We start from the raw sequence: 55,300 nt of genomic DNA, 5'->3' as shown, positions 1-55,300 counted from the left end.
GGGTGCGCGATGCGATCGACGGGCTGACCGGGCAGATTGGCGACGTGATGGCGGCGCTGGCGCGGCGGGCGGCGCAACATGCCGGCGATCCGATGCCGGGATTCACCCATCTGCAGACGGCTCAGCCGGTGACGTTCGGGCATCATTTATTGGCGTATGTGGAGATGCTGGATCGGGATCGGGGGCGGTTGGCGGATTGCCGGGTTCGGCTGAACGCCTGCCCGCTGGGGTCGGCGGCGCTGGCGGGGACGTCGTTTGCGATCGACCGGCAGATGACGGCGGCGGCGCTGGGGTTTGATCGGCCGACGGCGAACAGCCTGGATGCGGTGTCGGACCGGGATTTCGCACTGGAGTTCCTAGCGGCGGCGGCGATCGGGGCGGTGCATCTGTCGCGGCTGGCGGAGGAGATGGTGATCTGGTGCAGCGCGCCGTTCCGGTTCATCCGGTTGTCGGATGGGTTCACCACCGGGTCCTCGATCATGCCGCAGAAGCGCAATCCGGACGCGGCGGAGCTGGTGCGGGCGAAGACCGGGCGGGTGACGGGTGGGCTGGTGGCGCTGCTGACGGTGATGAAGGGGCTGCCGCTGGCCTATGCCAAGGACATGCAGGAGGACAAGGAGCCGGTGTTCGACGCCGCCGAGGCGTGGGCGCTGTCGCTGGCGGCGACGGCGGGGATGGTGCGCGACATGACGCCCGACGTTGCGCGGATGCGCTCGGCCGCAGCCGACGGGTTCGCCACCGCGACCGATCTGGCGGACTGGCTGGTGCGGGTGCCCAGGCTGGCATTCCGCGATGCGCATCATGTCACTGGGCGGCTGGTGGCGGTGGCGGAGGCGCGTGGGGTCGATCTGGCCGGGTTGTCGCTGGGCGAGATGCAGGCTGTCGAGCCGGCGATCACCGCGGCGGTGTTCTCGGTGCTGACGGTGGAGGCCTCGGTGGCGTCGCGGACCAGCCTGGGCGGCACGGCGCCGGCGAACGTGGCGGCGCAGGCGGCGCGCTGGCTGGAGGCGTTGGCATGAGGGTGGGAGGCCTGAAGGCGCGGGGCCTGAGGGCGCGAAGCCTGAAGGCGCGAAGCCTGAAGGCGCGAAGCTTGAGGGCGCGAAGCTTGAGGGCGCGAAGCTTGAGGGCGCGAAGCCTGAAGGCGGGGGCGGTGATGGCTTGGGTGGTGGCGGTTGGGCTGTTGGCGGGGTGCGGCAAAAAGGGGCCGCCCGACCCGCCCGGGCCGCCGGCTGACATCATCTATCCGAAGACCTATCCGACGCGCTGAGGTTTGGATCCGGGGAGTGCAAGGTCGGGGGTAGCAAGCCCGAGAAGCAAGTCCGGGGGGACTGGCTGGGAGAGACAGGCTGCTCGACCCGGCCGCAGAAAGGGAACGCAACATGGCAGAATCACCGACGCGCTGGGACATGCCGGGGCCGATCCGTTATCCAGACCCAAGCGTCGCCGTGCTGGACCAGCGGTTCCAGAAGATTTTCATCGCCAATACCGGCGTCCGCCGGATCGCCACCGGGTTCGACTTTACCGAGGGGCCGGTGTGGTTCGGTGACGGCCGCTATCTGCTGTTTTCCGACATTCCCAACGATCGCATCCTGCGGTGGGACGAAACCACCGGCGGGATCAGCGTGTTTCGCGACCCCTCGCACTATGCCAACGGCAATACGCGGGATCGTCAGGGGCGATTGATCACCTGCGAGCATGACACGCAGCGGCTGACGCGGACCGAGTACGACGGGTCGGTGGTGGTGCTGGCGGATCAGTGGCAAGGCAAGAAGCTGACCGGGCCGAACGATGTGGTGGTGAAGTCTGACGGCACCATCTGGTTCAGCGACAACGGCGCCGGCACGCGGGGGAATTATCTGGGGCATACCGCGCCGCAAGAGCATCCGTTCTGGGTTTATCGTTACGATCCTTACAGCGCGACACTGACCATCGCGGTGGGCGACATGGCGCGGCCGAACGGGCTTTGCTTCTCGCCGGATGAATCGCGGCTGTATGTGGTCGATACACCGAACGAGGGGGCGAAGAGCACCTTCGTCTATGACGTTGTCGATAACGGGACGCGGGTGACGGATGGGCGGGTGTTCTTCGGCGGAGTTGGCTGGGCGGACGGGATCCGTTGCGATACCGAGGGCAATGTGTGGTGCGGGTTCTCGGGCGGGGAGGGCGAGGATGGGGTGGCGGTGTTTGCCCCGGACGGCACGCTGATCGGACGGGTGCTGCTGCCGGAGCGTTGCGCCAATGTGTGTTTCGGCGGACGCAAGCGGAACCGGCTGTTCATGGCGGCGAGTCAGTCGGTTTATTCTCTGTATGTCGAGGCGCAGGGGGCGGTTGGGGGGTAATGCATGGAGCATGACTTCGGCGGAACGTTCGTCTTCCGAAGGACGCGCTGTACGTGCGAGGCGCGTCAGTCAACGACAAAACAAAGCGCTAGACCATTCCCAGCATGCACAGTCACGCTGGAAATGGTCTAGCGTCGCATAAGGGACGAACGGCGTGAGTGGGTCCGATCATCTGGGGCCACGAATGCGGGGTGGGGACAATTCTCCGCACCCCGTCTGGTCGTCAGGCGGTAGCTGCCATCGCGCGCGGGCGGCGGCGGGAAACCACGACGCCGAGGCCGGCACCGAGCAACGAGAGCGACATTGGCTCCGGCACCTTGGTCTGTTTGACTTCGACCGAAAGATCGCCGGTATTGGCGTAGCCACCCTGGCCAAAAATGCCGGCATCAAGTGTGAGGCTGATTTCGTCGCCGGTGGCGAAGTCGATGAGGAACGGATTCGGCTTGTTCCAGGTGATGGCGCCGCCCGAGCCAACTACGCCGAACACATTGAACACCAGATCAGTGGCAGCACGGCTATGGGTAACGCTTTGAGTGTCCGGCTGGGTGAAATCGAAGGTGGCTTCGATCTGGTCGTCGTAGAGACCCGCCTTGGTCGGATCCAGAGTATAAGGTCGCGACGTCGTCCTAATGGGTCGAGGTGTTCAGGCTGGTCTGCGTCAAGGTGAAGCTGCCGCTGCCGGAAAAGTTCAGCGGGTCATGGGCCGTGGTGTCGGTCAGGGTGATCGAACCGGCAAACACCGTGGCATGGGCTGGCGCGCGGCGAACGCGCCAGCGCTGAGGGCAGCGGCGGCGCACCGGGCGATGATTGGGCGCGAGGTCATGACTGGTTTCTCCATAACGAGCCGTCGGTGGCTCGTCAGAGTAACAGCAAGCCGGGTGCCAACTACGATTGCTTTATGATTTCATATCATTATGAGTCGTTATTTCAATGGTATGAACGACGTTTGTAAAGCCGACGGCATACTTATGTATTTTATATCGACGGCCCGAAAAGCCGACTCAAGGTCAGCGCGCGGGCCCAGGACCCCTGCCCCGCCGTCGGATCGTTACCGGCGAACGCGACCACCGGCGCCTACCCATCGAACCCCTGATCCCAGGGTTCGGGAAGCATCAGATAGTCGTCGCCCTGCTTCACCAGATGGGCGAAACCTGGAAAGTGAACATGCATGCCGGCGATCAACTGCCGGTCAGCGGTCACCATATCGAACGTCCGCCTGCGCGTCGCGGCAGCGGCTTGAGGGTCGGTATCGAACGCCATGGTCACCTCCGGGCGCGGCACCTGCACCTCGGGTACATGGATGATATCGCCCCAGATCAGCAGCGACTTGTCGCCGGAGGCAATCCTGTAGCCGGAGTGGCCCGGTGTGTGACCGTGCAGCGGCAGCGAGGTCACGCCGGGAAACACCTCGACCTCGCCCGAGAACGTCCGCGTTTGGTTGTGGTAGGGCGCGATCTGTTCGCGCGCGCATTGGAAATACAGCGTGCGGGCGCGGTCGTCGGCGCGGTTCATCGCGGCGTCGTCGCGCCAGTGGCGGGGCTCGTTCTCGTGCACCACCAATTCGGCGTTGGCGAAGAATTTTTCGCCGGTTTTCGGGTTGGTCAGGCCGGCGGAGTGATCCGGATGCATGTGGGTCAGGATAACGGCCTCGATATCGGCCGGGTTGACGCCGGCGGCCTTCAGGTTCTGCTGCAATTTCCCGGCGGTGGGCAGCAGATAGTCGCCTGATCCGGTCTCGATCAGCGCCAATCGCCCGGCCGAATACACCAGGTAGCAGTTCACCGAGGTGCGCCGGCCGGAACGGAATTTGTCGGCAAGCATCCGCGTCGCCTCCGCGGGGGCGATGTTCTGCATCACCTCGACCGTGCCATCGAGATAGCCGTCGGACAGCGCAGTGACGACGATGTCGCCGATGCGGCGGTGATAGACCCCGGGGATTTGCGTGCTGGGGACCTGAACCATGGCGCGTCTCCTGGTTACTGTGCTTCGGTTATTGGGCGATATAGCCACCGTCGATCACCAGTTCCGTTCCGGTGACGAAAGAGGCTTCGTCAGAGGCCAGGAACAGCACGCCGTAGGCGACCTCGATCGGTTCACCCAGCCGGCGCAGCGGAGTGGCCTCGATCTTGGAGGCGCGGCCGGCGGCGTTGGTGGCGTTCAGCATCGGCGGCATGTAGCCAGGGTGGACCGAGTTCACCCGGATGCCGGACGGCCCGTATTTGGCCGCGGCCGCCTTGGTGTAGAGCCGCACCGCGCCCTTGGACGCGGCGTAACCGGGATGGCTTTCGGGCCCGCCGACGAAGCCCATGATCGAGGAGATGTTGACGATCGAACCGCGGCCGTTCGGGATCATCGCGGCGGCGGCATGCTTGGTGCCGAGGAAGACGCTGGCGGCGTTGACCGCGAGCAGTTTGTGCCAGCCGTCCAGGCCGTCGGGGTCGCCGACCGCGCTGCCGCTGATTCCGGCGTTGTTGACCAGGATGTCGAGCCGGCCGTAAGCCGCGATCGTTTCGGTAATCAGGCTTTGCCAGTCGGTTTCAGATGTAACGTCCGTGGCGACGTAGCGGGCGCGGCCTTGGATGGCGTTGATCTCGGCGGCGACGGCTTCGCCTTGCTTTGCCAGCAGGTCGGCGATGACCACGGCGGCGCCTTGCTTGGCGAACAGGCGGGCCTCGGCTTCGCCCATGCCATGGGCGCCGCCAGTGACGATGGCGACTTTGTCCTTCAGGCGCATCGCGGATACTCCGTTTCGATGTCGGGTCAGACTGAGCAGGCAGCCATCATGGCATGCAGATCGGGCAACTGGTCCAGTCGCGCGATGGCGGCGATCAGGGTCGCGGTCTTCGCGCTGCCCAGCACCGGGTCGGCCAGGGCGGCGAATTTGGCCTCCAGGCGGCGGCCTTGCTTGGCGATGTCGGTGGCGGCTATGCCGGCGTCATGCCTGGCGGTGAACTTCGATCCGTCGCGCAGCGACAGCTCGACCTCGCTGAAGGTGTTGGGGATGCCAGTGCGCAGATCGAGCAAGACCTTGTCGCGCAAGGCCACCAGCACCGGGTCGGCGGCGACCTGGTCGGAATAGCTGGACAGCCGGCTGGTATCGACCCCCGCCAGCGCCATCGCGGTGGTCAGCCGCAGCGAGAATTTTGCCTCCAGGCCGGTGCGGGGCGCGGCAATGTTGCAGATCCGGTCACAGGATTCCTGCACACGCAGATCGATGCGCTCGACCTGTTCCGGGGCAAACCGATGCTGTTCGCGCAACTGCCTCGCCGATTCGATAGCGGCATGAGTCATGTAGCAGGCGGCGTGATACTTGAACAGGTTGGCGGCGATCCACCATCCGCCGGGGGGCGTTTCCAGGGCGAGTTGCGGGTTGAAGTCGGGGCTGTGGGTGCGGGCGAACCCTTGGGCACACTCGATCACGTCGGTGCGGCTGGAAAAGCCCCTGGCCGCCAGTTTCGCCGCCATCAATCCGTGATGGGCGGCGGTGCCGGCGTGCAGCGGCTTGCACATCGTGCCGAACATCGACTTCAGGCCGGCGGCCTGGGTGCCGGCGATGCCCAGCGCGGTGGCGAAGCGGTCGGCGTCAAGCCCTAGCAAATGGGCGCAGGCGGCCGCGGCGCCGAAACTGCCGACCGTGGCGGTGGCGTGAAAGCCCAAGCCGTCGTAGTGACCCGGCGCAATACAGCGGCCGATACGGCACTGCAGTTCATAGCCCGCCACGAACGCCGTCAGCACCTCGGCGCCCCCGGCCCCGCGCTGTTCGGCCAGCGCCAGCAGGGCGGGAAGGATCGCCACCGAGGGATGCCCCGGCATCGCCAGGTTGACATCGTCGAAATCCAGCGCGTGGGCGGCGGCGCCGTTGACGATCGCGGCCTGGGCGGCAGGCAGTCGCGCCGAATGGCCGAACACCGCGGCCTCCGGCTTGCCGCCCTGTTCGTCCATCTCGGCAAGCAGGATCGCAACCAGGTCGTCGGCGGCGCCGGCGATGCCGCAGCCAATGGTGTCGAGCACACACTGCCGCGCCCAGCACCGGATCGGTTCCGGAATATCGTCCCAGCGCAGCGATCGCGCCTGCTCACTGAGCGCTCGGGTCAGTCCCGAACCGGACTTGATGTCGCTGATCGCGTTCATGGTTTCACCGTTTCGTTGCCGATGGCTCGTTTCAACGCCCGTTGTAGACCGGTTTCCGCTTTTCGTTAAACGCCGCGATGCCCTCGCGCCGGTCCTCGGTCGGGACCAGCCGGTTATAGGCCTCGATCTCGAACATCATCCCGCCGCGCACGTCGGTGCCGGCCCCGACATCGACCGATTGCTTGATCTGGCGGGTGGAGATCGGCGCGTTGGCGGCGATGACGGACGCGGTCTCCAGCGCCTCGGCCAGTAGGGTTTCCGCCTTGCAGACGCGGTTCACCATGCCCCATTCGAACGCCTGCTGGACCGAGAACGGCCGTCCGGTCAGCAGCACCTCCTTGGCGCGGCGGCCGCCGATGGCGCGCGGCAGGGTCTGGGTGCCCCCGGCACCGGGCATGATACCCAGGGTGACCTCGGTCAGCGCGAAGCGGGCGTGTTCGGCGGCGTAGATGAAATCGGCGCCAAGCGAAATTTCCATCCCGCCAGCGTAGGCGGCGCCGTTCACCGCGGCGATGATCGGCGTCGGGCAGGCCAGCACGGCGCGGATCATGCGCTCGAAGATCAAATGCTGGTCCTGCCATTGCTGGTCGGTCATGCCGTTGCGCTGCTTCAGGTCGCCGCCGGCACAGAACGCGCGGACCCCTGCCCCGGTAATCACGATGCAGCGCTGCCGGCCGGGATCGGCGCAGAAGCCGTCGAACACCTCCAAAAGGTCCAGCCCCATCTGGGTGTTCAACGCATTGGCCACCTCGGGCCGGTTCAGCGTCACCAGGACGGTGTGGTCCTGGGGGAATTCGACAGATAAGGTATCGAAGCTTTTCATGGTTCCACAGCCTGCATGATCAAACGGATGAAGGTGTCGATGGCGCCGGGATCGGTCCAGCGCAGCACCGCGACCAGTTCCTGCCGCGGTGCCACCCAGGTCAGGTTGCCGCCGGCGCCGGAGGCGAAGAAGCTGGTGTCCGGTGCGCTTTTGTAACGCCCGCCATTGGTGTTGAGCCACCACAACAGTCCATACACCGGATTCAGCGCGCATGGCTGCAGCGATTCGCCGATCCAGCCGCGCGGCAGAATACGCCGTCCGCCCCATTCGCCGCGGCGCTGCATCAACAGCCCGATCCGGGCCTGATCCTCGGCGTGGATCAGCATGCCGCCGCCCCAATGGGTGCCCCCCGACACGCTTTCGATCGTGCGCCCGTCGATCTCGACCGAGGACGTGCTGTAGCCGTGCCACGACCAGTCCCGCGAAGCGCCGATCGGAGCCATGATGCGTTCGGCGAAAACCTCGGGCAGCGGCCGGCGAAACCGCCGCAGCAACGCCAGGCTCAACCGGTTGACGCGGACGTCGTTGTATTCCCAGTGGCTGCCGGGCGGTCCCAGCGTGCGGTGCTCGCCCTTGCGCGCCTTGCCCTCGAGGCCGATCTGGCGATGCCAGTCGATGCTGTCGGACTTGCCGAACAGCTCGCCCCGCCATTCCGAGGTGTTCTGCAGCAGATGGCGCCAGGTCACCGCGCGGTTCTGATCGCTATCGAAACCGCCATCATCGACGCTGCGGCGCACCGGATCGTCAAGATCGGCGATCAGCCCGTCCATCACCGCGATGCCGGCCAGCAGGCTCAGGTAGCTCTTGGCCGCCGAGAAGGTGAAATCGACCTGGTCGGTGTCACCCCAACTGGCGATCTTGAAGCCGCGCCGCAGCACCAGGCCGTTGGCCGGGCCGCGCGGTCGGATGGGCCCCAGCAACTGGTTGAACGGGGCTGGTTCGAAGAAGCCGCTTTCCAGATGCAGGCGCAGGTCGGTGGGCCACTGGGTCTCGTTCTCGGCGGCGAAGCGGGCGGATTCCTCCAGCCACATCCAGTTCATGCCGGCGGCATCGGCCGGCGCTTCCGGCCAGGCTTGGCCATGCGGCGGCGGCACGATCGATGGCAAGTCCATTCAGCGGCATCCTTTCGGCAACGGTGCCGACTATGGCGCCGACGACAAGACGTGCCTAGACCACCCGCGGACTTGGCCGGCGGGTCAGTCGATGTCGAGGAGACCACGCGATGAGCTTCTACCAGCGCCGTATTCTTCCGCACCTGGTGCATCTGGCGATGCGACAGGAAGCGTTGCTGCCGTTCCGCCGGCGGGTGATCGGCGCCGCCGCGGGGCGGGTGCTGGAAATCGGCATCGGGTCGGGGCTGAACCTGCCGCTGTATGGGTCGGCGACGCACTCGGTGATCGGCCTGGAGCCGTCACCCGCGTTGCTGCGTATGGCGCGTGAACGGGCCGCCGAGGCCGCCGTGACGGTGGAATTGCTGGAGGCTTCAGCCGAGGCAATTCCGCTCGCCACTGCCAGCATCGACTGCGTGGTGACCACCTGGACGCTATGCACCATCGCGGATGCCCGCGGCGCCATGGCGGAATTGCGCCGCGTGCTGAAGCCAAACGGGACATTGCTGTTCGTGGAGCACGGCCGAGCGCCGGAGCCGTCGGTGGCGCGCTGGCAGGATCGGCTTGATCCGCTGTGGCAACGGGTTGCCGGGGGCTGCCATCTCAACCGCGAGATCGAGCGGCTGATTTCCGGCGGCGGATTTCGCTTCGATAGCTTGACGACCGCGCGGCTGGCGGGGCCTCGCACCCACACTTTCCTCTACCAAGGTTGCGCTCGGCCGGCGTGATGGCCGCCGGCCCAGCAGCGCCAGTCCGCCACGGTATCGACATCGGTCAAGGTGCGAACGAAGCCGACCCGATGCCGGCGAAACCGCGTCAAGGTGTCGGCCAGCGCGTGGGGTGTGGACCAGCGGGCATTGCCGAACAGGTCCGCCGGGCGCCGCGGGCCCAGCGCGATCAGCCAGTAGCCGCCATCCGCGGCCGGCCCGAACACTGCATCGGCGCTGCCCAAGGCGCGGAACGCGGCGTGCGCGTCGCCTGCGCCGGCGTCGGGGATATCGCAGCCGATCAGCGCCACCCGCCCCCGCCCGTAGCGCCGCAGCGCTCGGCTCATGCGTGCGCCGAGGTCGCCCCGCCCCTGGTCGATGCGATCGACCCGGACCGGCAGGCGCAGCCGCACGCGGTCCGGCGTCACCGCCAGCACGACATCGAAGCGGCGGCGGGATCGCAAATCGCGCAGCAGGGCGGTCAGCGTGGCGAGGTGGAAGCGCAGCGCGGCCCGCTCGCCGATGCCGGCGGCGAGGCGACGCTTCACGGTACCCAGGCGCGGCGCCTTGGCGAACACGATGATGGTGTCCCTCATTGGTAGAGAAGCTGGATTAGCCGGGGCGGCACGCCGGCGAACCACAGCGACACGCACACCAGGTTGCGGGCGGAGCGGCGCAGGTAGCCTTGTTCCCGCCATTTGCGCGCCGAGGTCACAGCGTCGGCGGCCAGCGGCACCAGCCGGGCGCGACCCAGGCGGCGCACCAGATCGACGTCCTCCATCAGCGGCAAGGGTCGCACGCCGCCGGCGGCGCGTAGCAGGTCGCGGTGGATCAGCAGGCCCTGGTCGCCATAGGGCAGGCCGAAGAACCAGTTGCGCCAGGCAACAAGGCGCTCGAGCCGCCTGGCCTGGTGGTCCGGGGCGTCGAGGCAGAAGCGGAAGTAGCCGGCCTGGGCGGGGGCAAGCTGGGCGGCGGCGCGCCAGTCCGGGGCCAGCCTGGTGTCGGCGTGCAGCAACAGCAGCCAAGGTTGGGTGGCGGCGGCGACGCCGGCGGCGAGCTGGCTGCCGCGGCCGCGCGGGGCGGTCAGCACGACGGCGCCGGACGCGGCGGCGATGGCGACGGTGGCATCGCTGCTGGCGCCATCGACGACGATGATCTCGGGCACGCGGCCCAGCGCAGCCAAGGTCTCCGCCAGCGTCGCGGCGGCGTTCAGGGTGGGGATGATCACACAGAGGTTGGCGGCGATGGCATCGCCCGGTGGCGCGCGCGGCGGGCACCCGCCGCCGGATGCGGCGGTCAGTGCATCGGCAATGGAGTCATCAGGCCGCCCTTGGTCCATAGTGCATTCAGCCCCCGGCTCAGATGATATGGGCCGCCGGCGGTGCGCTGGAAGATTTCGCCGTAGTTGCCGGTGGCGGCGATCACCTTCGCCGCCCAGTCGTGCGCCAGTCCCAGCGCCTGGGCAGTGGCGAAATCGTGGCCCAGCAGTTGCTGGGCGCGCATGTCGCCGCGTTGGCTGGCCTCGGCGACGTTTTGCTGGGTGATCCCGAGTGCCTCGGCCTCGATCAGCGCACTGACCGTCCAGTCCACGATCAGTGCGAAAGTTGCATCACCGTAGCGAAACGCCGGCACCATCGGGCTGAGCGCGAAATGCTCCGGCAGGAAGACGAAGTCGGAGGCGCGGGCATGGAAGTCAGCGCGCGACTGTGCCAGCCGGGACTCCATCGCGGTGGCGGCGATGCAGCGGTGAACCGCGACCGCGGCATCCATCTCGCCCTGTTCGGAATGGGTCATCAGCGCATAGGGGATGGCGCGCGCGGTCATCTCGTCGCGCAGCGTGCGCTCCGGCGGGGTCATGTCCAATGCGCAGATCAGCTTGTCGCGCAGGCCGGCGAGATCGGTGATCCCGCTGCTCTTGGGCACCATGATGCGCTGCGAATCGTAGAACACCGTGGGGCCGAAGCCGACGCCGTACTGCAAAGCGGTCGACGCCGCGGGCGAGATGCCGACCGCAAGCTGGACCGCGTCCGATTTCAGTGCGTTCAGAGCCTCGGGTTCGGCCGGAAAGGCCTCGATCTTGACATCGTCGGGGGTGCCCAGGATGGCGGTGCCGACGGCTCGGCAGATTTCGCCGCCCAGCGCCGAGAGGTTGCCGTGGATGTCCTGGCCGTTCCAGTCGTCAGCCTCCTGGATGGTGCCGCAGGTCATATGGTGGGCGGCGCGTACCGAGGCCAGCGTCTGGGCGCCGGCGCTATTGCAGAAAGCGAGCACAAGGAGAACGCCTGTCAGCAGCCGAATCATAAGTTGGGTCCTGGTGATGCGAGGAAGGGACGCAAGCCGCGCCTGCGTCCCCTCGATTGTCGTCGCTTGGCTTGTCGGTCGGATAGCGGAATGTCAGGGTGTCCAGGTGCCTGAGGTCGGCGTGCCGGGCGACTGGGTCGGACGTGGGTTCACGCTGACCGGATAAGGGTCGATCGGCTGGCCGTTCTGATAGGCCTGCGCCGTCGGGAAGTCGGTCGGCAGCATGCCGATCGCCTTGCAGGCGCCGTTGGTGTAGCCGTTGGGCGAGTAGTTGGCGGTGGCCAGATGCGGCAGCGTGCTGATCTGATCCGGCGTGAACGACGCCAGCGACGCCGACAGCGGCGGCTTTTGCCCGCTGAGGATCCGGTAGTCGAAGGCCTCGGTCAGGTCGCCCAGGTCGTTGGCGGGATCATCCGACGGGCCGAGGTTCGGCTGGCCCAGCGTTTCCGCACCCAGCGCCTTGCCGCGGACCTCGTCGGGCAACGTTGCCAGCGGCACCAGGCCGAACAGCTCGTCGATGAATTTGATCACCGAACCATGCTCGCTGTACTGGTGCGAGATCTTGCCCGCCCGGGCGAACGGCGAGATCAGCAGGGTGGGGATCCGCGGCCCGGCGGCAAGTTGCGAACCGTCGGCGAACTTGCTGCGGGCCTCGGGCGAGACGTGGTCGTAGAACCCGTCGGTCTCGTCGTAGGTGATGATGATCGCGCTGTTGGCCCAGTACGGGCTGTTGGCGATGTCGCTGATCGCCTTGGCGGCGAACGCTTCGGAAATCTGCTGGTCGGAGTAGGCCGGGTGGTCGTCGTTGCCCAGGAACGCCTGCTGGATCGCCGGTGTCGGATCGACCGGCACCAGCCCGTCGTTGTTGTTATAACCGCCGCGCAGGTAGAACACGCCGCCGCTGGCCGGCAGGGTGCGGTTCTCGACCGCCTGGAAGAAGTCCTTGGCGCCGTGCAGGTTGCTGTTCAGCACCTGCGGGTTGTCGGCCAGATAGGCGAAGTATTGCGGTGCGTTGTGGTGCAACACATAGCCGGTGTTCAGCCCGGGATCGTTGGAGGGGTTCGGTGTCGCGGTGCCTTGCGGTTCAAACGGGTCGGACGCGTCGTTGGCGTCGAAGCCCTGCTGATACCAGCCCCATTGCACCGTCGGGTCGGTGCTGGCCACGGTAGCGATGTCGTTCTGCACGTCCAGCAGGTCCGCCGCCGGGTTCGGATCGGTGGCGATGATGTTGTGGATGGTGTTGCCCATGAACGACAGCGGCAGGGTGGCGAAGGTCAGGTTCAGCGTCGGATTGTTGGGGTCCTCGTCAAAGTTGTATGGCGGCTTGACCGCGTTCTTGTCGAGGTTGGAGCCGGGGAACGGACCCGGATCGCTGACGATCGGGACGTAGGCGTTGCTGTCGCTGGGCATCACGTTGGACCCATAGCTGGCGCCCAGCGGGTTGGGGAACGATGGATTGGAATACTTCACCGTGGCGCCTTGGTCGTTGTGCAACGCCCACTGCGTCTCGCCTGATTGGCCGGCGATGATCGAGATCGCGTTCGGCGTCGATGGCCCGATGATGGTCTGGCGGAAATTGTCGAACAGCACGAAGTGCTTGGCCCAGGACCACATGAATGGAATCGTATCGCAGTCGATATGGCCGATATCGGTTTCGGCCTTCTGTTGCTGCGCCAGGGTGATGGCGGTCGGCCCCGACCCGTCGGGCTTGACGATGTTGCCGGAGCTATCGGTGGTCAGGCCCTCCTGGTCCAATGCGTAGCGGTCGTTGGCCGAAATGCTGGTACCGGGATCGACATGGAGGCTGTTGGCCATGCCCTGGTGGCTGTGATCGACCGAAATCTCGTCCGCCGGGTAGATCGGCACCATGCTGCCCGAGGTGGAGGTGACCGCCTGCGGCATCAGGAACGGCGAAATCGTTGCCACATTCAGCGAGGTATCCAAGTATTGCTGAACAAAGCTTGGGGTTTTCTTGGCCGGCTTGGCGCCATCCGGGGCGGTGAACAGGCCGGTTGCGCCGGGAAACGTGCCGAAGTAATGATCGAAGGATTCATTTTCATGGTAGATCACGAATACATACTTCACCTTCTTGCGAAGTAATTCGACCTTCTGTGCCAGGGTCAACTTCTGTGCCGGAGGAACAGAGTCATCGGCGAACGAAGTCGTCACATTGCCGAGCATCGACAACAGGCCGACAACGGCGCCTGTTGTTCTGAACAATTTCTTGCGGGTCATTGATGAGGACGATCCTTCTGCGGTTCCGGCGGCGTCGAATCAGTCGATACCTCGGCGATGACCAGGTCTTAACTGAAGGATGGCAAGTGCGTAATGCGCAGGGAGTGACACTTTGGTGAAATTGCCGGTGATCGCTCAGAGTCGCACCAGCGTGGCCAGCGAGACATGCGGCCAGCGGATGGCGTCGAAGTCGAGGATCACCCGCTGCAGGTATTGCAACTGCATGAAGTGCCCGCCATCGCTGTGCTTGACGGTTTCGATCCAGACTATCGCATCCATTTGCACGGCATTGGCGTTGGTGGTGACGAACGGGATATTGAGGATGCCGCCGGCGGGCGCGGCGGTGGACAGTCCGATCGCCACCGTGCTGATGATGGTCTGCCCGTCGATCTGCGCCAACAAAACCTGCGTCGGATCCTTGATCGTTCTGGCGGCGTCCAGTCCGGGTGGCAGTCCGACCGGTGGGAGTACGCCGTCGCGATACTGCGCGAGATAGTGGGCATCGGTAACCGGATCGACCGGTCTGCCGGTCAGCCCGGCGATCGCGCTGCCCCGGAACGGTGTCGAATCGACCGGGTCGATGGTCGGAAAGCCGGTGACACGTCTGGCGAACACACTTTGCGCCAGCAGCGAATCGCCGTGCGGGACAACCGCCTGGCGCACATAGGTCGGCCCCGACACCGGGTCGGTGGTGGCGGGGATCCGCAGCCACAGACCGGGCTCGATATGGAGACCGGAGTTCGTTACGGCATCGGTGACCTGCTGCAGATAACGCAGCCCGTGCAGGGTGACGTCGGGCTGGCGCGAGCCGCGATTCGGGATGTCACCGGTGATCGCGGTGACGTCGAGAGTTTCCTGCGTGGCGTTGAGTTCAAGGAAGAACGGCGGTGCCGACCCGAAGAACGGGCGCGGGGTGATATTGAAGCCGGTGCCGCGCCAACTGCCCTGCAACTCGGCGAGCAGTCCCAGATTGGCGGTCACCTCGGAATGCGGACGACCGACCCGGCGGCCGGTCCGCAGCCACTCGGAAGACTGCATGTCGGCGATACCGGGCACCGCGGCGTGGTCTTCGGGCATTGGTTTGATCCTCCTCCGCTGGGTTTTTCCCGCCGGACTGCTTCGCTGGGCACGTCCGCGGGGACGCCTGATGCACATTGTGATCGAAGCGTCCGGATGTCGCCGTGAAACAGGCCAATTGATCTATATCGAAACGAGAATTCGTATTTGACCTGGCCAAAGCGCCTATGGCGCTGACTTGTTTGTCTTTGGGCATTGAACTGCCAGCTGATCAACCTCGATTCCGGACGATATCCGCTGGTTGGCGGGTTGACGCCGCCGCTGGCTGGCGCCGTCGGGCAACCGTATCGGGTTGATTTTCGTTAAATCTCGCAGAATAGATTTCGGGAATCCAGGCAGACTGGTAAGGGTGGCTCGATGATTCGTGGTCTGACACTCGCAGCGATCGCGCTGGCTCCGTTGGCGGCCAATGCCGCCAGCCTGGACGGCGTGTCGATGCCCGACACGCGCGTCGTCGATGGCGTCAACATGCGGCTGAACGGCATCGGGTTGCGGACTTACTCGGTGGTCGGAATTCACATCTACGTCGCCGGCCTGTATCTGGAACGCCGGAGCGATGACCCTGACAGTATTTTGCAATCCCCCGAACGCAAGCTGTTGAATATCCACTTTGTCCACGATATCGACGCGAAGGACGCCCGGGAGGCTTGGCAGGACGGCTTCGCCAGCAATTGCAAGCCGCCGGCGTGCCACCTGGACCCTGGAGATGTGCAGCGCTTTCTCGCCTCCGTGCCGGCGGTTCATCGCGGCGACCAGAGTTCGATGTGGTTTACCCCCAAGGGCGTCGACGTCACCCTGAACGGGCACCCCATGGGGCAAGTGAACGATCCGCACTTCGCCACTGAGATGCTGGCCACCTTCATCGGCCCGGCGCCGCCGACCGAAAAGCTGAAGCGAGAATTGCTGGGTAGCGGGAATTAGCTTTTCAGCGCCTCCGGATTGGTGACCCGCACCGGCTTGGCGTCCATGAAGGCCAGCGCGTTCTCGATCATCTGCGGATAGAAACCGTCCCACGTCTCTTGCACGCAGTATCCCAGATGCGGGCTCAGCACCGTGTTCGGCGCCTTGCGCAGCGGGTGATCCGGCGGCAGCGGTTCGCGGTCGTAGACATCCAGCGCGGCGACGATGTTGCCTTCGTGCAGCGCCCGCAGCATCGCCGCCTCGTCCACGATCGGCCCGCGTGAGGTGTTGACCAGGATCGCGCGATGCTTCATCCGCGCGATATCGGCCGCGCCGAGCAGGCCGCGGCTGCGCTCGGACAGCACCATGTGGATGCTGATGGCATCGGCCGTCGCCATCAGCTCGTCCTTCGACACCAGCCTGGCGCTGGCCGCGGCGGCCTTCTCGGCGGTCAGGTTCGGGCTCCAGGCGATCACATTCATCCGCAGAGCGCGGCCGTAGGCGGCCATGTAGCCGCCTAGTCTGCCGAGCCCGATAACGCCCAGCGTCTTGCCGGCCAGGCCGATGCCGACCGGCACGCCCATCTGGAAGCCGCCGGCGCGGATCATCGCATCGCCCACTGCCAACCCGCGCGCCGCCGCGATCAGCAGCCCCAGCGCCAGCTCCGCGGTTGCCGAATCGTTATATTGGCCGCCTTGGGTGGAACACACCGGGATGCCCCGCGCGGTGCAGGCAGCGGTATCGAGCGAGGCGTTGCGGGCGCCGGTCATCCCCAGCATGCGCAGCTTCGGCAGCCGGTTGATAAGCGCGGCTGGCAGCGGCGTGCGCTCGCGCATCGACAGCACGATGTCGAAATCCGCCAGCTTGGCCGCGGCATCGTCGGCGTCGGCGAAGGCGTCGGCGAAGAACACCACCTCGGCTCGGCGCTGCAGCGGCGTCCAGTCCGCCGCGCCGCTCGCCACGCCCTGCCAATCGTCCAGCACCGCCACCCGGGTCGTCTTGGTCATTGCCGCCTCCTGCCCCTGTCCAGGCCGGCGAAACTGCGGCCATGGGATCGATCGCGCAAGCTGGCCCGATCGCTGGCCCCCCCATCGCTGGCCCCCCGATCGCTGGCCCCCGACCGCTGGCCGAGTGCGGGCGGCGGTTGCGGTGCGCGGCGCTGTCGTGGCATCTCGGCGCAGCGGGAGAACCAAGCATGAGCAACGTCGCCGTAATCGGGGCCGGGCTGATCGGTCGGGCCTGGTCCATCGTGTTCGCCAGGGCCGGGTTCACGGTCGCGTTGTGGGACCAGTTCCCGCTGCAGACCACGCAGGCGCTGGCCTTCATCGCTGATCGGCTGCCCGAACTGCGCGCCGCCGGCCTGCTGGCCGACGCGCCCGATGCGGTGCTGGCGCGGATCCGGCCGATGCAATCGCTTTGGGAGTCGGTGCGCGATGCTGAGTACATCCAGGAATGCGGCCCCGAACGGGTGGAAATAAAGACCGCCATGTTCAGCGAACTGGAGCGCGCGGCTCGGGCTGACGCGGTGCTCGCCTCATCATCGTCGGGGATTCCGGCGAGCGAGTTCACCGCGCATCTGAAAACCCGCCAGCGTTGTCTGATCGCCCATCCGGTGAACCCGCCCTACCTGGTGCCGCTGGTCGAGATCTGTCCGGCGGCGTGGACCGATCCGGCGGTCACCGAACGGACGCGCCAAATCATGCTTGCCGCCGGCCAGGTGCCGGCAACGCTGAAGCGCGAGATCGAGGGCTTCGCGCTGAACCGTCTGCAGGGCGCGTTGCTGGCCGAGGCGTTCCGGCTGCTGGCCGATGACGTCATTTCCCCCGCCGATCTGGATGCGATGGTCAAGCACGGCCTGGGCCTGCGCTGGAGCTTCATGGGACCGCTGGAGACGATCGACCTGAACGCGCCGGGCGGACTGGCTGATTACTGCCGGCGCTACGGACCGCTGTATGCCAAGATGCAGCACCAGATGCAGCCGCTGGAGTGGGACGCGGCCCTGGTGGACCGGCTACACGCGGCCCGGCGCACCGAGTTGCCGGTCAATATGCAGCCGGTGCGTCAGGAGTGGCGCGACCGCCGGTTGATGGCGCTGCTGGCGCACAAGGCGACGCAGCCGGATTGACTTCGGCTTGGGCCGGCCAACGGATCGTCTGTGGCCGGCGGCCGGAACCAAGCATCGAGGCCGGGGGATGCATACACATGCGTTCTTCTTATTGTTCCGTAACGTATTGACAGGACAGCTCCGGATTCGGTAAATAGCCGAGCGAAAGTGGTGATTTATGACCGGCTTCGATCGCTCGAAACTGATGTCCGCGGCCGCGATGGCCGATATGCAACCCGATCAGTCGGACTCGTTGCATGCTCGGAAGTTGGCCGCGCTGGGTGAGCTTGCCAGCGGCATCACGCACGACTTCCGCAACATCCTGCAGACCGTGATGTCAACACTGGAACTGCTTGAATGCCGATCGGACGATCCGGCCGAGGTGCGCCGGTTGACCGCGCAGGCGTTGCGCGCGAGCGAGCGCGGCATCGGGCTGACCGGTCGGCTGCTGCGATTCTCCCGCCGCGACCCGACCGGTGCCAGGCCGGTGTCGCTGTTGGCATCGATGGAAACCATCACCGAGACGCTGGCTCGCACGGTGGAGACGCGGACCAATGTCCGGATCAAATCGCCGGACGGCGAACTGTGGCCGGTGGTGATCGATCCCGACGAGTTCGAGCTGGCGTTGATCAATGTCGCGTTGAACGCGCGCGACGCGATGCCGAACGGTGGCCGGATCGAACTTGCCGCGCGCAACGTGACCATCCCGATGGTGGACCGCCGGGTCTCCGGGGTGGCGGGCATGGGAGAGGCGAGCAGGGGGGCGGCGAGCAGGGCGGCGGCGGGCAGGCGGCGAAACGCCGAGCGGCGCGGGCCCCGGTTGCCGCTGCCAGGGGGCGACTACGTGGCGATCAGCGTGGCCGACACCGGCGTCGGCATGGATGCCGCCACGCTCGCCCGCGCAGTGGAACCGTTTTTCACCACCAAGCCGGTCGGCAAGGGAACCGGCCTCGGGCTTGCCTCGGTGCAGGACCTTGCCCGCCTGACGCGGGGGGCGTTGCGGCTGAAAAGCCGGCCCGGCCAAGGCACCGTCGTGGAGTTGTGGCTGCCGCGCGCGGCCGCTTCGGACCGGCCGCTGGAACTGGAACGGCTGCCGGCCGCGATGACGGAGCTGACCTAGGTGAGTGCGATCAAGTAACTTTTAGCCGTTGATCTTGCGACGAATATTTTAGCCCGCGGCGTTGCACCGGCGCCAATGATTGCCTGCATAGAGAACACGAAAATGGATTCAAGCGGCACGAGAGAGCCAGGGCACGGCGCGGACGTCGTGGTCTTGGACGTTGTGATTTCGGACGTGGTGATTGCGGGCGCCGGCAGTGACCGCGTCGCCGGCGCCCTGTCGTATTGTGTGGACGATGATTCGGCCCCGGTCCGCGCCGATGACGGTTTCGACCCAAGCGCCGATCGTTTCGGGCCAACGGTGTCCGGCGGTGGCGCCGGGGGCACCCCCCATCGACCGGCAAACATTCCTCCGGCAAGAACAGGCAGCGCGGCCGCGTCACCGGTGTCCTTGCGTCGAGACAGCAGGCTGACCGCCGGCTTCGCCGGGCACGAAACATTCAGCTTCGTCACACTGGTCGCGGCGATGCCGGGTTTCTCGGTGCGCTCGCGCTCGGCCCGACCACCGCGCGGCCCGATCACACGCCGATCGAAGACGTCGCATTAGTGTAACCAACCCACTAATTGAGTTAGTTATCATCAACTTCAAAACCGCGCGTCGCAGATGCCCACGGAGTTATCCACCGAAAATGGGGATAACAAAAAGGTGTACTCAGCAGAAGTTATGCGACTGGTATATTGCGTGCTGGCAAGAATAGCTTGCCGATGAGATTACCCCGCGCGCTACAGCGGTGCCAGATGCGAGCATCTGGGTCAACTTTTAGATAATTGGCGGAAATTTTACATTATTAAAGAGTTGTTTCGGCTTATGACGATAGCGGCCCCGCCCCTTCTCCGCACTGCGGGACCCTGCGTCGCTGGAGCGTTTGATGCCTCGTTACACGCTGTTTTTTCTCGACTGGGATGACGCGACCGTTGGCAACATGGATATCGAATGCGAAGACGACGCAAGCGCCCTGCTCGCCGCTGCCGAACATAAAGGCGAACACGCCGACGTCGAGGTTTTGTGCGGCAATCGAACCGTCGGTCGTCCGATTTCAGGAAACGCCCCCGATCGTTAACCCGTCCGCCGGGGCCGAAGCCTGCCGCGCTTCAGTACCGGCCGCTCCGAACCGGTCGCGGCCGGGTTACGGGTTGGCTCGCAGCATCTGGTAGGCGGCGATCATTTGCGGCACCTGCGGCGGCGCGACGTCGGTCCGCAGCACAGACGCGGCAGCGTCGTTGTCGCCGGCCAGGGCAAGCGCCACGGCCAGGTCCTGCCGGGTACGCTTGGACGACTGCGGTCCCGCCGCCAGCGGCCGCAGAATCCCCAGCGCCTGCTGCGGGTCGCCCGACACCGCCAGCGATAGGCCAAGATTGACGCTGGTGGCCATGCGGTCCGGATCAAGCGCCAGCGCGCGGCGATAGGACTGCTGCGCGTCGCCATGCCGGCCCAACAGATCCTTGGCGATGCCAAGATCGATCAACGCGGCGACATTGTGCGAATCCCGATCGGTGACCCGCTGGAACAGCGCGGCCGCGGCCGCTGGATCGGTCGCCAACTTCAGCCGTCCAAGACCGAGTTCAGCCTCGACCCGGTGCGGCGCGACGGCCAGCACACGGTCGAAGTCGCGCGCCGCCGCCTCCCGCTGGCCCAGCGCGGCCTCGGCATTGCCGGCACGCAGCAACGCCGGAACGTTACTTGGATCGCCGGCGAGAATGCGTTGCGCGATATGCAGCGCGGTCTCCGGCGCGCCACTGGCCAACGCCGCATCGGCGATGTCGAGCCCCGGCGCTGCGGTCGAGAACGCAGGCCCCGGACCGGACGAACAGGATGCGAATAGCAGCAGTGAAAGCAGCACGATAGGACGCATTTTGCATACCTTTCAGTGGTGAATGAAGGTCCGCGCCACAGTCAGCCCGGCCGGGCCGCCAACGACGATGAAAATACACGGCAGGATGAACAGGATCATCGGCACCGTCAGCAGCACCGGCAGCCGCGCCGCCTGGGCCTCGAACCGCATCAGCATCTCGTAGCGCATCTCGGTCGCCAGGGTGCGCAGCGCCTGGCTCAGCGGGGTGCCGTACTGCATGGTCTGGATCAGCGTGGCGCCAAGCCGGCGCAATGTCTCCAGCCCGGTGCGCGTGCCCATGTTGGTCAGCGCGCTGCGACGGTCGGCCAGCACCCGAAGTTCACCGCAGGTCAGTTTCAGCTCCGCCCCGATCGCCGGATGCGCCGGGGCGATTTCGCCGGCGACGCGATCGAGGCTCATCTCCAGGCCAAGTCCGGCCTCGCTGCAGATCACCAGCATGTCCAGCGCGTCGGGCAGGCCGCGACCCACCGCGGCCAGGTATTTCGCCCGCCGCCGACGGACGATGAAATCCGGCAGCAACAGCCCGACAATGGCGCCGCCGCCAATCAGCATCATCCGAACCGCCGGCGCCACCGCACCGGTGGGCAGCAACAGGTAGACCGCGATCGGCAGCACCAGGCACAGCAGCAGCTTGGCACCGATGAACAGCCCCAGCACGTTGGATTGCCGCATGCCGGCGGAAACCAGGGTCTGCTCCAACTCAGCCAGTGTCGAGGCCGGCAGAATGCCGCTGCGCGACAGCAGCGCGCCAAGCCCGGCAACCAGCCGGAACGCCAGCCCGCCCTGGGCCTCGGACCGGTGCTGCGCCGAGGCATCGGCGCTCTGGCGCACCTCGGCGATGCGGCGGTCACACAGCTCCTGGCGCGCCAGGCCACGCAGCATCCACCAGCCGGCGCCGGCCATGCCAAAGCTGAGACAGCCAAGCACGAGAAGCAGGTGGGGCGGCATCATGTGAGGCTCTTGCGGATCATGCTGCGCATGATGAAGCCGCCGACGGCAAGCAGCGCGACCGCCGTCAGCAGCAGGTCGCGCCCGCTCGGGTCGGTGAACAGCACGCCGATATAGCTGGGGTTGGTCAACGCCAGCAGGATGCCGGTCACCACCGGCAGCGCGCCAAGGATGTAGGAGCTCATGCGCGCCTCGGCCGCCAGCGCGTGACCGCGCAGCCGCGCCGCCAGTCGCTTGCGGATGGTGTCGGCCAGGTTCTCCAGCGTCTCGGCAAGCCCGCCGCCGGTCTGGCTCTGCAGCGACAGCGCGGTGGCGAAGAAACGATATTCCGGCAGCCGGTTGCGTTCCGCCATCTCGCGCAGCGCGTCGTCCAGCGCCACGCCAATCGAGGTCTGCGCCACCAGCCCGGCAAACTCGGCGGCGGTGGGTTCGGGGCTTTCGCGCGCCACCACCTTCAGCGCCTCGACCATCGGCAGTCCGACCCGCACCGCGCGCACGATCATCGCCAGCGCATCGGGAAACTGCTTGAACAGACTGTTGACGTGGCGATCCTCGCACCAGCCGTAGAACGCGCGACAGATCAATGTCCACGCCCCCGGCAGCGCCAGCCATCCCGCCACACCCAGGAATTCGACCACGACGCGGGCAAACAGCGCCGCCGGCGGCACCGCGGCCAGCAGCACGACGATCAGTTTCACCGGGTAGATCGCCCGATGCGAGGGGTCATAGCGCAGCAGTTTCGCCCCCCGGCTGGCCAGGCTGGCGCCCTGACGCTGCAACCCCAGCCGATAACCGCTCTCAGTGCCATCCGAACGCGACAGTCGGTGGGCACTGGCGATGCCCTCGATGCGCTGGCTCCGCTGGCGCGCCAGCCGATGGTCGCGCGCCAGCAGCAGATAGCTCATGAACAGGCCGACCAGGCAGACCGAGGCGCCGACCATCAGGTAGGCCAAAGGCGGGTTCATCCGCCGACCATCGGAAAGGCCAGAGGCGGGTTCATCCGCCGACCGCCTCTTCCAGCGCGGCGGTCCACGCCCGCTCCAGTTGGAAGTAGCCCAGCCGCTCATGAAAGCTGGGTCGGGCGCGATTGACCTTGTAGCGGGTGATCAGTTCGCCGTTCGGGTTCTCGCCGTTGATCTCCAGGCGGAAGATGTCGTTCAGGGTGACGATCTCGCCTTCCATGCCCAGCACGTCGGTCAACTGGGTCAGCCGGCGCTTGCCGTCGCGTTGGCGTTCGACCTGCACGATCAGATCGACCGCGCCGACGATCTGCGCGCGGATGGCACGCAGTGGCAAACCCATATTGCCCATCTGCACCATGTTCTCGATGCGCGCCACCGCGTCGCGCGTGGTGTTGGCGTGCACCGTCGACATGCTGCCGTCATGGCCGGTGTTCATCGCCTGCAGCATGTCGAACGCCTCGGAGGATCGCACCTCGCCGATAATCACGCGGTCGGGGCGCATGCGCAGCGCGTTGCGGACCAGGTCACGCTGAGTCACCTCGCCCTTGCCTTCCAGGCTCGGCGGGCGAGTCTCCAGCCGCACCACGTGCGGCTGCTGCAGTTGCAGTTCGGCGGCGTCCTCGATGGTGACGACGCGTTCAGCCTGATCGATGCTGCGGCTGATGGCGTTCATCAGCGTGGTCTTGCCCGACCCGGTGCCACCCGAAATGATGATGTTCAGCCGCGCGCGCCCGGCGATCTCCAGCACCCGAGCCACCTGCGTGGTACACGAACCGCGCTCCACCAATTGGGCGAAATCCAGCCGCCGCTTGGCGAATTTGCGGATCGAGATATACGGGCCGTCAAGCGCCAGCGGGGTGAAAACGATGTTGACACGCGACCCGTCGGCCAGGCGCGCATCGCACATCGGACTGCTCTCATCGACCCGCCGCCCGATCGAGGACGCGATGCGCTGGCAGATGTTGCCGACATGCGCGGCATCGCGGAACCGCACATCCGACAGCGTGACCTTGCCGGATCTTTCGACGAACACCCGGTCCGGCCCGTTGACCAGGATGTCCTGCACGCTGTCGTCGTCCACCAGCGGCTGCAGCGGCCCCAGACCCAGCATGTCGTGGACCAGGTCGCTGGCGACCTGGCGCTGCTCGCGGCCATTCAGTTGCACCCGGCGTTCGGTGGCAATTTCGGCGACCAGGCGCTCCATTTCAGGGGCCAGGCGGTCCGGTGGCAAAGCCGCCACGGCGGCCGGATCGATCCGCAACAGGCACAGATTGCGCAGCTCTGCGATCAGCGGCGTGGCACCCGGCCGATTGCCCAACGGCGCCGCGGCAACCACCGCTGGTTCGCTCGCCGGGATGGCCGCTTCCTGCCGCAGCCGGCCGAAGCTTGGAGTGCCGAGGCTGGGCGTCATCTTGCCGCGCCGCGGCGGAACGGCCAGCCGAACCGCCTGGTGGGGGCATCGGTCGCTCCACTGGTGGCGACCTCGGCCGCCAGATCGCGGATCGCGGCGCGGAAACCGCCGCGGGTCGCCGCGGCCGGCGTGCCCATGGTGGCGGCGGCGTTGACCACGCGTGGCAGATGCGGGATCACCACGTCGATCTTGTGCTGCAGCGCCTGCTCGACCTGATGGCGCGTCATCGTGCCTGGTGCGCCGAGGTGGTTCAGCACGATCAGCGACCGGCGGGTCTGCTGCGAGCCGGTGGGCAGCGCTATGGCGCGCAGCACGTCGCGCACCGCCTGCAACGTGGGCTGCATCACCAGCACCCGCTGCCGCGCCATCTCGATCAACTCGCCGTGCCAGGCGGACGGCTCCAGCGGCACATCGACCACCACGTAGTTGTAACGGTGCCGCAGCTTCTGCAGCAGGTGCTTGGCCGCGCCGGGCGCGATCGCCGGCTGTTCGGTCAGTTTCTCTTCCGCCGCGATCACCGCGAGCCGGTCGCCGGCCGGTTCGGCGATGCGTTCCATGAATAGGTCATCGACCCGCTTCGGCGTTTCCAGCGCCAGGCGCAGACCGCCGCCCGGCTTGGCCCCCAGCAGCATGGCCACGCTGCCGGTGTGCAGATTGGCGTCCAGCACGGCGGTGTGACGGCGCACCTCATTGGCCAGGTACCACGCCAGGTTGGCCGCCAGCGTGGTCGCCCCGGCGCCGCCGCAGACCCCACTCAACGCCAGGATCCGCCCGCCCAGAGCGCTCGCCGGGGCGATGCTGGCGGGGGCGACCTGAGGCCCGAAATGCTGCGCCACGACCTCGGCGTTCAGCGGCTTATACAGGTATTCCGCGACCCCGAGGTTGCGCGTCAACTGGCGATACAGATCGGCGTCCTGGCGCTCGCCGATCACCAGCACGCGGACATCAGGCTCGACCACCTCGGACAGCGCCGTCAGGGTCGACATCGGCTGCTCGTCGCCGCTGATATCGACCAGCAGCACGCGCGGGCTTGGCAGCTTCTTCATCGCACCGACCGCGGTGCGGCTGCTGCCGCGATGGATGATGACCTCCTCGGGCCCGACCGCGAGCAGCCCGAGGCGCAGCACCGCCTCGCTGTCCGCGTCGGTGACGAACGCCAGGATCTGGATGCGTCCGCTGCGCCCCGACACCGCGCTGGGCCCGGCGGTAACTTGGGCGGCGACCTGAATGGCGAGATCGTCCGACATCACGAACCCCCTCCCGACGGGCTGCCGGTGGACTGCACGTGCAGGTCGGTGATGCCGGTGTCGGGCAATGGCTTGACATGATTGGTGCGCAGCCGCTGCACCGCGAGCGCCGCCATGCCGCCGTCGGAGCCGCCAATCGGTTGGCGGCCGTGCACCAGGTCTTCCGGATTGACCACCTGGGCGGCGATATTCTTTTCGTTCGCCCCGGTGGGGTTCCAATCGTTGGTGTTCAGCAGCGGATCGGTGGCGGCGCATCCCGCGCCCACCGCACCCAGGCCGATCGCGACCATGATGGGGACCAGCGGTCTCATTGCACGATAAACCCGGCGTCGCCGCTGATATGGGCAACCGGCGATGCCGCCGGAGTGCCGTTCTGGCGCAGCAGCAGGATGCGTTCCAGATCGTTCGGCGGAGTCCAGCCATCCGACGGCTCATGCAGGGGCGCCGCCTGGTTGACCGGATGGACGATGAACGGCGTTACGATGATCACGATTTCGGACTCCTGGCGTTTGAAACTGTCGGAGCGAAAAAGCGCCCCAATGCCGGGGATTTCGCCCAGGAACGGCACGCCGTTGCTGGTGTGGGTGACGTTGTCCGACAGCAGCCCGGCGATGGCGAAGCTCTGGCCGCTGCCCATCTCGACCGTGGTGTCGGCGCGGCGAACCTGCAGCGCCGGAATGACAATGCTGTTGTTGCCGGCGGTGAGCTGAACCGCGCCCTGGTCGGTCAACTGACTGATCTCGGGGCGGACATGCATGTTGATGCGGTCGCCCGACATCACGGTGGGCACGAACGCCAGCGAGATGCCGTACTGCTTGAAGTCGACGGTGATGGTGTTCTGTTCCTGCGCGATCGGCACCGGGAACTCGCCGCCGACAAGGAAGCTGGCGGGCTCGCCGCTCATGGTCGTCAGGTTCGGTTCGGCCAGGATGTGGACCAGTTGATCCTGCGCCAGGGCATCGACGATCGCCTCCACGCTGGTCTTGCGGAACGCCAACGCTCCCACCGCCGGCGGCACCGACCCGCTGGTCAGGTCAGCCAGCGGAAAGGCGGTGGCGATGCCAATCTCGGCGGTATTGCCGATGCGCCCGGCCAGGTTTTGCCAGTTCAGCCCCAGATCACGGGTCAGGGTGCGTGACATCTCCACGATCCGCACCCGCAGCAGCACCTGGATCGGTTCGGAGACCTGCAGCCGGTTGGCGACCAGTTGCTTGTCTGGCAGCAAGGACTGGGCGGCGGCGGCGGCGCGTTCGGCGTCGGCCGGCGTGGCAACCTGGCCGCTGATCTCGACCCCATCGACGCCGGCGCGGGTGCGAACCGTATCGCCCGGCAGCGCTCGGTTGATCGCCGATCCGGCGAGCGAGGCCGCGGCCGAGGACGGCACCACCATCAGGTCATAGACGCCGACCGAATGGCCGGAATTGTCCATCGCGGCGATCGTGGTGTGGCCAACGGCGAGGCCGAAGACGAACAGGCTGTTGGCGCTGGCCGGCCTTGCCTCGGCCACTTTCGGGTCGGCCACGAACAGGTTGGCCGCCAAACCGGCAAGCTGGATCACCCGCCCGGACCCGGCTTCGACGGTTATGCTAGTCGTGGCGCTGCCGCCCGGCCGTGGCGCCACCCGGGCCGCCGCAGGCAGGCTGAAAAGCAGGGCAGCCAACAGAACACCAGCCCATTTTGGGTGGGTCATCATCAGAAATGTACCTCCTTGCCGTCAGCCCCGCCGAGGTAGAGATGCATGATTCCGGCGGTGGGATCGGTGCGTTGACCCGACTTCAATGCGGCCGAGACGTCGCCGCCCCAGGTGATCGGGGCCGGCGCGGGGGCCTCGGTCTTGCCGGCGGCGGTCTTGCCGGCGGCGGCCTTGCTCGACGCGGTCTGGACGGATGCGTTTTCGCTGGTTCCGTCCTGCGCCGGCGTATCGGCGGTGTCGGCCGAAATCACCGACAGCGAGAGATGGCCGAGCCTGGTGGCGACGGCGACGCGTTCGGCGTTCTCGGGCGAGACCTCCAGGGTGACGGTGCGCGATTGCGGCACCGAGACGTTGGGCGCGTTGGACGCGGTGGCGCCCTGCATCAGTTCCTGGTCGATGGCGATGACGCGGACATTGTGCAGCACGGTCTCGCCGGCGATACGCCGGCCCAGCGGCGCGGTCGGGTCGTCCAGCGTCTGGGTCAGGATCAGATCGACGTGGTCGCCCGGCCAGATCAGCCCGGCGGTGCCGGAGACGGCATCGACCCCGACGGTGGTGGCGCGCAGCCCCGGGCCGAGCACGGCGGCGAGGAAACCGCGTTCGCCGGCGCGCATGACCTGGCTTGGCAGCACCACGTCGCCCGCCGCCACGGTGCGGCGGACCATCGCGCCCAGCAATTCGGCGCGGGCCACCGGGGTATCCGGGCGCGCACCCTCGGGGACCGCGGATTGGGCCAGGTCGGCGGCGGTCAGGTCGTCGGGCTTCAACAGCACGCCGGGACGCAGGGTGTGGGCGGCGGCGAGCACCCGCACGGTCGCCTTCGGCACGGGGGCGCCGGCGACAGTTGACCGTGCCGAGGGATGCGTGCTGATCCAGGCGACCGCCCCGAACCCGGCGAGACCGGCGGCCATCAGGACGAACAGGGCGATTCTGAGCAACATGAGATCAGCCTTTGGCCAGCATCAGCAGCGCCGCGGCGCTGATCGCCGTTGCGTAGGGAAGAGACGTGCGGCGGCGGATGCGCCGGCACTCGACGATCAGGACGCGGCGCAGGAACGACGCCGAATGGCGCAGCCGCGGCGCCGGGACGATGCGTTCGAGCAGCAGATACAGCAGCGCGAGAACGCCGCCGGCCAAGGAGACCGCAAGGACGAATCCGGGGACCAGGGTCGGCGGTATTAGGATGGCCGTGGCACCAAGCAGCTTGACGTCACCGCCGCCGAGCCAGCCCCGGCGCCAGCAAAACGCGGCCAGAATGAAGACGGCAACGCCGCAGACAACGCCGGCGGGAAGGTGATGGTCGAGCAGGCGTAGCGCTATGCCATCGGCGGCAAGAGTAGCCGACAGCCAATCGGGGATGGTGCGGAAGCCGATGTCGTGCAGCGTCGCGACCGCCAGCCCGAACGCCGCCATCAGGATCAGGAGACCAACTGGAGCCAACGTCATCGGCCGACCCTCGGCATGATAGTAGGGGCTGTGCCGCGCTGCGAAACAGCCCCTGCTGTTGCTACTTGATGCCGCCGTTCGCTGTGCCGACCGACGTGCCGATCTTGGTGAAGGTGGCCGAGATATCGGTTCCGAGTGTGGTCACCGCTGTAATGATCACCCCGGCGATCAGCGCGGCGATCAAGCCATACTCCAGCGCGGTGACGGCGCGCCGGTCGGTCTTCAGAGCAAGCCAGGTCGTCAGATAAGCGTACATGAGAGATATCCTTTTCAAGCGCGGATTGCGCCTTTCGCCGAAAGCCGCCCGCTCCGCGCTTCGGGAAGAGATGCACTCGGATGGACATCGTCGGCCGCCTCTCCCTGGCATGAAGTCAAACCGATCCCGCGGGATGCGAAACGGTCAAAATAAAAGCGCCCTACGACAAGGCGGCCCGAGCATGGGCAGCAAAGGTTAACGAATTGCTTACAAGATCAATTTTTTGTGGCTACCGAGGGCCGAAATACCTTGATCGACCGCGCCTCCGCCGACATCAGCACGACGTAACGATCCGACTGCGCAACCCGCGCGGCCAATGGCGCCTGGCTGCTCAACTCGATCGCGCCGCCGAACATGCCGCTCGCCATGTCCCCGGATCGCCAGGCGGCCATCACCCTGCGGCGATAGGTCTCCCCCTCAACCGGCATGCCCGAGTGATAGCGCGCAACCGCGGCGGACCAGTCTCCGGTCTGGCTGTGCAAAGCCGTCAGGAAGCGGGCCGCGTAGTCGGCGTTGCTATCCGGGTCGAACGCCTGTTGCAGGCTGGCAAATGCGTTCGGGTGGAAGAACAGATCGACCTGGAAGCAGCCGACATCGATGGTCCGCACACCCCGCGCCTGCAGCGTCTGAACAAACGCCACCGCCTCGGCCTGGGTAGCAAAAAAACTGCCGGCGCCGTTGGCGTTCACCGTCCAAGGCCAGGGCGATACGCGGTGGGTCAACCGGTCGAAGCGCCCGCTCTCCACCCGGCCGATGGCGCCGACCAGGTCGGGCGGCAGCGCCCATTTGCGCTGCGCGGCGGCGGCGGCGGCCAGGCAGGCGCTCGCCGGCTCCATCGCCACGCCCGGAACCGCCGGCAGCGAGGCACACAGCAGCAGCGCCAGGACGATGACCCGAAACATCGCCGCAGTGTGCCGCTGATTCGTTACTCCGAGGTAAATGCCAGCACAGCTCGTCGCGGTCCAACCCTCGCTCGCGAACCCCCAGTCGTTAATCCGGTATTAACCAATTACGGCGCATCGTTCGCCGATGAACCGGCCGCATCCGTTCCGTCTAGGTTGCGATCGTCGTGGTGTCGCGGCGATTGAGTTCGCCTTGGTGTGCATGCCGTTCACCCTGTTTCTTATGGCGGTTCTTGGCGTCGGACTGAATTTCTACCTGCAGCAGGCGCTCGATTACGCCACCCAGGCGGCGGCGCGCCAGGTGCAGCTCGGCCTGGTGCCAGCAGCCGACACCCAGGCGGACTTTATTACTAAAGTGTTCTGTCCGAGCTTCGGCCAGTTCCAGGCCTGCGGCAACCTTTTCGTCGATCTGCGGCCGGTGACGGATTATCAGCAACTGACCAACCCCGGCGTGCCGGATGCCCCCGACAGCACCGCGACCACCGGCTTCGTGTTCTGCCCCGGTCAGCCCGGCCAACTTATGTATATGCACGTCGTTTACATCCCGCCATCGCTCGGTGCCTTGTTCGGCATGACCCCGACCGAGACCGCCATGATCGGCAATGCGTCTTTCGCCAACGAAAACCCGGGCGGCTTTGCCGTGCCGCCTGCCGGCGGGTGCTAGGATGGGCAGACATCGCAAGCGCGGCGGCAACGCCGGCCTCGAATTCGCCCTGATCTCGCCGGTGTTGCTGACCTTGTTCCTTGGCACCATCGACATCTCGAACGCGCTGCTGACCGCGCGGCGCATGACGCTCGCCGCCGGGTCGGTAGCCGAGATCGCCAGCACCACGTCGGTGCAATCGGCTGCGCTGAACCTGCTGACCGACGCACAGGCCTGGCAGGCCACCACGGCAGCATTTGCGCTGTTTCCCGGCTGGACCTACCCGCCCGCGCTAAAGACCTTCGCGATCACCATTTCGGCCGTCGATTTCAGCGCCTCACCGTCCGGCTGCACTGAAAATTGCAGCTACACCGCCAAGGTAAAATGGAGCGTGGCCAATGACCTCGGCCAAACGCAACTGCGCCCATGCGGGGCGTTGGCCGAGGCACCGGACACCGACGCGCCGTCGTATCAGACCCTGCCGGCGGGCAATTTCGGCCCGACATCGCTGTTCGTGGCCGACATCTCCTACACCTTTCGGCCGGCGTTCTTCGGCTTCGTGACCGGGGACATCCCGATGATGCAATCGGCCTATATCTCACCGCGGATCAACAACGACACCGAACTGGTCGCCGCCGGAGGCGCCGGCGTCAGTAACAACTGCGAGCCGTCAAGCTGATGGCGGCCCCTGTAGGCAGTAGGTTGGGCCTGGGCGGCCGCATCCGCCGCGGCGGCAACGTGCTGCTGCTGGTCGCACTGACGGCGGTGCCGCTGACCGGGATGGTGGCACTGGCGATCGATTTCGGCCTGGCCAGCAACGCCAAGGCCAAGCTCGACCTGGCCGCCGACTCCTCAGCGCTGCTGGCAACCACCGCGGCGTCGAATGCCTGGAAGGCCGGCGATGCCGACGCGGTGCCCAAGGGCATCGCGGCGGCGCAGGCAAGGTTCCAGTCGCAGCGCGGCTACCAGCCCGGCGTCGCCCTGGGCCCGGTGAATGTCGCGCTCACCCGCAACGGCGGCCTGTTCAATGCCAGCGTCAGCTATACCGCACAGGTCGCCACCACCTTCGCCCGCGTGCTGGGGTTCACCGAACTGCCGATCGGCGGCAACTCCAGTTCCAGCCTGTCGCTGAACCCGTACGTAGACATTCAGATCCTGATGGACGTGTCATCATCGATGACGGTCGCGGCGACGCCGGACGACATCGCGCGGATGACGGCGCTGACGAATAATTTCCACCCACAAGGCCCACTGCCAGGCAATGTCGAGCCCGGCTGCGCCTTCGCCTGCCACTGGAGCACGACCAACGAAGACTATTATCAGTTGGCGATAGACAACAACGTCCAACTCCGCATCACCGTCTTGCAGCAGGCGGTAACCGGTCTCATTAACACGCTGATAGGGCAGGACGCTGCCAACGGGTTTCGGCTCGGTCTGTATACGTTCAGCCAGCCCGATGCCGCCAAAAACGTGTTGCACACGATTAATCCACTCAGTTACGATATCGCATCAGAAACCCAATCCGTCAGCACAATCATTCCGGATATCAACGACTGTTCCAGCAACTGTCCCGACACTTATTTCAGCGCTGCCATGACCGATCTGACCGCGCTCGACCAAGCGCAGCCGCAAGGCGGCGATCAGGCACCGCAGCGCTTCCTGTTCGTGGTCAGCGACGGCGTCTATGATCAGTATGCGTCCAACGGTGCACGCCAGATCGGCGCATTCAACCCGGCCGATTGCGCCGCCATCAAGGCGCTGGGGGTGAATATCCTGGTGCTCTACACACCCTATACGCCACTGCCGACGAACTCGTTCTACGTGGACAATGTGCAGCCGATCTCGCCGCAGATTGTGCCGAATCTGCAAGCCTGTGCCTCGTCGCCGAACTTTTTCTTCACCGCCAGTGATGCGAACGACATCAAGACGCAGATGCAGAACATGCTGCAGCTCGTGGTGCGCTCAACCAGCCACCTGACCAACTGATCGCCGCGCACCCCCTACAAACCGAACGCCTGCAACAGCGCCAGCGTGCGCGTCGGCTTGCGCGGCCGCGCGGCCATGAACGCGCGCAGGTCCGCCGGATGATCGATATCCAGCCCGATCCCCGGCAGCCGCAGGATAACCGGTTCGATGCCGTGCGCCCGCGCCGCCATCAGATGCGGAAAATAGCTGTCGTCGCCAAACCGCAGCGGCACCGAGAACGGCGGATCGCACAGCACCGCGTTCGATCCCAGCTCGTCATGCGCCGGCACGATGGTCAAACCCGGCACCCCGGCGCGGGACGCCACAACCGCGTCAACCTCGGCCGCGGTGACACGCGGGATATCCCCCGGCAAGGTCAGCAACGCGGCGTTGCCCTCGGCGCGCAGCACCCGGCCCATGCCGTTGACCGCGCCGGTGTGACCGTCCAGCGCCCCTTCGTTGACCACGCGCGCGCCGTATCGAGCAGCCAGCCGAGCCGCCTCGGGGTCGATCGTGTCGACCAGAATACCGGCCAGCCGCGCAGCGCCGGCCAGCGCCGCCAGCACATCCTCCAGCATCGTCGCCGCCAGCAACGCCCGCTGCGACGGGCTCAGCAGCGACGCCGTGCGCTGCTTGGCCCCGGCGAACGGCTTGACCGGAACCGCCGCCCAAACCCCACTCATCGCCCCACGCCCGTCATCGCCCCACGCCCGTCATCGCCCCACGCCCGTCATCGCTCCACATCCGTCATCGGCGCCCGTCTATCACCGGAGGCCGCTATGGCGGAGCCCACGCAGTTCGCGCCGCCGCAGCACCTTCGCCGCGTCCAGCACGATCCGGGCCAGCGCCTCGCGATCCTCCAGCGTGGTCATCAGCGTCCGCGCCAGGGTGACCTTGGCATCGATCGACACCACCTCCGCCATGTCGGCGTGATCGATCACATAGCCATCCAGCAGCTCGGCGTAACGCTGCGCCACCGTCCCAGCCGACGGATCCAGCCCCAGCTCGGTCATCATCTTCGCCGTCGGACCCTTCACCGCCCGCCCGGCGATGATCGGCGACACCGCGATGATCGGCGCGTTGCAGCCGATCAGCGCGTCGCGCACCCCTGGGATCGCCAGGATCGGTTCCACGCTGATGAACGGGTTGGACGGACAGATCACCACCGCCTCCAGCGCCGGATCAGCCAGCGCGGCAATGAACGCCGGGTGAGGTCTGGCTGCCCCGGCGCCTTGGAACTGCAACTGGCTGACCACCGGCTCGCACCGCCGATGCACGAAGTATTCCTGAAAATCCAGCCACCCGAGATCGGTCAGCAGCCGGGTGCGCACCGGATCGTCGGTCATCGGCACCACGGCGGGGCCAACCCCCATCCGCCGGCACAGATCGGCGGTCACCGCCGACAGCGTCTCCCCCGCCTTCAAACGCCGCGTCCGCTCGATGTGCAGCGCCATGTCGCGGTCGCCCAGGCGGAACCAGGTCTGCCCGCCCAGCGCCTCCATCGTTGCCATGAACGACCAGGTCTCGTCGTGCCGGCCCCAGCCCAGCTCGCGGTTCGCGAGACCAGCCAGCGTATAGGCAACCGTATCGATATCGGGCGAGATCGACAGCCCCAGGTGCTCGAAATCGTCGCCGGTGTTGACGACGACCAGCAGGTCCTCGGCAGGCATGACACGCGACAGGCCAAGCGCCAGCTTGGCGCCCCCTACCCCGCCGGACAAGGCGATGATCACCGGAACAGATCCTCCTCGGGCGGGCGTACCATGTCCGCGACCGGCACGTTCGGCGCCCGCCAGGTCAGGCCGCGGACCACCACCACCGGCTGTGCCTCGGCCGCCTGACCCTGCAGCAAGGACGCCGCCGCGGCAATCTCATCGGCGAAACCGATGATGCTGACCTCCAGCGTACGGCCGAACAGGTCAGGCTGGCCGCGCAGGTCGATCAGCGATGGAATGCCCGCCGAACCGATCGCGACGCCGGCGGTGCCGCGCCGCCAGGGCCGCCCGAAACTGTCGCTGATCACCACCCCGACATCGGCGCGGGCCGCCAGCGCCGCCCTGATCGCCGCGGCCGAACCATCGGGGTCGAGCGGCAGCAGCAACGCGCGCTGGTGCCCATCCGCTGCGGCGATGTTGGACTGATCGACACCGGCATTGGCCATCACGAACCCCAGCCGGTGCTGCATGATCATCAGGTTCGCCCGGCTGCGTACCACCTTGGTCGACTCCGACAGCACGACCTCGACGATCCTTGGGTCCTTGCCAACCTCGGCGCCCAGCCCGACCGCCCGCGGCGATGCCACCACCTGCGCCAGATCGACCACGCGACGTTCGGATTTCGATACGATCTTCTGCGCCACCACCACGACGTCGCGATCGCGCAACACCTGCCCGGCGCGGTCGAGCCCGGCCAGGATCAGCGCGGCCAGATCGTCCCCACCCTGCACCATCGGCAGGCCGGGGATCGCAAACAGCTCCAGGCGAGCGGTCACCTCAGCCGAAGCGTTGGCGCAGCTTCGGCAGCACCAGTTCGCCGTAGATCTTCATGAACCGAGCCTGATCGTTGCCGGGGGCGTGAAACACCAGATGCCGGAACCCCATGTCGATATAGGGCTTGATCTTCTCGATATGCTCGTCCGGGTCGGACGACACAATCCAGCGGCTGGCGGCGCGTTCGAGCGGCAGCGCATCGGCCAGTTGCTCCATCTCCCGCGGGCTGTGCACCGTCGTCTTCTCCTCCGGCGTCAGCGCCAGCGCCGCCCAGATGCGCGTATCTTCCAGCGCCCGCTGCCTGTCGGTGTCGAACGACACCTTCATCTCGATCATGCGGTCGAAATCGGGCTTCGGCCGAGACGACAGCCCCAGCCCCTCGGCCACGTTGGGCAGCAGGGTCTCGGTATACAGATCCCACTTCTTGCCGCTGGTGCAGATGAAACCGTCCGCCATCCGTCCGGCATACTTGGCCACCTGAGGCCCCGCCCCGGCAACATAGATCGGCAAGTGCCCAGCCGGCTTGTCGTAGAGCGTGGCGCCCTGGGTCTTGTAGTACTCGCCCTCGAACGTCAGGTGGTCTTCGGCCCACAGCTTGCGGATCAGGCTGATCGCCTCGCGCAGGCGGGCAAACCGTTCCTTCATCTCGGGCCAGGCCATGCCGGTGGACGGCACCTCGTTCAGCCCCTCGCCCGACCCGACGCCCAGGATGACGCGGCCGGGGAACAACGACCCCAGCGTGCCGAACACCTGGGCCACCACCGAGGGGTGATAGCGGAAGGTCGGGGTCAGCACGCTGGTGCCCATCACAATGCGCCGTGTGCTGGCACCCAGCGCGCCCAGCCAGGCCAGCGCCGACGGGGCGTGGCCGTCGGTGTGCCTCCAGGGCTGGAAGTGATCGCTGACGAATACCGTGTCGAACCCGGCGTGCTCCGCCTCGACCGAGAAATCCAATAGTTGGCGGGGTGCGAACTGCTCCGCCGATGCCTTGTAACCGAGCCTCAGGGCCATCAGGCTGCCTCCTTCAGTTGCGTCACGCTACCGCCGGACCGATGTCGCGGCAATCCGCGCCGGGTGGGCGACTGGTCTGCCCGCGCCGAAGGGCGCCGGTCTGCATTCGCGTCCACCCCGCCAGGCGCTGCGGCGCACCGAAGCCGCGGCGCCGCGGCATGCGTAGGTCAAAGCTGTGATGCCACGGCATGCTGCGGTCAAAAAGCCGCGGTGCCGCGGCATGCTGCGGTGCGGCATAGGCTTTGCGTGTCAGGTTGTCATGCATGCCGGCGATGCGCACACGTGAAGGTTCTGCTGGCCGACGACGACACGGAACGGGCCGGCGCCGTTGCGCGCGTGCTGGCGGCCGACCCCGGACTGTCGGTGGTGCGCCTTAAGCCCCTCGAATCGCTGGCCGACGCGGTCGCCGGGCTGGCGCCCGACGTCGTGCTGGTGGACATGGCGCGGCCCGACCGCGACGCGCTGGATGGCATCCGTCAGGTCGCTGCGCTGGATCAGCGCCCGGTGGTGCTGTTCGTCGATCAGGACGATCCCGCCTTCATGGAAGAAGCCATCCTGGCAGGGGTTTCGTCATACAATGCGATCGGCACCCCGCCACCCGACGTCAAGCCGATCCTGCGCGCCGCCGTCGCCCTGTTTCGCCGTCATCAGCGCGCGCGCGACGATCTCAGGCAAGCCGAAACCCGGCTGCACGAGCGCGCGGTGATAGACCGCGCCAAGGCCATTCTGATAAAGCAACGTCGGCTCAGCGAGCCCGACGCCTACAAATGGCTGCGGCGCACCGCGATGACGCGCGGCCGGCGCATCGTCGATGTCGCGGGCGAACTGGTCAAACGCATGGAGGGGAACGCGGAATGACCCAAGCGGTCCGCATCGGGCTGTTGCGGCTCGTCGATAGTGCCCCGGTGATCGTGGCCCAGGCCGACGGCCTGTTCGCCGAGCATGGGTTGCAGGTCGACATCAGCATCGAGCCGTCGTGGTCGAACATCGCCGACAAGCTGACCTACGGCGTGCTGGACGCCGCGGTGATGCTGCCGCCGCTGGCGCTTGCCGCCTGCGCCGGACTGCGCGGGGTCAACGCCAGACTGGTGGTGCCGATGTCGCTCAGCCAGGGCGGCAACGCGATCGTCGCCAGCACCGAGGCCGCCGCCAGCCTGACCAATGGCGGCGCTCGGCTGAATTTGCTGCAATGGCTGCGGTCGCAGCCGGCGCGGCCGCGCTTTGCCGCGGTGCACGCGTTTTCCACCCACAACCTGCTGCTGCGCTACTGGCTGGCGTCGGCCGGCGCCGACCCCGATCGCGACATCGAAACCGTGGTCATTCCGCCCGAGAACGTGGTGGAGGCGCTGGCCAGCGGGGCGATCACCGGGTTCTGTGCCGGTGCGCCCTGGGGCGACGTCGCCCAAGCCCAAGGGGTGGGTCGCGTCCTGCTCGGCACCTCGGCGATCTGGCCGTTCCATCCGGAGAAATGCCTGTGCGTGGCGGAAAGCTGGGCCGAGGCCAATCCCGCCGCGCTGCATCACCTGCTGCGCGCCGTACTGCGCGCGCAACTGCACTGCGACCGTGCCGAGCACGCGGCCGGGATCGCCGGCTTGCTGGCCGACCCCGACGGGCTCAACCTGCCGGAGGCGGCCTGTCGCGCCGCGCTGCCGGGGGGCGTCGGGGCCGAGTTGATCCGTTTCCATGCCAGGGAGGCCTGGTTTCCGGCGCGCGCCCATGCGCTGTGGTTCCTGACCCAGATGCGCCGCTGGCGCTGGATCGGCGAGCAGACCGACCTCGCGGCGTTGGCGGTTCGGGTTTACCGTCCCGACCTGCTGGGCCCGGCGATCGAGGCCGAGGGCCTCTATTCGGCGGCCGGGCTGCCGGCGCTGGAAACCACGGCGATGCTGCCGATGCCCAATGACGATGCATTTGCACCCGGTATGCGCGGTCGCCGATAAACGATCCAGAAATCGACCGATTTTAGTCAATTTGGTCACATTTTATACGACATTTGACTGATTTTTGGCCTATCGCGTCGTCGCGCCACGTCGGGGACGGCAGAGTCGACCCGCAAACCCAGTTGGCACCCATCTTGCGAGACCGGCCTCGTCCGCGGCCACCATAGGTGTTGCCACGCACAGACCTAGAGACCCTGGCGGGCCTGCCCAACGAAGGGCCGGCCCCGATCCTGAAGCGCCGAATCCCTTGGCAATGGCGCTTCCATCCGCCCGACCGGCACGCCAACGGCGGCCTGCCCTCGCGAGTAACACCAATGCACAAGGGTTTCCTCAAGGCCGGCCACCTGCCGACCCTGTTTGCCGCGTTCCTCTATTTTGACCTCAGTTTTATGGTCTGGGTGCTGCTCGGCCCGCTGGGCGTGGCGATCTCCAAGGCGCTGCATCTCGATCCCGCGCACAAGGGGCTGATGGTTGCGACGCCGGTGCTGGCGGGCGCGCTGCTTCGCCCCGTCCTCGGTCTGCTGGTGGACCGCTTCAAGGCGAGACGGGTCGGCATCGGGGCGCAGGTGGTCGTCATCGCCGGCCTGATCATGGCCTGGGTGATCGGCATCGACAGTTTCGCCGCCACCCTGCTGTTGGGCTGCGTGCTGGGCCTGGCCGGCGCCTCGTTTGCGGTGGCGCTGCCACTGGCGTCTTCCTGGTATCCGCCCGAGTTCCAGGGCACCGCGCTGGGCATCGCCGGGGCCGGCAACTCCGGCACCGTGCTGGCAGCACTGTTCGCCCCCGCGATGGCGATCGCGTTCGGCTGGCAGAACGTCGTCGGCCTGGCGGCCATTCCGCTGAGCGTGGCGCTGTGCGTGTTCATCTTCGCCGCCAAGGATAGCCCCAACGCGCCGCCGCCTAAGCCGCTTGCGGCCTACTTCCAGTTGCTGAAACAGGCAGATTGCTGGTGGTTCATGTTCTTCTACAGCGTGACCTTCGGCGGCTTCGTCGGCCTGGCGTCGTCCTTGACCATCTACTTCAACGACGCCTACGCCCTGCCGCCGGTCATCGCCGGATACTGCACCGCCGCCGTGGTGTTCGTGGGCTCCATGGTCCGCCCGCTGGGCGGCGCGGTGGCCGACCGGTTCGGCGGCGTGCGCGCCCTCGCGGTGCTCTACGCCGTCGCCGCCTGTGCCTTCGCCGCCATCGCCGGCGGCCTGCCCACGATCTATCTGGCGATGCCGGTGTTCGTCGTCGGCATGCTGGCCCTCGGCATGGGCAACGGATCGGTGTTCCAACTGGTGCCGCAGCGCTTCGGGCGCGAGATCGGCATCATGACCGGCCTGGTCGGCATGAGCGGCGGTATCGGCGGCTTCTACCTCGCCTCCAGCCTGGGCTACTCGAAGCAGCTTACCGGCAGCTACGGCGCCGGCTTCCTGGTGTTCGCGCTGCTCGCCGCGGTCGCGCTGGTCAGCATCACCGGGGTGCGCCGCCGCTGGCGCACCACCTGGGCCGACCTGCACGGCGCGGCGCGGGTCTAGGGCGAGGTCGCGATGACCAAGCCGGACCCGCGCGAAGCCGGCCGCCCCCGCCTGGTTCTGGTCGGCAACGGCATGGCCGGGGTGCGCGCGCTGGAGGAAATCCTTGCCCGCGCCCCACACGCCTTCGCCATCACCGTGTTCGGCGCCGAACCGCACGGCGGCTACAACCGCATCATGCTGTCCCCGGTGCTGGCCGGTGAGCGCACGTTCGAGGCGATCACCACCCATCCCCGATCCTGGTACCATGAAAACGCTATCGAACTGATTGCCCCGGAACCGGTCATTGGCATCGACCGTGCGGCAAAGACCGTCACCGGCGCGCTGGGCACCACGCGGCGCTACGACGTGCTGATCCTGGCGACCGGATCGAACCCGGTGATCATTCCGCTGCCCGGGCACGACCTGCCGGGGGTCATCGGGTTTCGCGACATCGCCGACGTCGAACGCATGATCGCGGCCAGCAAGTCCGGCCGCAACGCCGTGGTGATCGGCGGCGGCCTGCTCGGGCTGGAGGCGGCGAACGGCCTGGCGCGCAACGGCATGGCCACCACCGTGCTGCATTTGATGCCGACATTGATGGAGCGCCAGCTCGATCCGGTCTCGGCCGATCTGCTGCGCGCCGACCTTGGGGCGCGCGGCATCAAGGTCATCACCGAGGCCGACACCAAGGCGATCATCGGCACCTCCAAGGTCGAGGCCGTACAGCTTGCCGACGGCACGCGTCTGCCAGCCGATATCGTGGTGATGGCGGCGGGCATCCGGCCCAACATCGCACTCGCCAGGCAGGCCGGCCTGGCCTGCGCCAGAGGCGTCGAGGTGGATGACGCCCTGCTGACCAGCGACCCCCGGGTCCATGCGCTGGGCGAGTGCGTGCAGCATCGCGGCGCGCTGTTCGGCCTGGTCGAGCCGCTGTACGACATGGCGCGGATCGTCGCCGATCGGGTCTGCGGAACGGCTGCCAGCACATATACCCCAGCGCCGACCGGAACCCGGTTGAAGGTCACCGGCATCGACATGTTCTCGGCCGGTGATTTCGTTGGCGACGACACGACCGACCACCTGGTGTTCCGCGACCCTGCCCGCGGCGTGCACAAGAAGCTGGTGGTCCGCGACGACCGACTGATCGGGGCTGTGCTATATGGCGAAGCCGCCGACAGTGCCTGGTATTTTAATTTAATATGTAACGAAATTGATGTTTCGGCACTGCGCGATACGCTGCTGTTCGGACCGGTCGAAACCACCACCGTGCCGCTCGAAGCATTGCCCGAGATCGCCGAAATCGACTACCCGGCCGGCTCTGGCGGCGTCCTGCTTGCGGTGACCGAGCTCTGACTGAGCTAGGCATGACCGGGCCGGTGCGCACCACCTGCCCCTATTGCGGCGTCGGCTGCGGCGTGCTCGCCCAGCTCGACCAGACCATCCGCGCGGATGCGCAACATCCCGCCAACCAGGGCCGGCTCTGTTCCAAGGGGGCGGCGCTCGCAGCGACGCTTGATGACGCCACGAGGCTGACCCGACCGATGCTGTTCGGCAAGCCCACCGGCTGGGACCAGGCACTGCGGGCGGTGGCCGACGGGTTCCGCGACACCATCGCCCGGCACGGCCCGGATAGCGTCGCATTTTACGTCTCGGGCCAGTGCCTGACCGAGGATTACTACGTCGCCAACAAGCTGATGAAGGGCTTCATCGGCACCGCCAACATCGACACCAACTCGCGGCTGTGCATGGCATCCTCGGTGGCCGGGCATGTCCGCGCCTTCGGCGAGGACGTGGTTCCGGGCGTCTATGAGGATTGGGACGAGGCCGACCTGGTGGTCCTGGTCGGCAGCAACGCCGCCTGGTGCCACCCGGTGCTTTACCAACGGTTGCAGGCCGCTCGTCTTGAGCGCGGAACAAAGGTCGTGGTGCTGGACCCCAGGCGGACCGCGACGGCGGACCAGGCCGACCTGCATCTGGCGTTGGCGCCGGGCAGCGATGTCGCGGTGTTCAACGGCCTGCTGGCCTATCTGCACGCTGCCGGAAAGATCGACACGCCCTGGGTCGAGCGCCACACCAGCGGATTGGCCGATGCGCTGCGCGCTACGGCGGAGTCGGCCGACCTTGGAATCGCCGCCGCTCAATCCGGTATCGATCCGGAACTGTTGTGCGCGTTCTACGACCTGTTCGCAGACACGGACCGGGTGATGACGGTGTTTTCGCAAGGGGTGAACCAGTCCGCCAGCGGCACCGACAAGGTCAACGCCATCATCAACTGCCATCTGGCGACCGGGCGCATCGGACGGCCCGGCGCGGGGCCGTTTTCGGTCACCGGCCAGCCCAACGCGATGGGCGGGCGCGAGGTCGGCGGCCTGGCCAACCAGTTGGCCGCCCATATGGATTTCAGCGATCCCGAACAGCGCGCCGCGTTGCAGGCGTTCTGGCGCTCGCCCACGCTGGCGCCGAAGCCCGGATTGAAGGCGGTCGAGCTGTTCGACGCGGTGCGCGACGGGCGCATCAAGGCGCTGTGGATCGCCGCCACCAACCCCGCCGCCAGCATGCCGCGCGCCAACCGGGTGCGCGCCGCCCTGGCCGCCTGCCCGCTGGTCGTGGTGTCGGACTGCTGGGCGACCGATACCACCGCGCTGGCCGATATCGTGCTGCCGGCGGCGGCCTGGGGCGAGAAGGACGGAACCGTCACCAACTCCGATCGCCGGATCTCGCGCCAGCGGCCATTCCGCGCCGCGCCCGGCCAGGCCCGCCCGGATTGGTGGCAGTTTGCCGAGGTCGGCCGCCGCATGGGCTGGCCCGACGCGTTCGCCTGGCGCAACGCCGCGGCGGTGTTTCGCGAGCACGCCGCGTTGTCCGGCCACGCCAATCAGGGCCGGCGGATGTTCGACATCAGCGCGCTGGGCCGCCTGGATGACGCCGGCTTCGACGCCATGGCGCCGGTCCGCTGGCCGCTGCCGGAAGGTTCCACCGCGGAGGCCGGACGACTGTTCGGCCAGGGCGGATTTTCCACCCCGGACGGCCGCGCCCGGTTCGTGCCGACACCGTATCGTGCCCTGCCACCGGCGGAGCTGCGGCTGAACACCGGGCGGGTGCGCGACCAGTGGCACACCATGACCCGCACCGGACTGGCACCGGCGTTGATGGCGCACACCTCCGAACCGCTGCTCACCATCCATCCGATCGACGCCGCGGCCGCCGGTATCGGCCAAGGCGACTTGACGCGGCTTGCGACCGAGCACGGCGAAACTCTGCTGCGGGCCGATCTGCGCCACACCCAGCGCCATGGCGAGGTGTTCGCCCCGATGCACTGGACCGATCGGTTCACCTCTGCCGGCCCGATCGCCCGCCTGGTCAGCGCCAGGATCGACCCGGTCTCGGGCCAGCCGGAACTGAAAGCGACGCCGGCCACGCTCGCCCCCGCCAAGGTGCATTTCCACGGCCTGCTGCTGCGCCGCGGCGGCGGTGCGCTGGCGGAGGATTGCCATTGGGTCCGGGTGCCGATCGCCGAGGGCCAGATGTATCGCCTGGCCGGCCTGCGGCCGTTACCGAACAACGGCGATGCGCGCGATTTCGCCGTTCGACTGCTGGGTCTGCCCCAGAGCGATGTGTCCCAGGGCGATGCTCCCCGGAGCGATGTGCCCTACACCGGCGATTGGCTCGAGGCCTCCGACCCAAGCCGCGGCGTGCTACGCGTGGCGGTGATCTTCGACGGCGCGCTGGAGGCCTGCCTGTTCCTGACGCGCGATCCGGCCGCGCTGCCCGCCGAGGCCGCGGTGATCCCGATGCTGGGCGCGCCGGTGCCGGATGCGGCGCGGTCGAAAATTCTCTCCGGCCGGATGTATGACGCGAGCGCCGCCGACGGCCCCCGGGTGTGCGCCTGCTTCGCGGTCACCCGCAACGCGATCCGCCATGCCGTGGTCACACAGCGGCTGGAGTCGGTGCGCCAGATCGGTGCGCTGCTGCGCGCCGGCACCAATTGCGGCTCCTGTGTCCCTGAACTGGAGGAGATTCTGCGCGATGTTCGCCAGCCCGCCGCTTGATGCAAGATCGCCGGCCGCCGACCGATCGCCCGACGCCGACCCGGGCCGCCTGAGACCATCATCGATCGGTGGCGCGACGCTGGTCGGAGCAGGTCCCGGCGCCCCCGACCTGCTGACGCTACGCGCGGTGAGGGCGATCCAACGCGCCGACGCGGTGCTGTTCGATGCCCTGGTCGATGCCTCGATCCTGGATCTCGCCCGGCCTGACGCGCGTCGCATCGACGTCGGCAAGCGATGCGGCCGCCACGCGATGAACCAGGCGGCGATCAACCGGCTGATCGTCACCCTGGCACTTTCCGGCGCCCAGGTGGTGCGGCTGAAGGGCGGTGATCCCTTGCTGTTCGGGCGCGGTGGCGAGGAACTCGATTATCTGCGCGCCGCCGGCGTACCGGTCGAGGTGGTGCCCGGCGTCACCGCCGCCTGCGCCGCCGCCGCCAGCCTGCAGGTCTCGCTGACCCACCGCGATGTCGCGCGATCGGTGCACTTCATCACCGGGCATGCCAGCGATGGGCAGGTCCCGGCGCACGACTGGCGCGCGCTGGCGGCAAGCGGCGGCACCATCGCCGCCTACATGGCGGCCAACACGCTCCGCCGAGTCGCCGCCAACCTGATCGAGGCCGGGCTCTGCCCCACCACGCCGGCGGTGGCGGTGACCAACGCGTCACGCCCGCGCCAGACCCACGTCCATGCCACCCTGGCGACGCTGCCCGACCTGCTTGAGGCAAACCCGCCCAGCGGTCCGACACTTGTATTGATCGGTGCGGTGGTGCGGCATTCGCAGGCCGATCAGGACGCGCAGCACGTTGGAGGCCTCGCTGCCTGACGCGGTCAAGCCGCCGGCGATGATCAAAGCCGCGGCTCGTCGCTCAACAACGCGTCCAAAGTAAACTTGCAGGCTTGCGGCAATGGGAGGGCCGGCTCGCCTTCCAACGAATCGGGCATCGCGGCGAGTGCATCAGCATAAAGCCCGGCCAGGTCGATCTTTTGCCGCATCGATGGCACAAACCGCCGCCGAGCCTGCCGGCGAAAGTCGATTGCATCAGCTCGCCAGCTCGGCTCGTCGTCGGACAGCGGCCACGCCTCGGCTTTCAACATGTGCCGCAACGCCTGGGTCAGCAGAGCTTCGACCGCGTGCAACCGGTTGCTGCCCACGTCCTCGATCTCCTCGGCGATGTTGGTCCAGTCCAGTTCGACATCGTTGACCAGCTCGCCGGCGGCCCGCCGGCGCAGCAGCGCGGCCTGGTGCTCGGACCAAACCAGAATGTCGGCGTCATAGTCGGTCATCGATCGCTCCTGGTTCATCGGACGGCCCGCTCCGGGGCGCAGGGTGCGCAGCTTCCGCAAGCATGACCGTGCCAGGCGAAACGTTCAATCTCGGCACCTGCAACCCCCCGGTTCGCCGCCGCCACTGCCCGCCGCCGGGCCGCCCGCTCCGCCGCTCAGTGAAACTCCGGCAGATCAGCGGTGGCGGTCACCGCCTGGCCGACACCCATGCGATTCCAGGCATCCAGCGCGGCGATCTTGTAAGCCTCGGCCAGCGTCGGATAGTTGAACGTATTCTCGATGAAGTAATCCAACGTGCCATGCAGATTGAGCACCGCCTGGCCGATATGGACCAGTTCGGTAGCGCCTTCGCCGACGATATGCACCCCCAACAGCCGGCGCGTCTTCAACGAGAAGATCATCTTCATCATCCCGTTGTTCAGCCCCATGATGTGACCGCGCGAGGTCTCGCGGAACCGCGCGATGCCGTTCTCATACGGGATGCCGCGGCGGCGAACTTCTTCCTCGCTCATGCCGACGGTGGAAATTTCCGGCACCGAGTAGATGCCATAGGGGAAATAATCCGGCGCCGGCGGCAGCGATATGTTGAACGCGTGGCACGCCGCGATCCGCCCCTGCTCCATCGAGGTGGACGCCAGGCTGGGAAAGCCGATTGCATCGCCCGCCGAGTAGATGTGCGCGACCTCGGTCTGGAAGGTTGCCGGGTCCACCTTCAGCCGGCCACGCTCATCCGGGGTCAGGCCACAGGACGCCAGATCGAGGCTGTCGGTCGCGCCCACCCGCCCGGCGGCGTACAGCAGCATCTCGGATCGGATGCGGCGGCCGTTCTCCAGGATGGTGACCGGCCAGTCCTGCTCGAACTCGATGCGTGCGACCTTGGCGCCGAGCCGGATCGACATGCCGCGGTCGCGCAGTTGGTGGGTGAAATCCTCGGTCAGTTCGTGATCGATGAAATCCAGCAGGCTGGACCGCGACTCGACCAGGGTGACGCTGACGTCGAGCGCGCTGAAGATTGTTGCGTATTCGACGCCGATTACTCCGCCGCCGACCACGGTCAGGCTGCGCGGCAGGTGGGGAACCTCGATGATCTCGTCGCTGTCGAGCACGTTGGCTGCGTTGAACGGGACGTCGGCGGGGCGGAACGGACGGGTGCCGACGGCGATCATGATCTTGTCGCCGGACACCATCCCGACGCTGCCGTCGCCCGCGGTGACCTCGATGTCATGCGCGTCGAGGAAGCGGGCCCGGCCCAGCATGGTCTGAACCTTGTTGCGGGCAAATTGATGCTCCAGCACATCGACCTCGTGGTCCAGCGTCATGTGCAGCCGCATCATCAGGTCCTTCGCCCCGATGTCCTTCTTGACCCGATAGGCGCTGCCGTAGAACCCGCGCTCGCGCCAGCCGGTCAGGTTCAGCACGGTTTCGCGCAGCGTCTTGGACGGAATGGTGCCAGTGTGCACCGATACGCCACCCACCCGGCGGCCCTGTTCGACCACCAAAACCGAGCGCCCCAGCTTGGCGGCCTGGATCGCGGCGCGACGCCCCGCCGGGCCACTGCCGATGACGATGAAATCGTATCGAGTCATTGTCGCGTGGCTCACCTGCCTGTTGCCTGCACGCTAGACCGTTTCAACGCCGAATGGGAGGAAAATCGCCCGGATTGACGCCGGCCGGGCGACGGGCCAGCCTGCTTTGAAGTGCCATCGACGGGCCACGAGGGGGGATACGCCATGCCGCTACCGGCGAACACAGACGTCAGCACACCGAAATACCTGCGCGACAAATACGCCATCGCCGGCGTCGGCGAGACGAGCTACACCCGCGGATCGGGCAAGACCACGCGCGCATTGGGCACCTGGGCGCTGCGCAACGCCGCCGAGGATGCCGGGATCAAGACCTCCGACATCGACGGCATGCTGTCCTATTCCGGCAACGACAGCACCTCGGCCACCTTCATGGCCGGAGACATCGGCGCCAGGCTGAATTTCTACATGGATTGCATCGGCGGCGGGTCCTCGACCGAGGCGCTGGTCGGCATCGCTATCGGTGTGATCGAGGCTGGACTGTGCCGAACCGTTGCAATCTTTCGCGCGATGAACGGATTCTCCCAAGTCCGCATCGGCGGCACCGGGGCGCGTTCGGCGGTGCCGGTGAACGGGGAAATGTTGCACAACCGGGCCTATGGCTTCCAGAGCGCCGGCCAGATGTTCGCCCCAAGCTTCATGCGCCACATGTACGAATACGGCACCCGGCCGGAACAGCTCGCCATGGTCAAGGTTGTCCATTCCGAACACGCATCGAATAACCCGAAGGCGTATTACAAAAAGCGCTACAGCGTGGACGACGTGCTGAACAGCCGGATCATCTGCAAGCCGCTGCACCTGCTGGACTGCTGCGTGGAGACCGACAACGCCACCGCGATCATCGTCACCAGTGCCGATCGGGCCCGCGACATGCGCCACACCCCGGCGCTGATCCGGGGCATCGTCGGGCGATGCAACAAACCGCGCATGGACATGCACTACCAGGCCGGACCGATCGCGCGCGTCGCCGGCTACTACGCCCGCGACATCCTGTGGCCGAACGCCGGTGTCGGACCCGACGACATCGACGCCACCGGCGCCTACGATGCGTTCACCTTCACCGCCATGCTGCAACTGGAGGATTATGGCTTCTGCAAGAAAGGCGAGGGCGGCGAGTACGTGTCGTCCGGCATCACACGGCTAGGCGGCCGGCGGCCGAACAACACCTCGGGCGGCCATCTGTGCGAAGGTTACACCCACGGCATGAACATGGTGATCGAGAACGTCCGCCAGCTGCGCCACGACGCAGACGATTCCTGCCCGGTCGGGGCCGACGGCAAGCGCCGCCACAGCTACGACTACCGCGAGGGCGGTTGCCGCCAGGTCAAGGACATCGAGGTGACGGCCAACCTCGGCTGGGCCAATCCGATGACCGGGTCGGCCATGGTGATGCGGCGCGGTTAGATCGCATTAAGGTTGTATTGCGCGATCCGACTGGTGTCACCACGCACGGTGAGGATCGCCTGAGGGGAAAATCAGCATGTCACTACAAGGCAATTACCTGGGTATGGCACTGACAGTCGATGATCTGGACCAGGAAAACCTCGCCTATTTCGGCCATTGCGCCAAACACGACTTCCACCTGCAGAAATGTGACGAATGCCGGTTGCTGCGCTATCCGCCGACCACCGCCTGCCCGTGGTGCGCCAGTCCGCGCGCAAGCTGGACCGCGGTGCAAGGCAAGGGCGCGGTGCATTCGTACGAGGAAGTCCATCACGCCATCCAGCCGGCGTTCAAGGCGCATACACCCTACATGGTGCTGCTGGTGGACCTCGATACCCAGAACGGCCAGCCGACCGAACACGAGGCGCTGCGCGTGCTCGGCAATCTGACCACCCCGGACGGTGCGCTGGCGCCAGCCGATATGGTGCGCCGGGTCGGCATCGGCAGCCGCGTCCGCATGGTGTTCAGCGACGTGTCCGATGGTCTGGCTTTGCCGCAATGGACGCTGGATACCGAGGCCGGGCAGCCGGCCACGCCGTGGCGCTATCCACAAGAATAACATGCTTCTCGATCAGGTCTCGGCCGGTCAGATGCGGGCTGGCCAGATCCTCGCCGGTGCCGCCATGGCCGGCTTCATCGGCGCGCGGATGTTTCGCGGCCATGCCCGCAACATCCGTCTGGCGATCACAACACTCTATATCGTCGGCGTGATCGGTTTCACGATTTATGCCCTGAAGTGATGATCCCCTAGGGAGACCATGCCCTTGGGTGAACGTTCCGTCTAAGTATCTACCTCACCGGCCCAATCGCGATGGCTCAACCCCGATGGCGGCAGACCCGCCATTGCCTTCGGCGCGCAACCTGCACTAGCCTACGGCCGTCACGCTTCGGCGAAACCGTCAGGCGCGGCGTATACATAATGGCCCGCAACCGGCGCCGAACAGGAGGTTACGTGTTTCCTACGTCCAACAAAGTCTCTCGCCGGAATGCGTTGAAGATTGCCGCCGCCTCGGCGGCGCTGCCGCTGGTGCACATCCGCACCGGACACGCCGCGGGCAAGGTCTCGGTCGGCTTCTGGGACCATTGGGTGCCGGAAGGCAATGCCATCATGAAGAAGCAGTGCGCGGCATTCGGCGCCGCCCACCAGGTCGACGTGCAGGCCGACTTCATCACCTCGATCGGATCGAAGAACATCCTGACCATGGCGGCCGAGGCGCAGGCCAAGACCGGGCACGACATCCAGCAGTTTCCCGAATGGGAGGTGCAGAACCACGCCGACCAGCTTGAACCGATCGACGACGTCATGAAGCGGCTGACCGACAAATACGGCCCCGTCGCCGCGGCGAGCAAGTATCTGTTCAACATCAAGGGCCATTGGCTGGCGGTGCCGTGCAGTTCGGGCAACCAGAACAAGGGCCCGTGCGGCCGGATTTCGGTGCTGAAGGACGCCGGGCTGGATGTGCTGAAGATGTATCCCGCCGACGCCGGTGCCACGCCCGACGCCGACAATTGGACCTACGACACCATGCTGAAGGTGGCCGAGGCGTGCAAGAAGGCCAACATGACCTTCGGCATCGGTCTCGGCACCACCGCCGATTCCGTCGACACCGCGGGGTCGTTGTTCGCCGCCTTCGGGGCCGAACTGATCTCCGTCAAGGGCGACGTGACGGTGCACACGGACCAGGTCCGCCAGGCGCTGGAATACGGCCAGCAACTGGTCAAGCATCTGCCCCCCGACGCCGTCAGCTACGACGATGCGTCCAACAACCGCGCGCTGATCTCCGGCAAGAGCGCGCTGATCTGGAACCCGCCCTCGGCCTGGGCGGTGGCCAAGCGCGATGCGCCGAAAGTGGCGGCGGATTGCTGGACCTTCCCGGCGCCGAAGGGGCCGAAAGGCCGCTTCCTGCCGCTGGGTGCGTTCTCCTGGGGGATCTGGAACTTCAGCAGCAACAAGACCGCCGCCAAGGAACTGATCGAATACCTGTCGCAGCGGGAAAATGTCGAAGCACGCTGCAACGTGGTTTCCGGCTACGACGTGCCGCCGTTCGCCAGCATGACCGACTTCAAGATCTGGACCGAGGTGGAACCGCCCAAAGGGACCGTCTATCACTACCCGATCCGCAAGGCCGATCAGCAGGAAAGCTGGATCGCGATGGCCCCTGCCCCGCCCGAGATAGCGGTTCAGGCCTACAACCGCGGCACCATGCCGACCATGCTGGCCAAGCTGCAGAGCGGCCAGTCGATCAAGCAGGTGCAGGACTGGGCCCAGGACGAGCTGGAGGGCTTTACCCGCTAGTGTCCTGCGTCCGAAGTTCGCCGCACGATCAGCGACTTCAAGCAGGCCATTAAACACAAACCGCCAGCGTCAAGAGACCCAGATTCGCCTGCCACGGCGACCCGGGCCCCGAGACACTGCAGCAGTTGCGGCCGCCGAATCCTGCCGCCCCGCCACCGTCGCCCTCGGTCCACGTCGGCCGGCTGCGGTGCCCGGTGCGGCAGTCCTCGGCGCAACCGCCACATAAGGAGACCAAAAAAACACGCGGCGTGCGCAGCAAAGCTCGCCGCATCACAGGGAGGCAAACACAATGATCCGCTTGAACGGACTTTCACGTCGTGGCGCGCTCAAACTCGGCGCCGCCGCCGGCACGCTGCCGCTGGTTCACATCCGTACCGCCGGCGCCGCCGGAACGGTCAAAATCGGCTTCTGGGACCACTGGGTCCCCGGCGGCAACGCCATCATGCAAAAACAGGTCGATGCCTGGGCCGCGCAGAACAAGGTCGAGGTGCAGGCCGACTTCATCACCGGCAACGGCAACAAACTCAGCTTGACCGGCGCCGCCGAATCGCAGGCCAAGGCCGGTCACGACGCCCTGACCTTCTACAACTGGGACGTACACAACTACGCCGACGCGCTGGACCCGATCGATGACGTGATGGGACGTCTGATCGCCGCCAACGGCGCGGTGTCGCCGACCTGCACCTACCTGGCGAAAACCAAGGGTCATTGGGTCGCGGTGCCCACCAGCAGCGGCACCCAGACCAAGCCGCCCTGCGGCAGGATCAGTTGGTTCAAGCAGCACGGCCTCGACCTGCAGGCGATGTATCCGGCCCAGCCCGACAACACCAAGTTGGCGGACGACTGGACCTGGGACACCTTCATGAAATACGCCGAGGCGGCGCAAAAGTCCGGCATGACCTTCGGCCTCGGCCTGGGCGGGGGCACCAACACCGATGCGACCGACACCCATGGCGCCCTGTTCCACGCCTTCGGGGCAAGCCTGATCGATGCCAAGGGCGACATTCAGCTCAAGTCCGACGCGGTGCATCAGGTGCTCGAGTTCGCCCAGCGGCTGGTCAAGTTCTATCCCGACGAGGCGGTCAGCTACGACGATGCGTCCAACAACCGAGCGCTGATCTCGGGCAAGTCGGCGCTGATCTTCAACCCGCCCTCGGCGTGGGCGGTCGCCAAGCGCGACGCACCGAAGGTGGCGGCGGACTGCTGGACCTTCCCCGCGCCGAAAGGCCCGAAGGGGCGGTTCGTGCCGACCGCCAGCTTCTTCTGGGGAGTCTACAACTTCAGCAACAACAAGACCGCCGCCAAGGAGCTGATCGAATACCTGATGCAGCGACCCCAGGTGGAGGCGCGCTGCGACGCGGTCTCGGGCTACGACCTGCCGCCGTACGCCAATATGACCGACTTCAAGATCTGGCAGGAAGTCGAGCCCCCCAAGGGCACCGTCTATAATTACCCGATCCGCCCCTCCAGCGATCAGCAGCCCAGCCTGACCGCGTCCGAGGCACCGCCCGATGTCGCCGTGCAAGTGTATAGCCGAGCCATCCACAATCAGATGCTGGCGCGCCTGAAAGAGGGCCAGCAGATCCCGCAGGTCATCGCCTGGGCGCAGGATGAGCTGGAGGGCTTCCTCCGCTAGCGTCCTGCCCCAGAAAGTTCGCCGCACTTCGCGGCGGACGCCTGGGATCAGCAGGCCACTGAAAACAAATGAAAACAAATACCTAGTGTCGCGAGGCCGAGGTTCACCTGATAGGGCGAACTCCGGACTCGGGACACTAGATTGCGACCCACCTGACCTCGAACCTGACTCGCCCACTCAACAAAGGGATCGACCATGATCGGACGCCGCTGGCCGATGCAACCTCGAACCATCATGGATTGATCACGCAATCGACGGCGCTGGCAGCCGCTTCAGGCGGCTGCCGCGCGCCCGACCCGTCGGCGCCGTCGCATCTGTGATCGGAAAAACAACACGTGTGCGCAAGCGCCGTTGCGTGACATCGCGGCAATGGTTAGCCTAGATGTTCGCGACCATGCGAGGCGTGGACGCCTTGGGATATTGCGGGCGCTGATGGATACTGCCGCGCCGGCAACAGACGGAATGCTTGATCCGATAAACGGAACAAGCCAAAAATGGTAATGACTTGGCAACAGGCCAGCGCGGCAGGGAGACTGGTTCATGAATGCGCATCCGCGCGGCAACCCACCAACGACAAACGTGCCGGATCGCGCCCGAGACGCCATGACGGACGCCTGTCCATACCCCGGCGATCGACGCCGACCGCGACCAACGAATGCAGGCGCCACGCGGCCCGAACGACTGGCGACCGAGGCGTCACCAGCTACACGCCGGTTGACGATGCGCAACAACCGCCAACCGATCGGCCAATCCGCCTCGGATCAACGTCTACACCTGGCGGCTGACCGGGTTGGCCCCAACGGAATAAGCCCCAGCGCAATTAACCCCAGCGCAGTTAACCCCAGCGGCATTGGCCCCAACGGACAACCGGCCTCCGCCATATCAGCTTGGCTTCGGGAGATTTAACGGATGGCAGACGGCACCAGCATCCCGATCGGGGTCATGACACCCGGGCGAACCGCCACCCGGCGCGGCACCATGCGCCGGTTCGCCCAAAGGCGATCGACCACCGGCTTCCTGCTGTGCCTGCCGCTGATCCTGCTGGTCGCCGGGTTCGTCATCTATCCGGCGTTCTACGCGATCTATCTCAGCATGCTGAACAAGAAGATGACAGCGTTCGTCGGGCTGGGAAACTTCGCCTTCCTGCTCAGGCGCCACACCTTCCAGATGGTCATCTTCCAGAGCTGCCTCTACGCGCTCACCGCGGTGACCGCGAAAGTGATCATTGGCTTCATCCTGGCCCACCTGATGCACAACATCCCCGGCAAGAACCAGCGCATCTGGCGCGGCCTGCTGCTGGTGCCTTGGGTGATCCCGTTGGCGCTCTCGACGCTGACCTGGTGGTGGATGTTCGACCCGTCCTACTCGGCCTTCAACTGGATCCTGAACCAGTTCGGCTTCGCCAACGTGCCCTGGCTCGGCGTCGGCTGGATCGCCCGCTTCTGCACCATCACGGTCAACGTCTGGGGCGGCACGCCGTTCTTCATGATCATGTACCTGGCGGCCCTGAAGTCGGTGCCGGAGCAACTCTATGAAGCCTCGGCGATCGACGGCGCCAACGCCGTGCAGAAGCTGTTCTACGTGACCCTGCCGATGATGCGGAACATCATCTCGATCACCATCCTGTTCAGCCTGATCGTCACCTTCTCGGAGTTCGACATCGTCCGCATCCTGACCGCCGGCGGGCCGCAGGACATGACCCACATCTTCGCCACCTACGCCTTCCAGATCGGCATCCAGTCTGGCGACATTCCGCTCGGCGCGGCCGACAGCCTGTTCATGTTCCCGATCCTGGCCTTCGCGTCGTTCTTCGTGCTGCGCGGCGTGACTAGGCGCACCCAGGAGATCGCGGCATGAGCGCGACCACTGCGGGTCGGGTCAGGGTCGCGGCCAACCGCAGGCACAGCCTGCATCGGCAACGCAAATGGGCGTTATGGGGCAGCTACATCGCGCTCAGTGTGTTCGTCGTCATATTCCTGGCGCCGCCGTTCTACACCCTGATGACCAGCCTGAAAACGTCGGCCGAAATCTCCGCCCAGGTCGGCAGCCCCTGGATCGTGCACCACCCGACGCTGGCGAATTTCTGGTACCTGATCACGTATCCGAACTTCCAGCGCTACTACCTGAACTCGGCGATCGTGACGGTCGTGACGGTGGCCGTTTCCATGGTGATATCGGTGCTCGCGGCGTTCGGATTGTCGCGCATGGGATTTTGGGGCAGTCAGACGCTGTCGACCGGCGTCTTCCTGACCTACCTGGTGCCGCCGTCCCTGCTGTTCATTCCGTTGTTCCAGATCATCGGCAAACTCGGCCTGATCAACAACTTCTGGTGCCTCGTGCTGCTGTACCCCACCCTGGCGGTGCCGTTCTGCACCTGGATCATGATCGGCTATTTCAGCTCCATCCCCAAGGAACTGGATGAGGCCGCGCTGATCGACGGCGCCGGCTACCTGCAGATGCTGTGGAAGATCTTCATCCCGGTGGCAATGCCGGGCATCATCGCCGCAACCATCTTCGCCTTCACTATATCCTGGGGCGCGTTTCTCTACCCCCTCGCCTACCTCTACACGTCGAACCAGATGGTGCTGACGGTGGGCATCGTCTCCGACCTGATCCGCGGTGACGTGTTCGAATGGGGCAAGATCATGGCCGCCTGTGTGCTGGCCTCGCTGCCGCCGATTATCATCTACGCCTTCCTGATGGACTACTACGTCGCCGGCCTGACCGCCGGCTCCACCAAGGGATGAACTTCAAGAAACCCCAGGCCAAGAAACCCCAGGCGAGGAAACGAAATCACCATGGCTGAAGTCTCCGTCCGCAAGGTCGTCAAGGAATATGATGCTGGCGTGCAAGCGGTCAAAGGCATCGACCTCAACATCGCCGACCATGAATTCGTGGTGCTGGTCGGACCGTCCGGCTGCGGCAAGTCCACCACCCTGCGCATGATCGCCGGGCTGGAGGAAATCACCGCCGGCGAAATCTGGATCGACGGCGATGTCGTCAACGACGTGCCGCCACGCGATCGCGACATCGCCATGGTGTTCCAGAACTACGCGCTCTATCCGCACATGAGCGTGTTTGACAACATGGCGTTCGGCCTGAAGCTGCGCAAATTCGCCAAGGACGAAATCAAGCGCCGGGTCGACGAAGCCGCTCGGATTCTCGATATCGTGCCGCTGCTCGACCGCAAGCCGCGCGCGCTGTCCGGCGGCCAGCGCCAACGTGTCGCCATGGGCCGCGCCATCGTGCGCAACCCGAAAGTGTTCCTGTTCGACGAACCGCTGTCCAACCTCGACGCCAAGTTGCGCGTGCAGATGCGGACCGAGATCAAGAAGGTCCACCAGACCGTGCGCACCACCACGGTCTACGTCACCCACGACCAGATCGAGGCGATGACCCTGGCCGACCGCGTCGTGGTGATGAATCACGGCGTGATCGAGCAGGTCGGCACCCCGAACGATCTCTACCATCATCCGACGACGCGCTTCGTCGCCGGATTCATCGGCTCCCCGGCGATGAACTTCCTGCCGTGCCGGGTGCAGGATGGCGCCAATGGCGGCCTCGCGGTACGGCTGACCGATGCCATCACCGTGCCGGTGCCGCCGGCCCGCGCGGACCGCTACGGCGCTTTCAAGAACAAGGACATGGTGCTCGGCCTGCGCCCCGAACACCTGTTCGAGCATCACGAGCAGGGCAAGCCTGGCTGGATACGGGTCGATCTGCCGGTCGATGTCGTCGAACCGATGGGCATGGAAACCATGGTGCACTTCTTCGTCGACGGCGCCCCGGTCTGCGCGCGCGTCGATCCGGCCACACACGCTGAACCCGGCGAACTGATGCCGCTGACCGCCGACCTCAACCAGATGCACCTGATGGACGCGGACACCGGGAAAGTC

At 66.4% G+C, this 55,300-nt stretch carries 56 protein-coding genes (2 of these 56 cut by a window edge); 26 read left to right on the top strand and 30 right to left on the bottom strand.

The features are described from left to right. The 3 genes from argH to ACQY4Y_RS20175 form a co-directional block, all read left to right on the top strand. Positions 1 to 1,019, top strand: partial view of an argininosuccinate lyase gene (gene argH, locus ACQY4Y_RS20185; RefSeq protein ID WP_428493684.1) — the 3' portion only. Its footprint begins 352 nt before the window's first position; 1,019 of the gene's 1,371 nt are visible here — the last part of the coding sequence; its start codon lies off the left edge, out of view; the stop codon is at positions 1,017 to 1,019. A gap of 101 nt (positions 1,020 to 1,120) precedes the next feature. Further along, entirely contained in the window at positions 1,121 to 1,267 is a 147-nt protein-coding gene (gene lptM / locus ACQY4Y_RS20180; RefSeq protein ID WP_428492377.1) for an LPS translocon maturation chaperone LptM, read from the top strand. 112 nt (positions 1,268 to 1,379) lie between these two features. After that, positions 1,380 to 2,339, top strand: a complete 960-nt coding sequence (locus tag ACQY4Y_RS20175; protein WP_428492376.1) for an SMP-30/gluconolactonase/LRE family protein — start codon at positions 1,380 to 1,382, stop codon at positions 2,337 to 2,339. Between the two features lie 223 nt (positions 2,340 to 2,562). Here the strand turns inward: ACQY4Y_RS20175 and ACQY4Y_RS20170 are convergent, their stop codons facing one another. The 7 genes from ACQY4Y_RS20170 to ACQY4Y_RS20140 all read right to left on the bottom strand — a co-directional run bounded on the left by ACQY4Y_RS20170 (position 2,563) and on the right by ACQY4Y_RS20140 (position 8,405). Further along, entirely contained in the window at positions 2,563 to 2,835 is a 273-nt protein-coding gene (locus ACQY4Y_RS20170; protein WP_428492375.1) for a PEP-CTERM sorting domain-containing protein, read from the bottom strand. Between the two features lie 130 nt (positions 2,836 to 2,965). Next, entirely contained in the window at positions 2,966 to 3,136 is a 171-nt protein-coding gene (locus ACQY4Y_RS20165; RefSeq protein ID WP_428492374.1) for a hypothetical protein, read from the bottom strand. A 277-nt stretch (positions 3,137 to 3,413) separates the two neighbouring features. Further along, positions 3,414 to 4,301 carry an MBL fold metallo-hydrolase gene (locus tag ACQY4Y_RS20160; RefSeq protein WP_428492373.1) on the bottom strand — a complete coding sequence of 296 codons (888 nt, stop codon included), beginning with the start codon at positions 4,299 to 4,301 and terminating at the stop codon, positions 3,414 to 3,416. A 28-nt stretch (positions 4,302 to 4,329) separates the two neighbouring features. Beyond that, positions 4,330 to 5,073, bottom strand: coding sequence for an SDR family NAD(P)-dependent oxidoreductase (locus ACQY4Y_RS20155; RefSeq protein WP_428492372.1), 744 nt, complete (start codon positions 5,071 to 5,073; stop codon positions 4,330 to 4,332). Positions 5,074 to 5,099: 26 nt separating this feature from the next. Next, positions 5,100 to 6,470, bottom strand: a complete 1,371-nt coding sequence (locus tag ACQY4Y_RS20150) for an MmgE/PrpD family protein (protein WP_428492371.1) — start codon at positions 6,468 to 6,470, stop codon at positions 5,100 to 5,102. Positions 6,471 to 6,501: 31 nt separating this feature from the next. After that, on the bottom strand, positions 6,502 to 7,293 hold the full coding sequence (locus ACQY4Y_RS20145) for an enoyl-CoA hydratase/isomerase family protein (RefSeq protein WP_428492370.1): 792 nt from the start codon (positions 7,291 to 7,293) through the stop codon (positions 6,502 to 6,504). Beyond that, the gene (locus tag ACQY4Y_RS20140; protein ID WP_428492369.1) at positions 7,290 to 8,405 is read right to left on the bottom strand and encodes a serine hydrolase domain-containing protein; all 1,116 of its coding nucleotides are present in this window, start codon (positions 8,403 to 8,405) and stop codon (positions 7,290 to 7,292) included. Before ACQY4Y_RS20140 ends, ACQY4Y_RS20145 begins: the two co-directional genes overlap by 4 nt. 110 nt (positions 8,406 to 8,515) lie before the next feature. Between ACQY4Y_RS20140 and ACQY4Y_RS20135 the strand changes: the two genes are divergently transcribed. Continuing rightward, positions 8,516 to 9,130, top strand: a complete 615-nt coding sequence (locus tag ACQY4Y_RS20135) for a class I SAM-dependent methyltransferase (protein WP_428492368.1) — start codon at positions 8,516 to 8,518, stop codon at positions 9,128 to 9,130. On the opposite strand, the gene ACQY4Y_RS20130 is transcribed toward ACQY4Y_RS20135, so the two are convergent. The 5 genes from ACQY4Y_RS20130 to ACQY4Y_RS20110 all read right to left on the bottom strand — a co-directional run bounded on the left by ACQY4Y_RS20130 (position 9,103) and on the right by ACQY4Y_RS20110 (position 14,722). Next, a complete protein-coding gene (locus tag ACQY4Y_RS20130) occupies positions 9,103 to 9,705 on the bottom strand; it encodes a TIGR04282 family arsenosugar biosynthesis glycosyltransferase (RefSeq protein WP_428492367.1) in 603 nt (200 codons plus the stop codon). The genes ACQY4Y_RS20135 and ACQY4Y_RS20130 overlap by 28 nt on opposite strands. Continuing rightward, entirely contained in the window at positions 9,702 to 10,448 is a 747-nt protein-coding gene (locus ACQY4Y_RS20125) for a TIGR04283 family arsenosugar biosynthesis glycosyltransferase (RefSeq protein WP_428492366.1), read from the bottom strand. Before ACQY4Y_RS20125 ends, ACQY4Y_RS20130 begins: the two co-directional genes overlap by 4 nt. Continuing rightward, positions 10,406 to 11,410, bottom strand: a complete 1,005-nt coding sequence (locus ACQY4Y_RS20120) for a hypothetical protein (RefSeq protein ID WP_428492365.1) — start codon at positions 11,408 to 11,410, stop codon at positions 10,406 to 10,408. Before ACQY4Y_RS20120 ends, ACQY4Y_RS20125 begins: the two co-directional genes overlap by 43 nt. A gap of 93 nt (positions 11,411 to 11,503) precedes the next feature. Beyond that, complete coding sequence (locus ACQY4Y_RS20115; RefSeq protein WP_428492364.1) at positions 11,504 to 13,645, bottom strand: alkaline phosphatase family protein; 2,142 nt, start codon at positions 13,643 to 13,645, stop codon at positions 11,504 to 11,506. 135 nt (positions 13,646 to 13,780) lie between these two features. Continuing rightward, positions 13,781 to 14,722 (bottom strand): heme-binding protein, encoded by a 942-nt coding sequence (locus tag ACQY4Y_RS20110; RefSeq protein WP_428492363.1) that lies wholly within the window; start codon positions 14,720 to 14,722, stop codon positions 13,781 to 13,783. A 357-nt stretch (positions 14,723 to 15,079) separates the two neighbouring features. Here ACQY4Y_RS20110 and ACQY4Y_RS20105 point away from each other — a divergent pair, with 357 nt between their 5' ends. Further along, positions 15,080 to 15,643 carry a chalcone isomerase family protein gene (locus ACQY4Y_RS20105; protein WP_428492362.1) on the top strand — a complete coding sequence of 188 codons (564 nt, stop codon included), beginning with the start codon at positions 15,080 to 15,082 and terminating at the stop codon, positions 15,641 to 15,643. Here ACQY4Y_RS20105 and ACQY4Y_RS20100 read toward each other — a convergent pair. After that, positions 15,640 to 16,629 (bottom strand): D-2-hydroxyacid dehydrogenase family protein, encoded by a 990-nt coding sequence (locus tag ACQY4Y_RS20100; RefSeq protein ID WP_428492361.1) that lies wholly within the window; start codon positions 16,627 to 16,629, stop codon positions 15,640 to 15,642. The genes ACQY4Y_RS20105 and ACQY4Y_RS20100 overlap by 4 nt on opposite strands. 188 nt (positions 16,630 to 16,817) lie before the next feature. Here ACQY4Y_RS20100 and ACQY4Y_RS20095 point away from each other — a divergent pair, with 188 nt between their 5' ends. From ACQY4Y_RS20095 to ACQY4Y_RS20080, 4 genes are all read left to right on the top strand, one after another. Beyond that, on the top strand, positions 16,818 to 17,747 hold the full coding sequence (locus ACQY4Y_RS20095) for a 3-hydroxyacyl-CoA dehydrogenase (RefSeq protein ID WP_428492360.1): 930 nt from the start codon (positions 16,818 to 16,820) through the stop codon (positions 17,745 to 17,747). A gap of 157 nt (positions 17,748 to 17,904) precedes the next feature. Beyond that, positions 17,905 to 18,846, top strand: a complete 942-nt coding sequence (locus ACQY4Y_RS20090) for a sensor histidine kinase (RefSeq protein WP_428492359.1) — start codon at positions 17,905 to 17,907, stop codon at positions 18,844 to 18,846. A 153-nt stretch (positions 18,847 to 18,999) separates the two neighbouring features. Beyond that, positions 19,000 to 19,392, top strand: a complete 393-nt coding sequence (locus ACQY4Y_RS20085) for a hypothetical protein (protein WP_428492358.1) — start codon at positions 19,000 to 19,002, stop codon at positions 19,390 to 19,392. Between the two features lie 322 nt (positions 19,393 to 19,714). Next, entirely contained in the window at positions 19,715 to 19,906 is a 192-nt protein-coding gene (locus ACQY4Y_RS20080; RefSeq protein ID WP_428492357.1) for a hypothetical protein, read from the top strand. Positions 19,907 to 19,972: 66 nt separating this feature from the next. Here the strand turns inward: ACQY4Y_RS20080 and ACQY4Y_RS20075 are convergent, their stop codons facing one another. The 11 genes from ACQY4Y_RS20075 to ACQY4Y_RS20025 all read right to left on the bottom strand — a co-directional run bounded on the left by ACQY4Y_RS20075 (position 19,973) and on the right by ACQY4Y_RS20025 (position 29,563). After that, positions 19,973 to 20,698, bottom strand: coding sequence for a tetratricopeptide repeat protein (locus ACQY4Y_RS20075; RefSeq protein ID WP_428492356.1), 726 nt, complete (start codon positions 20,696 to 20,698; stop codon positions 19,973 to 19,975). A gap of 12 nt (positions 20,699 to 20,710) precedes the next feature. Then, complete coding sequence (locus ACQY4Y_RS20070) at positions 20,711 to 21,649, bottom strand: type II secretion system F family protein (RefSeq protein WP_428492355.1); 939 nt, start codon at positions 21,647 to 21,649, stop codon at positions 20,711 to 20,713. Then, a complete protein-coding gene (locus ACQY4Y_RS20065) occupies positions 21,646 to 22,611 on the bottom strand; it encodes a type II secretion system F family protein (protein ID WP_428492354.1) in 966 nt (321 codons plus the stop codon). The genes ACQY4Y_RS20070 and ACQY4Y_RS20065 overlap by 4 nt, the downstream gene beginning before the upstream one ends. Positions 22,612 to 22,642: 31 nt before the next feature. After that, positions 22,643 to 24,019, bottom strand: a complete 1,377-nt coding sequence (locus ACQY4Y_RS20060) for a CpaF family protein (protein ID WP_428492353.1) — start codon at positions 24,017 to 24,019, stop codon at positions 22,643 to 22,645. Continuing rightward, positions 24,016 to 25,266, bottom strand: a complete 1,251-nt coding sequence (locus ACQY4Y_RS20055) for an AAA family ATPase (RefSeq protein ID WP_428492352.1) — start codon at positions 25,264 to 25,266, stop codon at positions 24,016 to 24,018. The genes ACQY4Y_RS20060 and ACQY4Y_RS20055 overlap by 4 nt, the downstream gene beginning before the upstream one ends. Then, a complete protein-coding gene (locus tag ACQY4Y_RS20050; RefSeq protein WP_428492351.1) occupies positions 25,266 to 25,577 on the bottom strand; it encodes a hypothetical protein in 312 nt (103 codons plus the stop codon). Before ACQY4Y_RS20050 ends, ACQY4Y_RS20055 begins: the two co-directional genes overlap by 1 nt. Further along, a complete protein-coding gene (locus ACQY4Y_RS20045; RefSeq protein WP_428492350.1) occupies positions 25,574 to 26,959 on the bottom strand; it encodes a type II and III secretion system protein family protein in 1,386 nt (461 codons plus the stop codon). Before ACQY4Y_RS20045 ends, ACQY4Y_RS20050 begins: the two co-directional genes overlap by 4 nt. After that, on the bottom strand, positions 26,959 to 27,900 hold the full coding sequence (gene cpaB / locus ACQY4Y_RS20040) for a Flp pilus assembly protein CpaB (protein ID WP_428492349.1): 942 nt from the start codon (positions 27,898 to 27,900) through the stop codon (positions 26,959 to 26,961). Before cpaB ends, ACQY4Y_RS20045 begins: the two co-directional genes overlap by 1 nt. 4 nt (positions 27,901 to 27,904) lie before the next feature. Beyond that, positions 27,905 to 28,405 carry an A24 family peptidase gene (locus tag ACQY4Y_RS20035; RefSeq protein ID WP_428492348.1) on the bottom strand — a complete coding sequence of 167 codons (501 nt, stop codon included), beginning with the start codon at positions 28,403 to 28,405 and terminating at the stop codon, positions 27,905 to 27,907. A gap of 61 nt (positions 28,406 to 28,466) precedes the next feature. Next, positions 28,467 to 28,661 (bottom strand): Flp family type IVb pilin, encoded by a 195-nt coding sequence (locus ACQY4Y_RS20030; RefSeq protein WP_428492347.1) that lies wholly within the window; start codon positions 28,659 to 28,661, stop codon positions 28,467 to 28,469. A 215-nt stretch (positions 28,662 to 28,876) separates the two neighbouring features. After that, the gene (locus tag ACQY4Y_RS20025) at positions 28,877 to 29,563 is read right to left on the bottom strand and encodes a transglycosylase SLT domain-containing protein (protein WP_428492346.1); all 687 of its coding nucleotides are present in this window, start codon (positions 29,561 to 29,563) and stop codon (positions 28,877 to 28,879) included. A gap of 127 nt (positions 29,564 to 29,690) precedes the next feature. Between ACQY4Y_RS20025 and ACQY4Y_RS20020 the strand changes: the two genes are divergently transcribed. From ACQY4Y_RS20020 to ACQY4Y_RS20010, 3 genes are read left to right on the top strand one after another with little or no spacing between them, the layout of a single operon-like run. Next, positions 29,691 to 30,227 carry a TadE/TadG family type IV pilus assembly protein gene (locus tag ACQY4Y_RS20020; RefSeq protein ID WP_428492345.1) on the top strand — a complete coding sequence of 179 codons (537 nt, stop codon included), beginning with the start codon at positions 29,691 to 29,693 and terminating at the stop codon, positions 30,225 to 30,227. A gap of 1 nt (position 30,228) precedes the next feature. Then, entirely contained in the window at positions 30,229 to 30,885 is a 657-nt protein-coding gene (locus ACQY4Y_RS20015; RefSeq protein WP_428492344.1) for a TadE/TadG family type IV pilus assembly protein, read from the top strand. Beyond that, the gene (locus tag ACQY4Y_RS20010; RefSeq protein ID WP_428492343.1) at positions 30,885 to 32,192 is read left to right on the top strand and encodes a TadE/TadG family type IV pilus assembly protein; all 1,308 of its coding nucleotides are present in this window, start codon (positions 30,885 to 30,887) and stop codon (positions 32,190 to 32,192) included. Before ACQY4Y_RS20015 ends, ACQY4Y_RS20010 begins: the two co-directional genes overlap by 1 nt. A gap of 14 nt (positions 32,193 to 32,206) precedes the next feature. On the opposite strand, the gene cofC is transcribed toward ACQY4Y_RS20010, so the two are convergent. From cofC to fgd, 4 genes are all read right to left on the bottom strand, one after another. Further along, positions 32,207 to 32,854 (bottom strand): 2-phospho-L-lactate guanylyltransferase, encoded by a 648-nt coding sequence (gene cofC, locus ACQY4Y_RS20005; RefSeq protein WP_428492342.1) that lies wholly within the window; start codon positions 32,852 to 32,854, stop codon positions 32,207 to 32,209. An 81-nt stretch (positions 32,855 to 32,935) separates the two neighbouring features. Beyond that, positions 32,936 to 33,904: a 2-phospho-L-lactate transferase gene (gene cofD, locus ACQY4Y_RS20000; RefSeq protein ID WP_428492341.1), complete on the bottom strand. Its 969-nt coding sequence runs from the start codon at positions 33,902 to 33,904 to the stop codon at positions 32,936 to 32,938. Continuing rightward, a complete protein-coding gene (gene cofE, locus ACQY4Y_RS19995) occupies positions 33,901 to 34,662 on the bottom strand; it encodes a coenzyme F420-0:L-glutamate ligase (RefSeq protein WP_428492340.1) in 762 nt (253 codons plus the stop codon). The genes cofD and cofE overlap by 4 nt, the downstream gene beginning before the upstream one ends. A 1-nt stretch (position 34,663) precedes the next feature. Then, complete coding sequence (gene fgd, locus ACQY4Y_RS19990) at positions 34,664 to 35,671, bottom strand: glucose-6-phosphate dehydrogenase (coenzyme-F420) (protein WP_428492339.1); 1,008 nt, start codon at positions 35,669 to 35,671, stop codon at positions 34,664 to 34,666. 282 nt (positions 35,672 to 35,953) lie between these two features. Between fgd and ACQY4Y_RS19985 the strand changes: the two genes are divergently transcribed. The 6 genes from ACQY4Y_RS19985 (at position 35,954) to cobA (ending at position 43,985) form a co-directional block, all read left to right on the top strand. Continuing rightward, on the top strand, positions 35,954 to 36,529 hold the full coding sequence (locus ACQY4Y_RS19985) for an ANTAR domain-containing response regulator (RefSeq protein ID WP_428492338.1): 576 nt from the start codon (positions 35,954 to 35,956) through the stop codon (positions 36,527 to 36,529). After that, complete coding sequence (locus ACQY4Y_RS19980) at positions 36,526 to 37,611, top strand: CmpA/NrtA family ABC transporter substrate-binding protein (RefSeq protein WP_428492337.1); 1,086 nt, start codon at positions 36,526 to 36,528, stop codon at positions 37,609 to 37,611. Before ACQY4Y_RS19985 ends, ACQY4Y_RS19980 begins: the two co-directional genes overlap by 4 nt. A gap of 314 nt (positions 37,612 to 37,925) precedes the next feature. After that, complete coding sequence (locus tag ACQY4Y_RS19975; protein WP_428493683.1) at positions 37,926 to 39,134, top strand: nitrate/nitrite transporter; 1,209 nt, start codon at positions 37,926 to 37,928, stop codon at positions 39,132 to 39,134. A 12-nt stretch (positions 39,135 to 39,146) separates the two neighbouring features. Next, entirely contained in the window at positions 39,147 to 40,466 is a 1,320-nt protein-coding gene (locus ACQY4Y_RS19970) for an NAD(P)/FAD-dependent oxidoreductase (protein ID WP_428492336.1), read from the top strand. 11 nt (positions 40,467 to 40,477) lie between these two features. Beyond that, entirely contained in the window at positions 40,478 to 43,162 is a 2,685-nt protein-coding gene (locus ACQY4Y_RS19965; protein WP_428492335.1) for a molybdopterin-dependent oxidoreductase, read from the top strand. After that, positions 43,140 to 43,985, top strand: coding sequence for a uroporphyrinogen-III C-methyltransferase (gene cobA / locus ACQY4Y_RS19960; protein ID WP_428492334.1), 846 nt, complete (start codon positions 43,140 to 43,142; stop codon positions 43,983 to 43,985). Before ACQY4Y_RS19965 ends, cobA begins: the two co-directional genes overlap by 23 nt. 23 nt (positions 43,986 to 44,008) lie before the next feature. Here cobA and ACQY4Y_RS19955 read toward each other — a convergent pair whose 3' ends face one another. After that, complete coding sequence (locus ACQY4Y_RS19955; protein WP_428492333.1) at positions 44,009 to 44,446, bottom strand: DUF29 domain-containing protein; 438 nt, start codon at positions 44,444 to 44,446, stop codon at positions 44,009 to 44,011. A 155-nt stretch (positions 44,447 to 44,601) separates the two neighbouring features. After that, the gene (gene sthA, locus ACQY4Y_RS19950; protein ID WP_428492332.1) at positions 44,602 to 46,032 is read right to left on the bottom strand and encodes a Si-specific NAD(P)(+) transhydrogenase; all 1,431 of its coding nucleotides are present in this window, start codon (positions 46,030 to 46,032) and stop codon (positions 44,602 to 44,604) included. A gap of 144 nt (positions 46,033 to 46,176) precedes the next feature. Between sthA and ACQY4Y_RS19945 the strand changes: the two genes are divergently transcribed. The 8 genes from ACQY4Y_RS19945 to ACQY4Y_RS19910 all read left to right on the top strand — a co-directional run. Further along, a complete protein-coding gene (locus tag ACQY4Y_RS19945) occupies positions 46,177 to 47,433 on the top strand; it encodes a thiolase C-terminal domain-containing protein (protein WP_428492331.1) in 1,257 nt (418 codons plus the stop codon). A gap of 76 nt (positions 47,434 to 47,509) precedes the next feature. Then, on the top strand, positions 47,510 to 48,031 hold the full coding sequence (locus ACQY4Y_RS19940; RefSeq protein ID WP_428492330.1) for a Zn-ribbon domain-containing OB-fold protein: 522 nt from the start codon (positions 47,510 to 47,512) through the stop codon (positions 48,029 to 48,031). A 1-nt stretch (position 48,032) separates the two neighbouring features. Continuing rightward, positions 48,033 to 48,212 carry a hypothetical protein gene (locus ACQY4Y_RS19935; RefSeq protein WP_428492329.1) on the top strand — a complete coding sequence of 60 codons (180 nt, stop codon included), beginning with the start codon at positions 48,033 to 48,035 and terminating at the stop codon, positions 48,210 to 48,212. A 212-nt stretch (positions 48,213 to 48,424) separates the two neighbouring features. Further along, entirely contained in the window at positions 48,425 to 49,768 is a 1,344-nt protein-coding gene (locus ACQY4Y_RS19930; RefSeq protein WP_428492328.1) for an ABC transporter substrate-binding protein, read from the top strand. Between the two features lie 289 nt (positions 49,769 to 50,057). Beyond that, positions 50,058 to 51,404 carry an ABC transporter substrate-binding protein gene (locus ACQY4Y_RS19925; protein WP_428492327.1) on the top strand — a complete coding sequence of 449 codons (1,347 nt, stop codon included), beginning with the start codon at positions 50,058 to 50,060 and terminating at the stop codon, positions 51,402 to 51,404. 909 nt (positions 51,405 to 52,313) lie between these two features. Then, complete coding sequence (locus ACQY4Y_RS19920; protein ID WP_428492326.1) at positions 52,314 to 53,261, top strand: carbohydrate ABC transporter permease; 948 nt, start codon at positions 52,314 to 52,316, stop codon at positions 53,259 to 53,261. Beyond that, positions 53,258 to 54,151 (top strand): carbohydrate ABC transporter permease, encoded by an 894-nt coding sequence (locus tag ACQY4Y_RS19915; RefSeq protein WP_428492325.1) that lies wholly within the window; start codon positions 53,258 to 53,260, stop codon positions 54,149 to 54,151. The genes ACQY4Y_RS19920 and ACQY4Y_RS19915 overlap by 4 nt, the downstream gene beginning before the upstream one ends. 51 nt (positions 54,152 to 54,202) lie before the next feature. Further along, positions 54,203 to 55,300, top strand: partial view of an ABC transporter ATP-binding protein gene (locus tag ACQY4Y_RS19910; RefSeq protein ID WP_428492324.1) — the 5' portion only. 6 nt of this gene lie beyond the right edge of the window; 1,098 of the gene's 1,104 nt are visible here — the first part of the coding sequence; the start codon lies at positions 54,203 to 54,205; its stop codon lies beyond the right edge, outside the window.

Origin of the sequence: Rhodopila sp. (genome assembly GCF_965277165.1) — a bacterium.
GTDB lineage: Bacteria > Pseudomonadota > Alphaproteobacteria > Acetobacterales > Acetobacteraceae > Rhodopila.
This window is presented reverse-complemented; position numbering and strand designations above follow the sequence as displayed.

What these genes read in the sequence shown, in the direction of transcription:
- ACQY4Y_RS20175 (WP_428492376.1), top strand. Translation starts at nt 1,380, where the DNA reads ATGGCAGAATCACCGACGCGCTGGGACATGCCGGGGCCGATCCGTTAT.
- ACQY4Y_RS20160 (WP_428492373.1), bottom strand. Translation starts at nt 4,301, where the DNA reads ATGGTTCAGGTCCCCAGCACGCAAATCCCCGGGGTCTATCACCGCCGC.
- ACQY4Y_RS20155 (WP_428492372.1), bottom strand. Translation starts at nt 5,073, where the DNA reads ATGCGCCTGAAGGACAAAGTCGCCATCGTCACTGGCGGCGCCCATGGC.
- ACQY4Y_RS20150 (WP_428492371.1), bottom strand. Translation starts at nt 6,470, where the DNA reads ATGAACGCGATCAGCGACATCAAGTCCGGTTCGGGACTGACCCGAGCG.
- ACQY4Y_RS20145 (WP_428492370.1), bottom strand. Translation starts at nt 7,293, where the DNA reads ATGAAAAGCTTCGATACCTTATCTGTCGAATTCCCCCAGGACCACACC.
- ACQY4Y_RS20140 (WP_428492369.1), bottom strand. Translation starts at nt 8,405, where the DNA reads ATGGACTTGCCATCGATCGTGCCGCCGCCGCATGGCCAAGCCTGGCCG.
- ACQY4Y_RS20135 (WP_428492368.1), top strand. Translation starts at nt 8,516, where the DNA reads ATGAGCTTCTACCAGCGCCGTATTCTTCCGCACCTGGTGCATCTGGCG.
- ACQY4Y_RS20130 (WP_428492367.1), bottom strand. Translation starts at nt 9,705, where the DNA reads ATGAGGGACACCATCATCGTGTTCGCCAAGGCGCCGCGCCTGGGTACC.
- ACQY4Y_RS20125 (WP_428492366.1), bottom strand. Translation starts at nt 10,448, where the DNA reads ATGGACCAAGGGCGGCCTGATGACTCCATTGCCGATGCACTGACCGCC.
- ACQY4Y_RS20120 (WP_428492365.1), bottom strand. Translation starts at nt 11,410, where the DNA reads ATGATTCGGCTGCTGACAGGCGTTCTCCTTGTGCTCGCTTTCTGCAAT.
- ACQY4Y_RS20115 (WP_428492364.1), bottom strand. Translation starts at nt 13,645, where the DNA reads ATGACCCGCAAGAAATTGTTCAGAACAACAGGCGCCGTTGTCGGCCTG.
- ACQY4Y_RS20110 (WP_428492363.1), bottom strand. Translation starts at nt 14,722, where the DNA reads ATGCCCGAAGACCACGCCGCGGTGCCCGGTATCGCCGACATGCAGTCT.
- ACQY4Y_RS20105 (WP_428492362.1), top strand. Translation starts at nt 15,080, where the DNA reads ATGATTCGTGGTCTGACACTCGCAGCGATCGCGCTGGCTCCGTTGGCG.
- ACQY4Y_RS20100 (WP_428492361.1), bottom strand. Translation starts at nt 16,629, where the DNA reads ATGACCAAGACGACCCGGGTGGCGGTGCTGGACGATTGGCAGGGCGTG.
- ACQY4Y_RS20095 (WP_428492360.1), top strand. Translation starts at nt 16,818, where the DNA reads ATGAGCAACGTCGCCGTAATCGGGGCCGGGCTGATCGGTCGGGCCTGG.
- ACQY4Y_RS20090 (WP_428492359.1), top strand. Translation starts at nt 17,905, where the DNA reads ATGACCGGCTTCGATCGCTCGAAACTGATGTCCGCGGCCGCGATGGCC.
- ACQY4Y_RS20080 (WP_428492357.1), top strand. Translation starts at nt 19,715, where the DNA reads ATGCCTCGTTACACGCTGTTTTTTCTCGACTGGGATGACGCGACCGTT.
- ACQY4Y_RS20075 (WP_428492356.1), bottom strand. Translation starts at nt 20,698, where the DNA reads ATGCGTCCTATCGTGCTGCTTTCACTGCTGCTATTCGCATCCTGTTCG.
- ACQY4Y_RS20070 (WP_428492355.1), bottom strand. Translation starts at nt 21,649, where the DNA reads ATGATGCCGCCCCACCTGCTTCTCGTGCTTGGCTGTCTCAGCTTTGGC.
- ACQY4Y_RS20065 (WP_428492354.1), bottom strand. Translation starts at nt 22,611, where the DNA reads ATGAACCCGCCTTTGGCCTACCTGATGGTCGGCGCCTCGGTCTGCCTG.
- ACQY4Y_RS20060 (WP_428492353.1), bottom strand. Translation starts at nt 24,019, where the DNA reads ATGACGCCCAGCCTCGGCACTCCAAGCTTCGGCCGGCTGCGGCAGGAA.
- ACQY4Y_RS20055 (WP_428492352.1), bottom strand. Translation starts at nt 25,266, where the DNA reads ATGTCGGACGATCTCGCCATTCAGGTCGCCGCCCAAGTTACCGCCGGG.
- ACQY4Y_RS20050 (WP_428492351.1), bottom strand. Translation starts at nt 25,577, where the DNA reads ATGAGACCGCTGGTCCCCATCATGGTCGCGATCGGCCTGGGTGCGGTG.
- ACQY4Y_RS20045 (WP_428492350.1), bottom strand. Translation starts at nt 26,959, where the DNA reads ATGATGACCCACCCAAAATGGGCTGGTGTTCTGTTGGCTGCCCTGCTT.
- cpaB (WP_428492349.1), bottom strand. Translation starts at nt 27,900, where the DNA reads ATGTTGCTCAGAATCGCCCTGTTCGTCCTGATGGCCGCCGGTCTCGCC.
- ACQY4Y_RS20035 (WP_428492348.1), bottom strand. Translation starts at nt 28,405, where the DNA reads ATGACGTTGGCTCCAGTTGGTCTCCTGATCCTGATGGCGGCGTTCGGG.
- ACQY4Y_RS20030 (WP_428492347.1), bottom strand. Translation starts at nt 28,661, where the DNA reads ATGTACGCTTATCTGACGACCTGGCTTGCTCTGAAGACCGACCGGCGC.
- ACQY4Y_RS20025 (WP_428492346.1), bottom strand. Translation starts at nt 29,563, where the DNA reads ATGTTTCGGGTCATCGTCCTGGCGCTGCTGCTGTGTGCCTCGCTGCCG.
- ACQY4Y_RS20020 (WP_428492345.1), top strand. Translation starts at nt 29,691, where the DNA reads ATGAACCGGCCGCATCCGTTCCGTCTAGGTTGCGATCGTCGTGGTGTC.
- ACQY4Y_RS20015 (WP_428492344.1), top strand. Translation starts at nt 30,229, where the DNA reads ATGGGCAGACATCGCAAGCGCGGCGGCAACGCCGGCCTCGAATTCGCC.
- ACQY4Y_RS20010 (WP_428492343.1), top strand. Translation starts at nt 30,885, where the DNA reads ATGGCGGCCCCTGTAGGCAGTAGGTTGGGCCTGGGCGGCCGCATCCGC.
- cofC (WP_428492342.1), bottom strand. Translation starts at nt 32,854, where the DNA reads ATGAGTGGGGTTTGGGCGGCGGTTCCGGTCAAGCCGTTCGCCGGGGCC.
- fgd (WP_428492339.1), bottom strand. Translation starts at nt 35,671, where the DNA reads ATGGCCCTGAGGCTCGGTTACAAGGCATCGGCGGAGCAGTTCGCACCC.
- ACQY4Y_RS19980 (WP_428492337.1), top strand. Translation starts at nt 36,526, where the DNA reads ATGACCCAAGCGGTCCGCATCGGGCTGTTGCGGCTCGTCGATAGTGCC.
- ACQY4Y_RS19975 (WP_428493683.1), top strand. Translation starts at nt 37,926, where the DNA reads ATGCACAAGGGTTTCCTCAAGGCCGGCCACCTGCCGACCCTGTTTGCC.
- ACQY4Y_RS19970 (WP_428492336.1), top strand. Translation starts at nt 39,147, where the DNA reads ATGACCAAGCCGGACCCGCGCGAAGCCGGCCGCCCCCGCCTGGTTCTG.
- ACQY4Y_RS19965 (WP_428492335.1), top strand. Translation starts at nt 40,478, where the DNA reads ATGACCGGGCCGGTGCGCACCACCTGCCCCTATTGCGGCGTCGGCTGC.
- cobA (WP_428492334.1), top strand. Translation starts at nt 43,140, where the DNA reads ATGTTCGCCAGCCCGCCGCTTGATGCAAGATCGCCGGCCGCCGACCGA.
- ACQY4Y_RS19955 (WP_428492333.1), bottom strand. Translation starts at nt 44,446, where the DNA reads ATGACCGACTATGACGCCGACATTCTGGTTTGGTCCGAGCACCAGGCC.
- sthA (WP_428492332.1), bottom strand. Translation starts at nt 46,032, where the DNA reads ATGACTCGATACGATTTCATCGTCATCGGCAGTGGCCCGGCGGGGCGT.
- ACQY4Y_RS19945 (WP_428492331.1), top strand. Translation starts at nt 46,177, where the DNA reads ATGCCGCTACCGGCGAACACAGACGTCAGCACACCGAAATACCTGCGC.
- ACQY4Y_RS19940 (WP_428492330.1), top strand. Translation starts at nt 47,510, where the DNA reads ATGTCACTACAAGGCAATTACCTGGGTATGGCACTGACAGTCGATGAT.
- ACQY4Y_RS19935 (WP_428492329.1), top strand. Translation starts at nt 48,033, where the DNA reads ATGCTTCTCGATCAGGTCTCGGCCGGTCAGATGCGGGCTGGCCAGATC.
- ACQY4Y_RS19925 (WP_428492327.1), top strand. Translation starts at nt 50,058, where the DNA reads ATGATCCGCTTGAACGGACTTTCACGTCGTGGCGCGCTCAAACTCGGC.
- ACQY4Y_RS19920 (WP_428492326.1), top strand. Translation starts at nt 52,314, where the DNA reads ATGGCAGACGGCACCAGCATCCCGATCGGGGTCATGACACCCGGGCGA.
- ACQY4Y_RS19915 (WP_428492325.1), top strand. Translation starts at nt 53,258, where the DNA reads ATGAGCGCGACCACTGCGGGTCGGGTCAGGGTCGCGGCCAACCGCAGG.